The sequence below is a fragment of the Paenibacillus barengoltzii NBRC 101215 genome, assembly GCF_004000745.1.
Classification (GTDB): domain Bacteria; phylum Bacillota; class Bacilli; order Paenibacillales; family Paenibacillaceae; genus Fontibacillus; species Fontibacillus barengoltzii.
In genome coordinates, this window is record NZ_BILV01000049.1 from 1 (window position 1) to 50,591 (window position 50,591).

47 protein-coding genes, 1 pseudogene and 1 riboswitch are annotated in these 50,591 nt (G+C 53.1%); of the genes and pseudogenes, 16 read left to right on the forward strand and 32 right to left on the reverse strand.

Going from position 1 to position 50,591, the window contains the following annotated elements:
• Nucleotides 1–110: 110 nt before the first annotated feature.
• The gene (locus tag PBA01S_RS14210) at nucleotides 111–1,634 is read right to left on the reverse strand and encodes a beta-propeller fold lactonase family protein (protein WP_164744163.1); all 1,524 of its coding nucleotides are present in this window, start codon (nucleotides 1,632–1,634) and stop codon (nucleotides 111–113) included.
• 171 nt (nucleotides 1,635–1,805) lie between these two features.
• On the opposite strand from PBA01S_RS14210, the gene PBA01S_RS14215 reads away from it, so the two are divergent.
• The gene (locus PBA01S_RS14215) at nucleotides 1,806–2,297 is read left to right on the forward strand and encodes a CcdC family protein (protein WP_028539858.1); all 492 of its coding nucleotides are present in this window, start codon (nucleotides 1,806–1,808) and stop codon (nucleotides 2,295–2,297) included.
• A 12-nt stretch (nucleotides 2,298–2,309) separates the two neighbouring features.
• Here PBA01S_RS14215 and PBA01S_RS14220 read toward each other — a convergent pair whose 3' ends face one another.
• The 4 genes from PBA01S_RS14220 to PBA01S_RS14235 form a co-directional block, all read right to left on the reverse strand.
• Nucleotides 2,310–3,284 (reverse strand): GGDEF domain-containing protein, encoded by a 975-nt coding sequence (locus tag PBA01S_RS14220; RefSeq protein ID WP_503826049.1) that lies wholly within the window; start codon nucleotides 3,282–3,284, stop codon nucleotides 2,310–2,312.
• Nucleotides 3,223–3,753 carry an MASE4 domain-containing protein gene (locus PBA01S_RS23150; protein ID WP_127576225.1) on the reverse strand — a complete coding sequence of 177 codons (531 nt, stop codon included), beginning with the start codon at nucleotides 3,751–3,753 and terminating at the stop codon, nucleotides 3,223–3,225. The genes PBA01S_RS14220 and PBA01S_RS23150 overlap by 62 nt, the downstream gene beginning before the upstream one ends.
• A 180-nt stretch (nucleotides 3,754–3,933) precedes the next feature.
• Entirely contained in the window at nucleotides 3,934–4,155 is a 222-nt protein-coding gene (locus tag PBA01S_RS14230) for a cold-shock protein (protein WP_028539860.1), read from the reverse strand.
• 173 nt (nucleotides 4,156–4,328) lie between these two features.
• On the reverse strand, nucleotides 4,329–4,529 hold the full coding sequence (locus PBA01S_RS14235; RefSeq protein WP_009223993.1) for a cold-shock protein: 201 nt from the start codon (nucleotides 4,527–4,529) through the stop codon (nucleotides 4,329–4,331).
• A gap of 306 nt (nucleotides 4,530–4,835) precedes the next feature.
• Nucleotides 4,836–4,948: riboswitch (TPP riboswitch) on the forward strand.
• A gap of 155 nt (nucleotides 4,949–5,103) precedes the next feature.
• Between PBA01S_RS14235 and PBA01S_RS14240 the strand changes: the two genes are divergently transcribed.
• From PBA01S_RS14240 to PBA01S_RS14255, 4 genes are read left to right on the forward strand one after another with little or no spacing between them, the layout of a single operon-like run.
• Complete coding sequence (locus PBA01S_RS14240) at nucleotides 5,104–6,171, forward strand: ABC transporter substrate-binding protein (RefSeq protein ID WP_127576226.1); 1,068 nt, start codon at nucleotides 5,104–5,106, stop codon at nucleotides 6,169–6,171.
• Between the two features lie 56 nt (nucleotides 6,172–6,227).
• The gene (locus PBA01S_RS14245; RefSeq protein WP_009223991.1) at nucleotides 6,228–6,521 is read left to right on the forward strand and encodes an MTH1187 family thiamine-binding protein; all 294 of its coding nucleotides are present in this window, start codon (nucleotides 6,228–6,230) and stop codon (nucleotides 6,519–6,521) included.
• Nucleotides 6,518–7,288: an ABC transporter permease gene (locus PBA01S_RS14250; RefSeq protein WP_127576227.1), complete on the forward strand. Its 771-nt coding sequence runs from the start codon at nucleotides 6,518–6,520 to the stop codon at nucleotides 7,286–7,288. Before PBA01S_RS14245 ends, PBA01S_RS14250 begins: the two co-directional genes overlap by 4 nt.
• A 29-nt stretch (nucleotides 7,289–7,317) precedes the next feature.
• Nucleotides 7,318–8,133 (forward strand): ABC transporter ATP-binding protein, encoded by an 816-nt coding sequence (locus PBA01S_RS14255; protein ID WP_127576228.1) that lies wholly within the window; start codon nucleotides 7,318–7,320, stop codon nucleotides 8,131–8,133.
• Between the two features lie 19 nt (nucleotides 8,134–8,152).
• On the opposite strand, the gene PBA01S_RS14260 is transcribed toward PBA01S_RS14255, so the two are convergent.
• From PBA01S_RS14260 to PBA01S_RS14270, 3 genes are all read right to left on the reverse strand, one after another.
• Nucleotides 8,153–8,488 carry a hypothetical protein gene (locus tag PBA01S_RS14260; protein WP_127576229.1) on the reverse strand — a complete coding sequence of 112 codons (336 nt, stop codon included), beginning with the start codon at nucleotides 8,486–8,488 and terminating at the stop codon, nucleotides 8,153–8,155.
• A gap of 26 nt (nucleotides 8,489–8,514) precedes the next feature.
• Nucleotides 8,515–9,135 carry an HD-GYP domain-containing protein gene (locus PBA01S_RS14265; protein WP_016313691.1) on the reverse strand — a complete coding sequence of 207 codons (621 nt, stop codon included), beginning with the start codon at nucleotides 9,133–9,135 and terminating at the stop codon, nucleotides 8,515–8,517.
• Between the two features lie 339 nt (nucleotides 9,136–9,474).
• Nucleotides 9,475–10,440 (reverse strand): tyrosine-type recombinase/integrase, encoded by a 966-nt coding sequence (locus PBA01S_RS14270; protein ID WP_085170683.1) that lies wholly within the window; start codon nucleotides 10,438–10,440, stop codon nucleotides 9,475–9,477.
• A gap of 212 nt (nucleotides 10,441–10,652) precedes the next feature.
• Here PBA01S_RS14270 and PBA01S_RS14275 point away from each other — a divergent pair, with 212 nt between their 5' ends.
• A complete protein-coding gene (locus PBA01S_RS14275; RefSeq protein ID WP_127576230.1) occupies nucleotides 10,653–11,483 on the forward strand; it encodes a TatD family hydrolase in 831 nt (276 codons plus the stop codon).
• 58 nt (nucleotides 11,484–11,541) lie between these two features.
• Here the strand turns inward: PBA01S_RS14275 and nfsA are convergent, their stop codons facing one another.
• Both nfsA and PBA01S_RS14285 read right to left on the reverse strand, forming a co-directional pair.
• A complete protein-coding gene (gene nfsA, locus PBA01S_RS14280) occupies nucleotides 11,542–12,285 on the reverse strand; it encodes an oxygen-insensitive NADPH nitroreductase (protein ID WP_127576231.1) in 744 nt (247 codons plus the stop codon).
• A 92-nt stretch (nucleotides 12,286–12,377) separates the two neighbouring features.
• The gene (locus tag PBA01S_RS14285) at nucleotides 12,378–13,019 is read right to left on the reverse strand and encodes a LysE/ArgO family amino acid transporter (RefSeq protein WP_127576232.1); all 642 of its coding nucleotides are present in this window, start codon (nucleotides 13,017–13,019) and stop codon (nucleotides 12,378–12,380) included.
• A 174-nt stretch (nucleotides 13,020–13,193) separates the two neighbouring features.
• Between PBA01S_RS14285 and PBA01S_RS14290 the strand changes: the two genes are divergently transcribed.
• Nucleotides 13,194–14,642 carry an aminotransferase-like domain-containing protein gene (locus PBA01S_RS14290; protein ID WP_085279828.1) on the forward strand — a complete coding sequence of 483 codons (1,449 nt, stop codon included), beginning with the start codon at nucleotides 13,194–13,196 and terminating at the stop codon, nucleotides 14,640–14,642.
• A 546-nt stretch (nucleotides 14,643–15,188) separates the two neighbouring features.
• Here PBA01S_RS14290 and PBA01S_RS22805 read toward each other — a convergent pair.
• On the reverse strand, nucleotides 15,189–15,365 hold the full coding sequence (locus PBA01S_RS22805; protein ID WP_164744164.1) for a hypothetical protein: 177 nt from the start codon (nucleotides 15,363–15,365) through the stop codon (nucleotides 15,189–15,191).
• Between the two features lie 249 nt (nucleotides 15,366–15,614).
• On the opposite strand from PBA01S_RS22805, the pseudogene PBA01S_RS14295 reads away from it, so the two are divergent.
• The 3 genes and pseudogenes from PBA01S_RS14295 (at nucleotide 15,615) to PBA01S_RS14305 (ending at nucleotide 17,291) form a co-directional block, all read left to right on the forward strand.
• Nucleotides 15,615–16,473 (forward strand): annotated as a pseudogene (locus PBA01S_RS14295) (SPFH domain-containing protein).
• Between the two features lie 19 nt (nucleotides 16,474–16,492).
• Nucleotides 16,493–16,699 (forward strand): type II toxin-antitoxin system antitoxin, encoded by a 207-nt coding sequence (locus PBA01S_RS14300; protein ID WP_009223980.1) that lies wholly within the window; start codon nucleotides 16,493–16,495, stop codon nucleotides 16,697–16,699.
• Nucleotides 16,674–17,291 carry a hypothetical protein gene (locus PBA01S_RS14305; protein WP_085170878.1) on the forward strand — a complete coding sequence of 206 codons (618 nt, stop codon included), beginning with the start codon at nucleotides 16,674–16,676 and terminating at the stop codon, nucleotides 17,289–17,291. Before PBA01S_RS14300 ends, PBA01S_RS14305 begins: the two co-directional genes overlap by 26 nt.
• Before the next feature lie 96 nt (nucleotides 17,292–17,387).
• Here the strand turns inward: PBA01S_RS14305 and PBA01S_RS14310 are convergent, their stop codons facing one another.
• The 8 genes from PBA01S_RS14310 to PBA01S_RS14345 form a co-directional block, all read right to left on the reverse strand.
• Nucleotides 17,388–19,622, reverse strand: a complete 2,235-nt coding sequence (locus tag PBA01S_RS14310; RefSeq protein ID WP_127576233.1) for a heavy metal translocating P-type ATPase — start codon at nucleotides 19,620–19,622, stop codon at nucleotides 17,388–17,390.
• A gap of 140 nt (nucleotides 19,623–19,762) precedes the next feature.
• On the reverse strand, nucleotides 19,763–19,963 hold the full coding sequence (gene copZ / locus PBA01S_RS14315; RefSeq protein ID WP_028540131.1) for a copper chaperone CopZ: 201 nt from the start codon (nucleotides 19,961–19,963) through the stop codon (nucleotides 19,763–19,765).
• A 67-nt stretch (nucleotides 19,964–20,030) separates the two neighbouring features.
• Complete coding sequence (locus PBA01S_RS14320) at nucleotides 20,031–20,405, reverse strand: metal-sensitive transcriptional regulator (protein ID WP_016313703.1); 375 nt, start codon at nucleotides 20,403–20,405, stop codon at nucleotides 20,031–20,033.
• A 1,000-nt stretch (nucleotides 20,406–21,405) separates the two neighbouring features.
• Nucleotides 21,406–21,690 (reverse strand): cytochrome aa3 quinol oxidase subunit IV, encoded by a 285-nt coding sequence (gene qoxD / locus PBA01S_RS14325; protein ID WP_016313704.1) that lies wholly within the window; start codon nucleotides 21,688–21,690, stop codon nucleotides 21,406–21,408.
• Nucleotide 21,691: 1 nt separating this feature from the next.
• On the reverse strand, nucleotides 21,692–22,288 hold the full coding sequence (gene qoxC / locus PBA01S_RS14330) for a cytochrome aa3 quinol oxidase subunit III (protein WP_009223973.1): 597 nt from the start codon (nucleotides 22,286–22,288) through the stop codon (nucleotides 21,692–21,694).
• A complete protein-coding gene (qoxB, locus tag PBA01S_RS14335) occupies nucleotides 22,285–24,258 on the reverse strand; it encodes a cytochrome aa3 quinol oxidase subunit I (RefSeq protein WP_028540133.1) in 1,974 nt (657 codons plus the stop codon). The genes qoxC and qoxB overlap by 4 nt, the downstream gene beginning before the upstream one ends.
• Nucleotides 24,259–24,282: 24 nt before the next feature.
• Nucleotides 24,283–25,224 carry a cytochrome aa3 quinol oxidase subunit II gene (gene qoxA, locus PBA01S_RS14340; RefSeq protein WP_085279769.1) on the reverse strand — a complete coding sequence of 314 codons (942 nt, stop codon included), beginning with the start codon at nucleotides 25,222–25,224 and terminating at the stop codon, nucleotides 24,283–24,285.
• A 548-nt stretch (nucleotides 25,225–25,772) separates the two neighbouring features.
• Nucleotides 25,773–26,747: a diaminopimelate dehydrogenase gene (locus PBA01S_RS14345; RefSeq protein WP_028540135.1), complete on the reverse strand. Its 975-nt coding sequence runs from the start codon at nucleotides 26,745–26,747 to the stop codon at nucleotides 25,773–25,775.
• Between the two features lie 314 nt (nucleotides 26,748–27,061).
• Between PBA01S_RS14345 and PBA01S_RS14350 the strand changes: the two genes are divergently transcribed.
• Nucleotides 27,062–28,771: a copper resistance CopC/CopD family protein gene (locus tag PBA01S_RS14350; protein WP_127576234.1), complete on the forward strand. Its 1,710-nt coding sequence runs from the start codon at nucleotides 27,062–27,064 to the stop codon at nucleotides 28,769–28,771.
• Between the two features lie 38 nt (nucleotides 28,772–28,809).
• Complete coding sequence (locus PBA01S_RS14355) at nucleotides 28,810–29,586, forward strand: YcnI family copper-binding membrane protein (protein WP_127576235.1); 777 nt, start codon at nucleotides 28,810–28,812, stop codon at nucleotides 29,584–29,586.
• Nucleotides 29,587–29,670: 84 nt separating this feature from the next.
• Here the strand turns inward: PBA01S_RS14355 and PBA01S_RS14360 are convergent, their stop codons facing one another.
• Together PBA01S_RS14360 and PBA01S_RS14365 are read right to left on the reverse strand one after the other, a co-directional pair.
• Nucleotides 29,671–30,900 carry an SLC45 family MFS transporter gene (locus PBA01S_RS14360; RefSeq protein ID WP_127576236.1) on the reverse strand — a complete coding sequence of 410 codons (1,230 nt, stop codon included), beginning with the start codon at nucleotides 30,898–30,900 and terminating at the stop codon, nucleotides 29,671–29,673.
• A 13-nt stretch (nucleotides 30,901–30,913) separates the two neighbouring features.
• The gene (locus tag PBA01S_RS14365; RefSeq protein ID WP_127576237.1) at nucleotides 30,914–31,642 is read right to left on the reverse strand and encodes a glycerophosphodiester phosphodiesterase; all 729 of its coding nucleotides are present in this window, start codon (nucleotides 31,640–31,642) and stop codon (nucleotides 30,914–30,916) included.
• Nucleotides 31,643–32,169: 527 nt separating this feature from the next.
• On the opposite strand from PBA01S_RS14365, the gene PBA01S_RS14370 reads away from it, so the two are divergent.
• The gene (locus PBA01S_RS14370) at nucleotides 32,170–33,090 is read left to right on the forward strand and encodes a transposase (protein ID WP_009223965.1); all 921 of its coding nucleotides are present in this window, start codon (nucleotides 32,170–32,172) and stop codon (nucleotides 33,088–33,090) included.
• Nucleotides 33,091–33,531: 441 nt separating this feature from the next.
• Here PBA01S_RS14370 and PBA01S_RS14375 read toward each other — a convergent pair whose 3' ends face one another.
• From PBA01S_RS14375 to PBA01S_RS14410, 8 genes are all read right to left on the reverse strand, one after another.
• On the reverse strand, nucleotides 33,532–34,098 hold the full coding sequence (locus tag PBA01S_RS14375) for a flavodoxin family protein (RefSeq protein ID WP_009223964.1): 567 nt from the start codon (nucleotides 34,096–34,098) through the stop codon (nucleotides 33,532–33,534).
• A 147-nt stretch (nucleotides 34,099–34,245) separates the two neighbouring features.
• Nucleotides 34,246–35,961, reverse strand: coding sequence for an MGH1-like glycoside hydrolase domain-containing protein (locus PBA01S_RS14380; RefSeq protein WP_028539838.1), 1,716 nt, complete (start codon nucleotides 35,959–35,961; stop codon nucleotides 34,246–34,248).
• A gap of 14 nt (nucleotides 35,962–35,975) precedes the next feature.
• The gene (locus PBA01S_RS14385; RefSeq protein WP_028539837.1) at nucleotides 35,976–36,866 is read right to left on the reverse strand and encodes a glycoside hydrolase family 43 protein; all 891 of its coding nucleotides are present in this window, start codon (nucleotides 36,864–36,866) and stop codon (nucleotides 35,976–35,978) included.
• A 46-nt stretch (nucleotides 36,867–36,912) separates the two neighbouring features.
• Nucleotides 36,913–37,752 carry a carbohydrate ABC transporter permease gene (locus PBA01S_RS14390; RefSeq protein WP_028539836.1) on the reverse strand — a complete coding sequence of 280 codons (840 nt, stop codon included), beginning with the start codon at nucleotides 37,750–37,752 and terminating at the stop codon, nucleotides 36,913–36,915.
• Nucleotides 37,753–37,757: 5 nt separating this feature from the next.
• Nucleotides 37,758–38,708, reverse strand: a complete 951-nt coding sequence (locus PBA01S_RS14395) for a carbohydrate ABC transporter permease (protein ID WP_036700962.1) — start codon at nucleotides 38,706–38,708, stop codon at nucleotides 37,758–37,760.
• Between the two features lie 82 nt (nucleotides 38,709–38,790).
• Nucleotides 38,791–40,146: an ABC transporter substrate-binding protein gene (locus PBA01S_RS14400; RefSeq protein WP_127576238.1), complete on the reverse strand. Its 1,356-nt coding sequence runs from the start codon at nucleotides 40,144–40,146 to the stop codon at nucleotides 38,791–38,793.
• A gap of 103 nt (nucleotides 40,147–40,249) precedes the next feature.
• Complete coding sequence (locus tag PBA01S_RS14405; RefSeq protein ID WP_164744165.1) at nucleotides 40,250–41,836, reverse strand: response regulator transcription factor; 1,587 nt, start codon at nucleotides 41,834–41,836, stop codon at nucleotides 40,250–40,252.
• On the reverse strand, nucleotides 41,829–43,628 hold the full coding sequence (locus PBA01S_RS14410; protein ID WP_028539832.1) for a cache domain-containing sensor histidine kinase: 1,800 nt from the start codon (nucleotides 43,626–43,628) through the stop codon (nucleotides 41,829–41,831). The genes PBA01S_RS14405 and PBA01S_RS14410 overlap by 8 nt, the downstream gene beginning before the upstream one ends.
• Before the next feature lie 317 nt (nucleotides 43,629–43,945).
• On the opposite strand from PBA01S_RS14410, the gene PBA01S_RS14415 reads away from it, so the two are divergent.
• Nucleotides 43,946–44,170 carry a PspC domain-containing protein gene (locus tag PBA01S_RS14415; protein ID WP_016313714.1) on the forward strand — a complete coding sequence of 75 codons (225 nt, stop codon included), beginning with the start codon at nucleotides 43,946–43,948 and terminating at the stop codon, nucleotides 44,168–44,170.
• Between the two features lie 46 nt (nucleotides 44,171–44,216).
• Entirely contained in the window at nucleotides 44,217–44,891 is a 675-nt protein-coding gene (locus PBA01S_RS14420) for a PspA/IM30 family protein (RefSeq protein ID WP_028539831.1), read from the forward strand.
• A 143-nt stretch (nucleotides 44,892–45,034) separates the two neighbouring features.
• On the opposite strand, the gene PBA01S_RS14425 is transcribed toward PBA01S_RS14420, so the two are convergent.
• The 3 genes from PBA01S_RS14425 to PBA01S_RS14435 form a co-directional block, all read right to left on the reverse strand.
• Nucleotides 45,035–45,970 (reverse strand): SPFH domain-containing protein, encoded by a 936-nt coding sequence (locus tag PBA01S_RS14425; RefSeq protein ID WP_085170867.1) that lies wholly within the window; start codon nucleotides 45,968–45,970, stop codon nucleotides 45,035–45,037.
• Nucleotides 45,970–46,404, reverse strand: a complete 435-nt coding sequence (locus PBA01S_RS14430) for an NfeD family protein (RefSeq protein ID WP_085170866.1) — start codon at nucleotides 46,402–46,404, stop codon at nucleotides 45,970–45,972. Before PBA01S_RS14430 ends, PBA01S_RS14425 begins: the two co-directional genes overlap by 1 nt.
• Before the next feature lie 347 nt (nucleotides 46,405–46,751).
• Entirely contained in the window at nucleotides 46,752–48,143 is a 1,392-nt protein-coding gene (locus tag PBA01S_RS14435; RefSeq protein WP_085279763.1) for an L-cystine transporter, read from the reverse strand.
• Nucleotides 48,144–48,702: 559 nt separating this feature from the next.
• Here PBA01S_RS14435 and PBA01S_RS14440 point away from each other — a divergent pair.
• Nucleotides 48,703–50,382 (forward strand): alpha-amylase family glycosyl hydrolase, encoded by a 1,680-nt coding sequence (locus tag PBA01S_RS14440; protein WP_085170964.1) that lies wholly within the window; start codon nucleotides 48,703–48,705, stop codon nucleotides 50,380–50,382.
• Nucleotides 50,383–50,591 lie beyond the last annotated feature (209 nt).

The following is a 50,591-nucleotide window of genomic DNA, read 5'->3' on the forward strand; positions in this document are numbered from 1 at the left end:
GCTTAGCTGGGCACGCCGCACATGCAAAAACACCCGAAGACCGGCAAATGCTGGCCTTCGGGTGTCTGGGTCGGATCCTCGTCCGCTTAGATGTTCTTACTATCTAATTTCTAATTTGGCGTACCCGCCGCAAAGTTCACCGGCAGCGGTTCGATGCAGGAAGGTTTGCTGATCTTCAAGCTATGCTCCGCCGGTGTCAGACTGCCGCTGTTGGGATCTCGCCGCAGGGCGGCGATATTGCCGCTGTACTGATTGGCCACCAACACATAGTCCTCCAGGACGGCGAAGTTCCGCGGCCAACTGCCTCCCACACTCGTCCATTCCGGGTCTACGAGATGACCGGTGTGCTCATCGATACGGAAACGTACAATGCTGTCATGTCCGCGGTTCGATCCGTAGACGTAACGTCCATCCGGCGAGAAGTGGATATCAGCCGGGTAGTTCTCCCCTTGGAAATCATCCGGCAGCGAGCTGGCGTGCTGGATCGCTTCAAGCCGTCCCTCCACAGGATCGAACGTATACGCCGTCATCGTGTTGTTCAACTCGTTCATGCCGTACGCAAACTGTTCTGATGGATGGAGCACGAAATGCCGTGGACCTGCCCCGGGCGGCAAGTGGGTTACGCCATGCTTAAAGAGCCGCCCGCACTCCAACCGATAGATCACAATCTGGTCCGTCCCCAAGTCGGAGACAAAGGCGAACCGACCATCATGGCTAGGCACAATGCTGTGAGCATGAGCCGACTCCTGGCGCTCCTGGTTAACGCTGCTGCCTTCATGTTGGATCAGGGCAGTCATTTCCCCTAATGCCCCATCCGGTTCCAGTGTAAAGGCATTCACATGCCCGCTGGAATAGTTAGCGACCAGCAAAAATGTATCCCGCCCCCACTTCAAAGCCAGATGGCACGGGTCGGCCCCCAGCGTTGCCCGTTCGCTGTGCAGCATCGCCAGCTTCCCATCCTTCGGATCAACCGTAAATCCAGCGACCTGCCCTTCAGTCTGCTCACTTACCGCATACAATCGCATCCCCTGTGGATCGAAGATCACGAAGGAAGGGTTGGTAAGACCCGCAGTCTCGTGGATAACCCGCATTTCGCCGGTGTCCCTCTGCAGCTCACAGAGATAAATTCCCGGCTCCCCGCGATCGGCATAGGAACCTACAAAAAAGTACCAGTGCTGCCTCGCTTCCTTGCTCACCGATTTCTCTTCCCTTTCTTTCTCAAATTTATCCATCATCTGCTTCACTTCAGACAATGGAAGCCGATCAAAAAACATCTCCACCTGTTTCTCTGCCCCGCTGTAGATTTGGTTCATCACGGCAGGGATGTTCGAGGAAATATTACAGGAAGAGCATTCACTGCCGGAACACCAGTTGGGTTGCAGCGATCCTTGAGCGAAGATGCGATACAAGTCGCCGAGGGACACGTGCGAAAGCTCGCACTTTAGCATATACCCGCCGCGGGCCCCTTCCTTTGTCGTTACGAGGTCATGGCGGCGCAGCAGGCTGAGTACCTTACGTACGCGGGCTGGATGGGTCGCAACGCTGCTAGCGATCTGTTCGCTATTGGCCATGCGATCCTGCTTGGAATCTAAATACAACAAGCAATGAACGGCGACTGTTAATTCACTATTCATCTTCCTTCTTCCCCTTCCCATACCAAGTTTGAAACAAGTGCAGACGAGTATGTTATAATGTTCTCGCGAATCGCTGTTCGCTAGTCACGTTATATCATTATCGCTAATTACTCATTGCTAATAACTCAACACATACATACTATACACTACACTTATAGAAAGGGAACCTCTATGAACCTAATGAATCCCTCGTATATGCAAATCGCCTTTACTGTTGGTGCGATGGCCATGGCCGTCGCTGTTCTGTTTATCCGTCTGAAAGCCAGTCGTCGACCTGTCACGGTGAAGAAAATCATTATCCCGCCGCTCGGAATGACAACCGGTCTTTTCATGTTCGTTGTACCGGAGACGCATATTCCAATTCTGTGGGGCATAATTGCCTTTGCTTTCGGCTGGCTTCTTTTTTCTTATCCGTTGATTCGGACAACCAAGTTCGAGAACATCGGCGGCGAAATTTACGCGGAACGTTCCCGCAGCTTTATCTTCATTCTGATTGGTCTGCTAGTTGTCCGTCTCCTGCTGCATGAGGCTGTAGAACAATACGTCTCCGTCATGCAAACCGCAGCGCTGTTCTTCCTGCTCGCTTATGGCATGATCATTCGCTGGCGGCTGTTTATGCTCAAGCAGTACCGGGCAATGACCGAGAGCTCCACTGCCTCCTGAACCGTAAGTGGTTCAGGAGCATCCTCCCTTCACAATCGCTCGATTGCGCCCCGCTGCCTTCGCTTGATACAGACAATCGTCGGCATGGCGGATCAATTCCTCCGACGTCATCGGTTCGTGCGGGCACAAGGAGTAACCTCCCATACTGATCGTGACGCAGTTGTCCACTTTCGACCTGTGGTGTTCGATCGCCAAGGCAGCCACCTCTCCCCGCAGCCGTTCCGCCAACTCTAACGTTTGCTGCGCATGGTGACCGGCCAGGATCACGACGAACTCCTCACCGCCGTATCTGGCCGCAAACCCGCGTTCCCGCTTCGCCGCAGCATAGATCGTTTGTGCAACCTTTTTGAGAACCTGATCCCCAGCTTGATGTCCGTAATAATCATTATAGTCTTTAAAATAATCAATATCTATCATGAGCAGCGATAGCGCGTTGCTTCGTTCCTCGGGAGTTTGCAATTCCCTATCGAGGATCTCATCCAATCTCCGCCGGTTAGGGATTTCTGTCAACCCGTCCAGATTGGTTAACCGAAGCAGCTGTTCGTTAGCCACCTCAAGCTGGTCCTCCGATTCGATCAACTGCCGATGCTGCTCCGACAGTCGGATGAATAAACGATTCACCTCGTTAACAATCGCACAGAGCACAATGGTGGCCGAGATCAGGGAATTGATTTTAGCCACATACCATCCAAGCGTGAAGCGCATGCCGGCCCATAACTCCAGCGTAACCTCCATCAGCAAGGCTAACATTGCCACAGACAGCCACAAGTGCAGCACCGACTGCCTCTTTACTCTCACCCTTAACACTAACAATGCGTACATATTAAGAGCCCATAGGATCGGGCCAATCATTGAATTTTTGAGTTGCCATAAATCATTATTATAAAAAAGACCCGGCAGCCTCTGAACAGCAAGCATTGAAGCTTTATATGAAAAAAATACAAGGAACAAGGTAAGGACAATGCCCGCCGTGCCAGATCGAACGATCTGCTTCTTCGACTTTAAGGGAGCAGACCACTTTCGACCTGCAAAAGCATATCCCCAGATCCCCCAGGGTAATTCCCACATGCCACATCACCCACACCCATCCCGCCGTTTGCTCCTTAATCGCTTCAACATCCGCGATGTTGATGAAGAGACTCGGAAAGGTCAAGACGTACAAGAGTGACATGAAACAACCGAACAAATAAGTGCAGAAGATAACCAGCAAAGCCGGTAGACCGGAAGCTCGGTACTGACTATACATGGTAATGGCGGTTAACAAATTGCCAAAAATAATGCAGCCAACAATGGCCGATAAATATTGATCTTTATGTGGAAGTTCAATCATTCCAAACGGTAATGTAATCAACGACACGACGGTAATGAAAACTGAGAGGATAATCGCCCACTTTCGCTGCCTTGGGCTGTAGGGGATGTCAAAAACCTGGGGTGCCACTTTATACTTTACGCGCATCAACGCCCTCCTGCTTGTCGAAACATGTCATAATTAAACATATTCGATTTTAGATAGGGATGCAATCCTTTTCTTAGGTAGCTCCTCACTTTAGCAAAGGGCATAAAAAAGCCGCATTCGCGAAAGGCGAACACGGCTGCGTTCGCTTAGGTCACTGGTCCCATGAAAGGGTACAAGCGCCTAAGCCTTCTTGGCCGACGATCTTTGATCGGAGCTTGGATTGCTCAGTTGAGGGAGCATGCGCATCCCCATGACCATCTCGGACGAGCAGAGCGGACATACGGGGCTATAATCAAAGGTGAAATTGTCCCGCATCCACCCGTTGCAGTCATCGCTAGTGCAGGTCCATACCGGCGTATTTTCCTCAGGAATTTCTTCTAACGTCTTTTTACGGTAGTTCATAAAATTCCCCTCCTCTTCAAGGTGAACGTTCCAACCAGGTGCATTGATGATTTTGTTGTAGTGTTATATGTATCATCAGAAGCGGACTTCTGAAGAATTAACCTCATTAATGATCTTTGCGAAGAAAAACTGCCCTTAATGCGAGCACGCATTAAGAGCAGTTTCTAACTAGCTTACAGTTTTACAACGTTCTCGGCTTGAGGGCCGCGGTTGCCTTGAACCACGTTGAATTGTACGCGTTGGCCTTCGTCGAGGGTTTTGAAGCCTTCGCCAGTGATCGCGCTGAAATGAACGAATACGTCATTTCCGCCTTCCACTTCGATGAAGCCAAAACCTTTCTCAGCGTTAAACCATTTTACTGTTCCAGTTTCCATGGGAGAATACCTCCTGTTTAAGATTAACATGATTCATTTTTTTAACAGAAGTCGTTCAAATAAAGGCTGACCCTTATTGAACATGCACCACTTGTATAAAAAAAATTCACACATTGAAAAAAGTTCCAGTTTTAAAAAAGTGACACCCTTTTCAATGCGTGAATGATATCTTCTTTCAAAAACATGATTTGATCTCATTATAGCCTTTTGCCAGATAAAAAGCAAATCCCCTGTTTTTTCAAGCCTACCGGAAAGACTGGACAAATCTAACTACTGAAAACTATAATGACAGATGTAATCTGCAGTCATATTGTTCAGGGGTGCTGGAATTGGCCGGCTGAGAGTGTATCCCTCCAAGATACTGACCCTTCAACCTGATCTGGATAATGCCAGCGTAGGGAGCCATACCATGGTGATGAACTTATTTTACATGTCATTTCCATTGCCTATCGCGTCCCGGATCCGGGACGTTTTTTTGTATCCGGAAGTTGGAAGTTACGCTTAAGGACGCACATCCAGGGTTATACCAAGAACAAGCTGCGGAAATTTACACCAACGAAGGAGAGTCGGAGTCGTGAAAGTTCAAGTACGTACCGCACTGGCCATATTTCTTGGTTGCTTGCTGCTGGTATTGTCCGCCTGCGGCGGAGCGAATGGGAATCGTGCCGGGAAGGCAGAAGGCGGAAACCAGGGCGGACAAAATACCGAAGCCGCCGCACCCAATCAAGCCTCTAATGCAGAGCTGCAACATGTGAAAGTCGTGCTCGACTGGAGCCCTAACACGAACCATACCGGGCTTTACGTCGCCAAGGATCAAGGCTATTTCGCCGAGGAAGGACTGCATGTGGACATCCTCCTGCCTGGTTCCGGCGGCGCCGAAGCGATGGTGGCCTCAGGAGAGGTGCCGTTTGGCGTCAGCGTGCAAGAGAACGTGACGCAAAGCCGAATCCAAGGCGTCCCGCTCGTTTCGATTGCCGCGATCATTCAGCACAATACGTCCGGCTTCGCTGCCCCTGTCGAGAAGAACATCAAGTCGCCAAAGGACTTCGAGGGCAAAGCCTACGGCGGCTGGGGTTCACCGGTGGAACAAGCGGTGATCCAATCGATCATGGATCTGCAAGGCGCTGATGTCAACAAGGTGAAATTCGTTAACATCGGGGATGCTGATTATTTTACAGCGGTAAAACGGGACATTGATTTTGCCTGGATTTTCTACGCCTGGACGGGCGTTGAGGCCGAGCTGCGGGGCGAGCCGCTGGACATGTTGTATGTCAAAGATTTCTCCGAGAAGCTGGACTACTACACACCGGTACTCGTGACGAACGAGAAGACAATCCAGAATAACCCTGAGCTTGTAAAAGCTTTTATGCGGGCTGTGACGAAAGGTTATCAGTATGCGATCGACCATCCGGAAGAAGCGGCGCAGATCCTGCTGAAAGCTGTACCCGAGCTCGACAAAGACCTGGTGGTGGCCAGTCAAAAATGGCTCAGCCCGAAATACAAGGACGATGCTCCGCGCTGGGGCGAGCAAAAGAAAGAAGTGTGGCAAAACTACTCCGATTGGATGTTTGAACGCAAGCTCCTGGAGAAACCGCTTGATGTGGATGCCGCTTTTACCAACGAGTTTTTGCCAAGCGAATAACTACCTTTAATAATTCTTTAATGCCAAAACTCCTATTCGAAAGGATGAACTTACCCATGCCAAACGCGTTATTAAGCATTCAAATCATTCCGAAAACGCCTAACGGTGAAGACGTCATTCCCTATGTAGACCGAGCCATTGAAGTTATTCAAGCTTCCGGCGTCAAATATCAGGTGAATCCCCTGGAGACGACCATGGAGGGAGATCTCGACGAGCTGCTGGCCATCGTGAAGAAAATGAATGAAGCCGTCATTGAATTCGGCAGCACGGGCATCATTTCGCAAATTAAAATTTCCTACAATCCCAAAGGCGTCAGCATGGATAAGCTGATCGAAAAATATCGGCCATGAATCTCCGCAGCCTTTGGCACAGCATATGGCCGCCCCTCGTGGCGGTCATCTTGTTTTTACTGATCTGGCAAGGCGCGACCGCCTGGTTCCACATCGAGAAATGGATTCTCCCCAGCCCGGTGGATATCGGTCGTGAAGCAGCTGCCGGTGCGGCCAGCTTGGGGGAACATACTTTAGCAACGCTGCGGCTGATGCTGATCGGTTTTGCCATCGGGACGCTTGTCGGCCTGCTGACGGCGTTTGTTCTGCATTATGTCCCGTTTCTGAAGGCATCGCTGTATCCGCTCATCATCTTAAGTCAAAACGTGCCCACCATTGCGTTGGCGCCACTGCTGATGATCTGGTTCGGCTTTGGCATCCTGCCGAAGATTATCGTCATTACGCTCGTCTGCTTCTTCCCTGTCGCCGTGGCAGCCATGGACGGACTTAGCCGCACGGACCGGGCGATGCTTGATTATATGCGAATGATTGGTGCATCCAAGGCGGATATTTTCCGCAAGCTGGAGGTGCCCTATGCGATCCCCTCGATCATGTCCGGGGTGAAAATCGCCGCAACTTACAGCGTGATGGGGGCGGTCATTGCCGAATGGATTGGCGCAGACAAAGGCATTGGCTACTATATGATGCTGCAGAAGGCATCGTTCCGCACGGATAAGATCTTTGTCGCCATCGCCATCATCGTGGCCATCAGCCTGGCGATGTTCGCCTGTGTTGCATTGTTGGAAAAATGGCTTGTCCGCTATAAACCGGCGAACGACCGGAGATAGAGAAGCGAACGGAAAGGAAGGCTTGGTTTATGAGCGAAGCATCTACACCCAAAGATAACGCCACCCCCGCGTTGGAGGTTCGGCAGATTCATAAAACGTTCCGCGACCGGCGCCGGGAAGTACCAGTGCTGCAGGACATTTCACTGCGAGTGCCGGCTGGTGAATTCGTGTCGATCATCGGCCCCTCTGGCTGCGGCAAAAGCACGCTGTTCCACGTCATCGGCGGTCTGACCGCGCCGGATCATGGCGAGGTGCTCCTTCAGGGACGCCCGGTCACCGGACAGCGCGGACATATCAGTTACGTGCCGCAGCAGCCTGCGTTGTTCCCTTGGCGGACGATCGAGGATAACGTTGTGTTGGCGCAGGAAATCGCCGGAGCCGGAAAGCAGAGCTCCCGTGCGGAAATTCAGCATTGGCTCGAAAAAGCGGGGTTACGCGGATTTGAACGAGCTTATCCTCATATGTTGTCCGGCGGTATGCAGCAGCGGGCTTCGTTCCTTCGGGGACTGCTCGCCCCTCAGGAAGTCATGTGCCTGGACGAGCCGTTTAGTGCGCTCGACGCCCTGACACGCAGTGAAATGCAGCGCTGGCTGCTGGATATTTGGGAAGAGAACAAGCGCTCCGTCCTGATGATTACGCACAGCATCGAAGAGGCGCTCATGCTCTCGGACACGATCGTTTTGTTTACGAACCGGCCGGCCCATGTGCTGCACACCATCCAGGTGCCGTTTCCCCGGCCGCGGCGTGAGGAAATGCTGGAGGACCCCGATTTTATGCGATTAAAACGGGAGATTGCGGCGATGATGGCGGCGGAGCAGCGCAAAATAGCAGCAGGAGGAGTCTGAAATAGACTTCCCCCTGCTATCAACGTTCCATTGCCACCTCGGTAACCTCCACCTGATCCACATCCAGCATCAGTTCGACCCATCGCCGCAGGTGCTGGGCTTCCCCAGCGACGGCAATGAGCCAAGTCACCGATTCAATGGATTCTAAATGCCCTGCCGGATCTGAGAGATTCGGCATCCGGTCAAGCACCTGCTCATAGGCGTTTAACTTCATATCAATCAGCCGGAATCGCTCCAGCTTCTGGGTACATTCGGGAAGTAAGGTTACGCGCAGGTAGAGCAAAGTCCTTCCTGTCCGTTTCGCTGCCTCCAGTTCCTCCGGAGTAACCGAACGGCTCCAGGACTCTTTTTCCATGTCCATTCCTCCTGATCTTTCGCTGATCACATGATGGAGTAAATATTTAGCATATCATCGGAAAGCTCCATTAACGCATCCACCACTTCCGGATCAAACTGGGTCTCACGATGTTGGTGCAGTTCCAGCTTGGCTTCAGCCATAGTCAGCTTCCGTTCCCGATAGTGCCGATCCGATGTCATCGAATCGAAGGCGTCAACCACCGCGCAGATTCTCGCCTTATAGGGGATTTCCTTCCCCTTCAGCCCATCCGGATACCCGCGACCATCCCAACGCTCATGATGCCAGCGAACGATATCCGCAATGCCCGGCCCAAACGCAGGATCCACTTCTACCAGCTCTGCTCCGATAACCGGATGCAGCTTAATGATCCTCCACTGGGCTTCCGTCAGCGGCCCCCGTTGCTCAATGATGGCACGAGGGATCATCGTCTTGCCGATGTCATGCATAAAGCAACCGCGGACCAGCATATCCTTCTCGGCTCCGGTGATCTTCAGCGGCTCGGCGATCTTCTCCGCCAGCATAGCAACCCGTATGCTATGATGATAGGTTTCCGGATGCCTGCGCACAAGCAGGTTAAACCACTTCACAGCTTCCGGGCTATAGTCCATATACCAATCGTCGACGAACTCATTAAAAACAGTCAACCGTTCTGCCCCCTAAAAAAACCTGTGTCGTCTTTCGTCTCTCCCGTGTCGGAGTCGACGTTCCTTATTTCCCGAAGAAAAAAAAGTTCTTTTGACTCATATTTTTTTGCTAAAAACCAGTTAATTTTTAACGCTTTCTACCCGATGATGATTCAGAGCAAACGGATGAAAATCAGACCATGTCGTACAATAACAATTATGCGACAACCCTAGGTAAAAACTGGTCGAAATTTGGCAAGGTTTGTAATTAACCCTTGTTACATTATAGGACAAAAGAGCGATTTTTGCATTATTTTCGACACAAAAAAATAGATAAATAGCACTAAAAAAATAGAAAAATCACATAAATTCCATCAAACTGTCCTGCACGAAGTCGGGAGCCGCCTTCTTTATTTGCTCGACGGTGTGCAGATAGCGCTGAGTTGTGTTGATATGAGAGTGCCCCAAGCTTTCCTGAACCTGCTGCAGCGAGGCGCCCTGCAGTAATGCCAGCGTCGCGTTGGTATGTCTTAACCAGTGGGGGGTCGGCTGCTTCTGAATTCCGCTCGCAATCCCTGCTTGTTTAATGATTCGTTCGATTTGCCGCGGCGTAATCGCAAACAGCTTCAGCTCCGGATCCGGTTCCTGCCCATTTGCCAATCTGCGTGCATGCTCCTGGTACATGCTCCAGAGCTCGCGTGGAATTTTAACCTCGCGTGTTTTTCCCCGTTTTGCGTGGGATACAGTGAGCCAGATGGACGTCTCCAACATATCAGTATGAAAATCCTTCCACTTGATGCCGCATAGCTCCGACACGCGAAGGCCCAACAGCACCAGGGATAGGCCGATCAAGTAATTTCTCAGACTTTGGCGGCGCAGCGCTTCCAGCAGCTTGCCTACTTCGTTGCGAGTCAGATAATGTCTGCGGCTCGTTACGGCAATGGCCGGGATACGGACATTTTGCGCCGGATTATGATCGAAAAAGCCGATGCTGCTGTCGCTTCCCCATTTATAAAACGACTTCAGCGGTGCGATAAATGCAGCCACACTGGCTGGAGCAAGCGGTTTTTGGCCATCACGGTAGAAGCCCTTTGTGAGGTAGATTTTATAAGCTTCGATTTCCCTCCAAGTCACATCCCGAAAACGCATTCCCGAAAGGAATTGCCTGAATTGCTCTAGAGCCCTAAAATAGTTTCTACGGGTATTTGGCGCTTTGGCGCATGCCGTCAAGAACATTTGAATAATCTGTTCGTCCTGATAATCCTGTGTGACTGATAAATGGAACGGAAATTGTTGGGCTACAGCGGACAAATAATTAGTACCCATTTTATGTAACGGACCTCCTGTTGACTTTAATTTTTGTCGCATAATTGTTATTGTACGACATGGCTTTGTTCGCTGTAAGAATTAACCTTTTACAGGATGGACATTCTCTAGCAAAAAAACGAAGAAATCCCGTGGTAACCGCGGAATCCCACTTAGATAACAGGTATAATGAGTACAAGGGTTTAACCTGTTTTTGGAAAGGGGCTGGTGAGATGTCCAACATTCTTCTTCATGAATTACCGAAGGAAATCCAAATTCCGTTCATTGACGCCCATATTCATATAGACCTTTACGATGCAAATCTCCGCGACCGCCTGCTGCAAGAGCTGCCGGGCTGTGGAGTGGAGGCTGTGATTGCAGTTTCGATGCATTTAGATTCCTGCAAGTTGAACAACGCTTTGGCGGAGCGTTATCCGAACCTGGTACGCCCGGCATTCGGATTCCATCCCGAGCAGCCTATCCCGGAAGATCGGGAAATCGATTACCTGCTGAATTGGATCAAGCAGCATGCCGGGGATATGATTGCCGTCGGTGAAGTCGGACTTCCTTATTACACGCGGCAAGAAGCACTGCAGCAAGGAAAGCCCTTTGAGCTTGAACCCTATGTAGATCTGCTGGAAAAGTTTGTGATGCTTGCCAAAGCATTAGACAAACCGATTGTACTGCATGCGGTATACGAAGATGCCGATCTTGCTTGCGATCTGCTGGAACGGCACGATGTGACGAAGGCACATTTCCACTGGTTCAAGGGGGCCGAAGCCACTGTGCGTCGTATGGCGGATCGCGGTTATGTGATCTCTTTTACGCCGGATATCGTCTACGAACCGGAGATCCAAGACCTTGCCCGGCGCTATCCGCCTGAGCAGGTGATGGCCGAGACGGACGGGCCTTGGCCGTTTGAAGGACCGTTTACCGGTCAGATCACCCATCCGCGCATGACACGCCATGTCGCGATGGCCTGGGCGAATCTGCTGGGCATTCCTCCAGAAGAAGCCGCAGCGAGGTTATACGAGAACACGCGACGCTTTTACGTAATATCATAACGACGAAAAAAGCTGCCCCCGGTTGCAAACCGAATGGGACAGCTTTTTGCTGTTTGTATTATTTCAAGGTAAAGCCGCGCTTCTCTAAAAATTCACGCATATGCAGCCGCGCCGGCTGCGCCAGCTTCTCGGCCATCAGCTTGGACCAAGGGGTATTCTTTGCCCCGCTGGTCCGTTCACGCAGATAGTTGGACATGACCTCGTCGTAAGCTGCCACCTGTTCCTCTTGCCCGGCTGTATCATACTGGTTCCAGTGTAGAACTGCCGGCAGCGGAAGCCTTGGACGAAGCTCAGGGGTTTGATCCGGGTAACCAAGGCACATGCCAAATACGGGATACGACAAGTGCGGTAGGCCCAGAAGATCCGCCACATCCTCGCTATGGTTGCGGATACCGCCGATATATACGATGCCAAGGCCAAGCGATTCTGCGGCAATGGCGGTATTTTGAGCAGCCAGCGCCGTATCGACCGTCGCCACAATAAAGTTCTCTGTCGTACCTTCATACGTCGTTTCCGAAGGAATATGCCGCTCGGCGGCCCGCTTAAGTCTCGATAAATCTGCGCACCAGACCAGGAATACGGGACACTCCGCGACATAAGCCTGGTTGCCGCAAAGCTCGGCCAACTTCGTCTTCCGATCCGCATCCGTCACGGCAATCACGGTATAGGCTTGTACATTACTGGAACTGGAGGCCATTTGGCCTGCAGATACGATTTGCTCGACGACCTCCCGGGGCACCGGACGATCGCTGTATTTACGAATGGAACGATGCTCCAGCATCTTCGATATCGTCTCGTTCATCTCCTCACTCCTTTTCCTCGCTTGATGTCATTCCTAATTATGGAACTTCCACCAACGGGAAGCAAGCCCCCGAGTTCCATTCATACTGAGCTTCAAAGCGCCCCGCCGCCTGAATTCAACTGATCAGCGATCACGGAACCGATCATATATAGTGCCAGTCCCCAAACGATCAACGCAGATAATCGGTTGATTCCCCGAAGCAGTTGACCTCCACGGTCCAGGCTTCCAAGCATTTTGCCAGCCCATGCTAATCCAAAAAACCATACCCACGATACCAGAATCGTAGCCAGCGTAAACGCCCCTTTCGCCCAGCCGGTATAATCCAGAGAGCTTGTCCCGATCACGCCAACCGTATCCAAAATCGCATGTGGATTCAAAAACGTCACCGACAAGGCAAACACCGCCTGCTGTTTACCTGGCAGCCCAGATACCCCTGCGGAAGACGGCTTGGACACGTCCCGCCAGATCGTCCAACCAATATACAGCATAAAGACAGCGCCTGCAGCAAAGAGTACGGTTTTCAGCCAAGTCCATGACAAGACCAACACCGAGACTCCCAACACCGCCAGCAAAATCAATATTGTATCGCCCAAAGCAGCGGTCAGAACAGCCGGTAACGCCCGGCGCAGCTTTCGTCCGGCAGCCCCCTGGTTAAATACAAATACATTCTGCACACCTAATGGCAGAATAAGCCCAAACGCCAAAAAGAACCCATGAATCGCAGCACTAACCATCTCTCTCCCCCTCTAATCTCTGTCTCTCCTTGTCATGAACCTTATTGTACCTGCCCACTTCCAACTTGGCTCCATCCATTTGGATGGAACTGAAACCAACCAAACGATATAATGGGAAAATAACACCGCTCGAGCAAGAAATCGACCATTCTGCAAAAGAGGGAGGTCTTCCATATGAATCCTTCGACTTGGCGCCCCAGCCGAAATTCGCCGATTCCGCTCCATCGCCAAATCATGGAGCATCTTCGTGACCGGATCGCCAGCGGCGAATGGCCGGTGGGGACGCGCATCCCGTCCCAACGGGAGCTGGCTGCGCGGTTTGGGGTTAACCGCAGCACAGTCGTCGCCGCGCTGGATGAACTAATCGCAGCCGGGCTGCTTCAAGGTGACCGGGGCGGCGGCACCCGCGTCGTTAACCACACGTGGGGCGTGCTAACAGCCTCCCCGCCTCCCGATTGGAACGAGTACGTCAGCTCCGGCGTGCAATACCCTAATCTACCTGCTGTGCAGGAGATTAACCGGGCCGAGTTCCAGCCTGGCATTTTGCGGCTGGGCACCGGCGAGATGGGCCCCGACCTGCTGCCGCAGGATGAGATGGCCGAACTGCTGGGACGGATGGCCGCCAAGGTCCCGTACCTGGGCTATGGTGAACCTAACGGGGATCTGCGGCTCCGGGAGGTCATCGCTGCCCGGCTACGCCGTCAGGGCATCACCGTCTCGCCGGCCTCGCTGCTGATCGTCTCCGGCGCTTTGCAGGCGCTCCAGCTCATTTCCGTCGGCCTGCTCCCCCAGGGCTCAACGGTACTGACCGAACGACCGTCGTATCTGTATTCGGTGCCCGTGTTTCAGAGCGCCGGAATGAAGCTGCGCGGCGTGCCGATGGATGAACATGGCCTGCGCGCCGACCTCGTTTCCGTGTACGCTAAGCAGTATGCGGGCGCATTGCTTTACACCATTCCGACTTTCCATAATCCGAGCGGAACGGTGATGAGCGAGTCGCGGCGGCAGCTGCTGCTGGACGTCTGTGAGGCGGCCCGCTTGCCCCTCGTGGAAGACGATGTCTACCGCGAGTTATGGCTGGACGCCCCGCCGCCCCTGCCGCTAAAGGCGCATGACACCAGCGGCAGCGTGCTGTATCTCGGCAGCTTGTCCAAATCCCTCAGCCCGGGCCTGCGGATTGGCTGGATTGCCGGGCCGCAGCCCGTCATCGAGCGGCTCGCGGACATCAAGATGCAAAGCGATTACGGCTCCAGCGCCCTCTCGCAACAGATGGCAGCAGAGTGGCTCGGGAGCGGCAACTACGACCGCCACCTTGAACGGCTGCGGGCGGCACTCCACCTGCGGCGAGAAGCGGCGGTGGACGCGCTGGAGCGGCATTTCCGCGATATCGCGGACTGGAAGGTGCCGCAGGGAGGGTTTTACATCTGGCTGAACCTACACAACTCCCCCTCCCCGCGCAAAATATTTGACGCCGCCCTAAAAGCCGGCCTCCTGGTCAACCCCGGCCACCTCTACGACCGCGCCTCCGGCAGCCACCTGCGCCTCTCCTACGCCTACGCCACCGCCGAGGAACTGAATGAAGGCATTGCCCGTCTGAGCCAAATCGTCCGCTCCTTGGATTAAGCCCGCCCATGGATTATCGCACTACGACATGGGCCCCTCAGACGGGTCACTCGTCCACGCTTATCCCGTTCGGTCAATTGTGGTTCCACTTTCTTCACACATTATCCCATTTGGTCAGCGAACTTCCGCTTTCACACGCCCATCTTCTCAAATTTGCGGTTCCACTCCCTCAAACATGATCCCTTTTGATCAGTTGCGGTTCCTCGAGCCCACAAACTATCACGTTCAATTAGCTGTGCTCCAACTTCCTTTTTACACATTATCCCCTTTGATCAGTCACTTCCTCATTTTCACGTCTATTCCATTCAATTCGCCGCGGTACATCTTCCTCCACACATGATCCCGTTCGATCAGCGCCCCTCCTTCCCATGTCTATCCCATGCGATCAGTAACGGTTCCATATCCCCACCCTTCATCCCGTTTATTGAGTTGCGATTCAACTTCCTCCATACATGATCCCGTTCGATCAGCCGGCCCCACTTCATCCACGCACTATCCCATTCGGTCAGATACGGTTCCACTTCACCCACGCACTATCCCGTTCGGTCAGCTGAGAGGCCGCCTCGCTTTTAACCCCATTCCCCTCCTCCTTTCCTTCCTTAAAAACACCATCCCCATCCCTATCCTCCTCATCATCCTTCTCACCGTTATCTCCTGACCATCCTCATCCTCATTCTCATCCTCATTCTCATCCTCATTCTCACTTTCTTCCCCATCCTCCATTCCTAACGCGCGCTACTCCCAGCGCGCGTTTCTGGCAGCACGACGGGCGGTCAGGCCACATGCTCCACTCCCATCCAAGCAATAATCGATTCATACCGTGTTCCTCCATCGATTTCTCGCCTATCTGAGCGAAGGGGATAATCATGTAAAGGACCCCGGCAGAGAATATCACCACAGCCTATTTACATTATTTTGCAAAAGTGATATCATATAAATATCAATTTAATATGTGAAGGAGTGTCACTTCATATGAAAGAAAAAGAAATTTCATGCCTAAACGGTTTTGTTGCCCTGTTGTTTATGTTCGGATTTATTGCATTGGGGGGGATTCCTCGTCACGTTAAGCGATGTCGTTCCTGTGGTCGGCGGTGTGCTCTCCTTCGTCATCGCCTTCGTGCTGTTAACCGGGCTGACGATCGTACAACCGAACCAAGCAGCCGTTATCACCTTTTTCGGGCGCTACCTGGGTGTAATCCGCAAGAGCGGCTTCTATCTAGCCGTCCCGTTCTCAACTCGCAAAAAAGTTTCGTTGCGTGTTCGTAACTTCAACAGCGCTAAGCTGAAAGTTAACGATGTCAAAGGGAACCCGATCGAAATCGCCACTGTCGTGGTGTTTTCGGTAGTCGACTCCGCTAAAGCGCTGTTTGAAGTGGATGAATACGAAACCTTTGTAGAAATTCAGAGCGAAGCTGCACTGCGCCACGTCGCCAGCAAATATCCGTACGATCAACTGGACGACTCCGAAACTGGCTTCTCCCTGCGCGCCAATACGGAAGAGATTGCGCTGGAGCTCACCAGCGAATTGCAAAACCGTCTAGCCATCGCCGGGGTTAAAGTCATTGAGTCGCGCCTGACGCATCTGGCCTACTCGACCGAAATCGCAAGTGCGATGCTGCAACGTCAACAAGCCGAAGCGATCATCGCCGCCCGCGAGAAAATCGTTGACGGCGCCGTCACCATGGTTCAAATGGCAATTGAACGGCTGCAAGCCGGTCAAGTCGTCGAGCTGGATGACGAACGCAAAGCCGCTATGATTAACAACCTGCTTGTCGCTGTCGTCTCCGACCGTTCCGCCCAGCCGGTCATCAATACTAGCACGTTGTATTAATTAGGGGCATCCATTCACGATGGCCAGCAAAAAGAGCTTCCCACTTCGCCTTGACCCGACGCTATATCAGGCTTTGGAACGCTGGGCAGCGGACGAATTCCGAAGCGTGAATGGGCATATCGAATACCTGCTGCGAGAAGCATTGCGCCGCGAGGGAAGACTGCCTTCCACCCGGGCGCCGGGCAAGGAGGAAGAGAAGCATGACGCAGACGACAGTAAAAAGTAAGTCGTGGTGGGAACCGAAGTCGACGACCCTGCTAAAAGAGTACGCCAGAACCTCTGGAGGGACTTACGCTGCAGGAACTTTTAAGAACTGGAAGTATAAGGGACAGCGTGTCCATCTGCCGCTTTCCCCACACTTCGGTTCCTGTGAGGTGACGATCACTGACCCGAATAACGACAGCTCCGGTCATGAGTACGCGATCTCCGTGAAGTACAGCTACCGGCCGCGCCGAAAGCTGGAGTTCGTGTTATTTTCGGCCAACCGACATATCTTGGCTTGGTTTTCCAGGGGGCTCCGGGAAGCTTCCCTTCCCAACTCCGCGCTGAACAAAAAATATCGAGCCAAAGCTTCCCATCCCAGTCTCCTGCGATCGGCATTGAAATATGAAGGGATCGAAGAGTTGCTGAACCTTCATTCCAAGATCCATGTACGACTGCGGATTAAGAACGGACGTGCCACTTTGACCTGTACGGAGAAATTAAAGAAGCCCGACGTGACTGCTATCACAGCAACCGTTGAGCTCATGAAGAAGCTGCTTCTTGCCTTGGAGGATCAAGGCATTATTGGGGATCCCGTCATCCATCCAAAACAATAGCATTTCCATCAAAAAAACGAGCCTTCCCTCGTAAGACCGGAACAAACGTCCGGAACCTTACGAGTTGGGAGGCTCGTTTCACTTTACATCGTAAGATTATAGCTTCACTCGTTGCAAGCGCAGCGCGTTCAGCACCACGGAGACGGAGCTGAGCGCCATCGCTGCTCCGGCCAGCCACGGAGCGAGGAAGCCTGCAGCGGCGACCGGGATACCGATCGAATTGTAAGCAAGCGCCCAGAACAAGTTCTGCTTGATGTTACCCATTGTGCGCTTGCTCATGGCGATTGCATCCGGCACGCCTTCCAGGTCGCCGCGCATCAGCGTGACGTCAGCGGCCTCCATGGCCACGTCGGTGCCCGTGCCGATGGCGATGCCTACGTCGGCTACGGCCAGCGCGGGAGCGTCGTTGATCCCGTCGCCCACCATCGCCGTCTTCAGGCCGCGGGCCTGGAGTTTTTTCACCTCGGCGGCTTTGCCTTCCGGAAGCACCTCGGCCAGCACCTCGTCGATCCCGACCTCGGCGGCGATCGCCTGGGCGGTGCGCACGTTGTCGCCGGTGATCATCACCACGTGAAGGCCCATCTCCTTCAGCCGCGCCACCGCGGCCTTGGACGTCTCCTTCACGGTGTCGCTCACGGCGACCATGCCGGCGTAGACGCCGTCGACCGCCACGAGCAGCACGGTTTGGCCGGCCGCTTCCAGCGCGGCCATGCCGGCTTCCGCGGCGGCGACGTCGACGCCTTCACGCGCCATCAAGCGGCGCGTGCCGGCGAGCACCCGGCGGTCCTCGACGACCGCCGTGATGCCGTGCCCGGGCACCGCCTCAAAAGCGGTGGCCTCGGGCAGCTCCAGGGCGCGCGCCCGCGCCCCGGCCACCAGAGCATCCGCCAGCGGATGCTCTGACCCGCGCTCGGCGGCGCCGACGAGCCGGAGCAACGCAGCTTCGTCCCAGCCCTCGGCCGGGACGACTTCCCGCAGCTCCGGCTGCCCCCGCGTGATCGTGCCGGTCTTATCCAGCACGATCGCTTGCAGCCCTTGGGCGGCCTCGAGGTGCTCGCCGCCCTTAAACAGGATCCCGTACTCCGCAGCTCGTCCGGACCCGGCCATAATCGATGTTGGCGTCGCCAGCCCCAACGCGCAAGGGCACGCGATAACGAGCACGGCGATCGCCTTTTCTAGCGCCTCGGCGAAGCTGCCCGGCGCCACGAAGAAAAACCATACCAAGAACGTAACTACCGCAATCCCAACCACAATCGGGACAAAAATCCCGGAAATCACATCCGCTACCCGCTGAATCGGCGCCTTCGAGCCTTGCGCCTCCTCAACGACACGGATGATTTGCGCAAGCGCGGTTTCACTGCCTACCTTGGCCGCTTGTACACGCAGCACGCCATGTTTGTTGACGGTCGCACCGATGACCGTGTCGCCCTCCTTCTTCTCCACCGGGATGCTCTCCCCGGTCAGCATCGATTCATCTACGGACGAGACCCCGCCGATGACGACGCCATCAACCGGGATCTTCTCACCTGGCTTGACGATCAATACGTCCCCGGGTACAACCCCTTCGATCGATACCACCGTTTCGACACCGTCTTTGAGAACCAGCGCTGTTTTGGCCTGCAGCCCCATCAACGTTTTGATCGCTTGGGAGGAGCGGCCTTTGGCTAACGCCTCAAACCATTTACCGAGCAGGATTAATGTAATCAAGATCGAGCTGGTTTCATAATACAGCTGGGGGGTATGCCCATGAGGCATCGACAAAGAGTCCAAACTCAAATACAAACTATAAAAATACGCCGCCGACGTACCCAGCGCGACCAATACGTCCATGTTGGCGCTGCGGCTGCGCAGCGCTTTGAAGGCACCGACGTAAAAGCCCCAGCCGATGATAAATTGCACCGGCGTTGCCAGCGCGAGCTGGAACCACGGGTTCATAAACAGCTCCGGCGTCCAGATCCATGAGGTAAAGGAGAAATGCCCGGCCATCGCCCAGAGCAGCGGAAACGCAAGCACGGCCGACACGATCAGCTTATTTCGTTGTTTCCGGATTTCCCGTGCGCGAAGTTCCCCGGACTCCTTCTCGGACGGCTTCAATACCGCACCGTAGCCCAACTGGCTTACCTTATTGATGATCTGCTCGATCGAGACCGTCCCCGGCTCATACCGCACTTGCGCCGTTTCCAGCGCCAGATTGACGTTGGCTTGTTCCACGCCGGGCAGCCGGTTTAACCCCTTCTCGATCCGTGCCGCACAGGCCGCGCAGGTCATGCCGGTAATTTGCAATGTTGTCTGGTCGTGATTCGCACCGGCGGCTGGCCATGTTTTTTCCATGACAATTCCTCCATCTTAACCCCTGTAAGTTATACCCCATAGGGGTATGTAAAGGGCAAATAAAAACTCCAACTCCCGTTCCCTAAAGACGCACGGCGAATTTGCTCGTACGTCTCAGAGGTCCAGGAAAAGTCTTTCGATCAAACGACGTCGTAGCCTTGATCCTCGATCGCTTCTTTGATTTGATCAACCGTCACTTTCGTTTCGTCGAAAGTCACTTCCACTTTCTTCGCAGCCAGATCCACTTTCCCTGTAGCGCCAAGGCCGGCAACCGCTCCTTCTACCGATTTCACGCAATGATTGCAGGACATTCCTTCAACGGTTAACGTAATATTTTGCATGATTCGTTCCTCCCATGAGTTTTATAGATGCTTCCTCTGCAGCGTACCCCCCCGGGGGTTCCACTGTTTATTTCATCAGCTTATTGACCGTAACGAGCAGCTCGTCGAGCACTTCCGTCTCACCGGCTTGAATTCGCTCGATCACGCAGCTCTTCATGTGTCCCTCCAGCAGCAGCCGGCCCACGCTGTTCAGCGCAGATTGCACGGCGGCGATCTGGTTCAGCACATCGTCACAGTAAGTATCTCTCTCAATCAGCCCTTTGATACCGCGGATTTGCCCTTCAATCCGGTTCAATCGGCTGGTCAAGTTGCTCTTCATCGCTTCGGAATGATGACTGCGCCGTACCGGCTTACCATTCTCCGTTTCCGATACGTGTTGATGCCCGCCGTGCTCCTCGCAATGAGCGGACGCCACATGTTCCTGTCCCTCGACCTTCGCCATACATGACTCCTTTCCAAACCAACGTGGTTTGCTGTGGTACGCTCATTATAATATACCCCCATGGGGTATGTAAAGAGGGGGCAGCAAATCTTTTTCTCGACGCAAAACAGACCTCGCAATGGTTACTCGAATGGTTACCTCCTAATGTTTACCTCTGAACGCTAACCTCTTAAAGCCTTCCTTCTGACGATATCCTCCTATCGCTGCCCCGTAACGGACCTCAAAGTCCTTATTTGTCATTTCCCGGCTCATTTCCCGTGTTAACAGACCCCATTGATCTTATTCGCACCATAAAGATCCCAACCTGTGCAACATCCGCAAAATAACGGCCATGAAGTCCATTAGCCGCCAGCAAACGCCAATCAACCTCAAATAACGGCTCTACGGTCCGTTAAAATAACCGGTACAGTAGTATGACAATAGCGACTGCGGCTACAACAGCAACAATGAGCAGCAACAGCCGAGACACCTGCTGCATCAGCGTATCATCTGCACTCTAACGCTTACCAGGAACGCTATTGGGCCCAAAATGAGGGCGTTAAGAATCTAACGCTTATGAGAGAGCTTATTCGCCCGTTATGCCCTGGAAACGGAGCCGTTTGGTGCAAATAAGCTCGCTGACAAGCGTTAGAAATGAAACCCCCCGCTTTGGGCCCAAATAAGCACTGTGGCAAGCGTTAGCCGAAACGGCACACGTCGACCGGTCGGTTAGTAGTTAGAAGTAGTTAGGAGTATCATGAACAGTTAAAAGTAACTTGCGCGACGACAGTGTCAATAGTCGGTAATAGGGAATTCGCGTAAGCGTAATATGCGGTTGCTCGCGTACTAGCGTAGCCCGCGCGCTTGCCCCCACCCGCCGCATAATAGCGCCGCCCGTCTTAGCCCCCTGCGGCTCCATCGAAGGCAGCTCCTCTCTATCTAGCATCCCCCCGCCAACGCCAAAAAACCCGCTGCCACACTACGTGACAGCGGGTTTCTTTTCCGATATTTGACTGCCCTCTTATTGGTAACCCCAAATCATCGTCAGCAACGTACCAAAGACGGTCACCAGCCCGACGAACAGGGCGTATACGAGGTTGGCGTACAAGGCACCTTTGCTGCGGTTCTCGCCGATGTGCATGAACATGAACAGCTGCACCGACATCTGTACGGCCGCGCAGATGAGCAGGATCGTCATGCCCATGGCAAACGACATATCCCAGAACACCACCGACAGTGCTACGACAGAAAGGATCAGTGAGAACACATATCCCATGACGTGTTGAATCGGGAACAGTTTTTTCATGTCACATCAGTCCTTTCAAGTATACAAAGCTGAAGATGAAGATCCAGACCACGTCCAGGAAGTGCCAGTACAGCGAGAAAATAAACGATTTATTCGCCGTATCATGAGTAAATCCTTCGCGTTTCACCTGAATCATCAACCCGCTGCCCCACAGAAGACCCAGCGTCACGTGGGCGCCGTGCGTCCCCAGCAAGACGAATAAGCTCGACAGGAACGCGCTCGTTTGCATCGTCGCGCCTTCATGCACATAAGTCACGAACTCGGTAATCTCGATGCCCAGGAACCCGAGGCCCAACAGCAGCGTGATGGCGAAGAACGCCATAAACGGTTTTCTCAGCCCCAGACGCATGCTGTGTACCGCCAAACCGCAGGTAAAGCTGCTGGTCAACAGCAAGAACGTTTCGCCCAACACCGGTCCGATTTCGAAGATTTCTGCTCCGTTCGGGCCGCTGCCAGTCCGGTTCCACAGCGTCAGATACACCGAGAACAGCGTGGCGAAGAGCACGATTTCCGCGCCCAGGAACAGCCAGAACCCAAGTACCCGGTTACTGTTCTCTTCCGTTTGATATTCGAGCGGTAAAGTATGATCTACCTTCATGCGTGTTCACCCCGCAATCCTGCATCCGAGTCCAACCGACTGGCCAAAGCCTTCTCGGTTTTGATAATTTCGCTGACCGGAATATGTCGACCGTGGTCGCGTTCGAAAGAACGTACCGCCAGCATGACGAGAATTCCCAGGCCGGCGATGATCGCCGGTACCCACCAGCTAAAGACCATAAAGAATCCGAAGAAGAAGAAAATCACACCCAGGATAAACGGTTGGCCGCTGTTGTTCGGCATATGAATCTCTTCGTATTTGTCCGAGTACAACGGTTTGCCGGTTTTCTTAGATACCCAGAACGGATCCAGTGAATCGACCTTAGGTACAACGGCAAAGTTGTATTCTGGAACCGGAGAATGCGTGCTCCATTCCAGCGTACGAGCGTTCCAAGGATCGCCCGTTTTGTCCCGTTCCGCGTAGCGGAAGCTCCAGTAAATGTTGTACACCAGCACGATAAACCCGATGGCGAGTCCCACCGCACCGATCGAAGCGATCAAGTTCAGCGGACCAAAGCCGGTGCTTTCCGAATAGGTGTACATCCGCCGGGTCATTCCTTTCAGACCAAGGAAGAACAGCGGCATAAAGGTTACATTAAAGCTAATGGCAATAATCCAGAAAGCCAGTTTGCCTTGACGATCGTTGAGCCGGAACCCAAACAATTTCGGGAACCAGTAATAGAACCCTGCAATCACCGCAAATACGGTACCTGGAATCAGCACGTAGTGGAAATGCGCCACCAAGAACATCGTGTTGTGGTATTGATAGTCGGCGCTCGCCATCGCCAGCATGACCCCGGTTACCCCACCGATCGTAAAGATCGGGATAAAAGCGAGGGAATACAGCATCGGCGTTGTAAATTCGATGCGCCCTTTTTGCAGCGTAAACAGCCAGTTGAAAATTTTAACCCCAGTTGGAACTGCAATCGCCATTGTTGTAATCGAGAAGATCCCGTTAACCATGACGCCGTGACCCATCGTATAGAAGTGGTGCGCCCATACGATAAACGACAGCAGCGAAATGACGATCATACTCCACACCATGGACTTATAGCCGTACAAGTTTTTACGTGAGAACGTCGAAATAACTTCACTGTAAATCCCGAAGGCCGGCAAAATCACGATATAAACCTCCGGATGGCCCCATACCCAGAACAGGTTGGCCCAGAGCATATCCATCCCGCCGTTGGCCATTGTAAAGAACTGCGTACCAAACAGGCGATCGAACATCATCAGTGCCAGCGCTACGGTTAATACCGGGAACGCAAACAAGATGATGATATTGGTGATCAGTACCGACCAGGTAAACATCGGCATTTTCATCAGCGTCATGCCTGGTGCACGCATTTTCAGAATCGTCACCAGGAAGTTGACGGCAGTCATCAGCGTACCGATCCCCGCGATTTGGATCGCGATCGAGTAGTAGTTATTACCTACCGTTGGGCTGAACTCAACGCTCGCCAGCGGGAAGTAAGCGGTCCATCCGGCATCCGGGGAGCCCCCGATGACGAAGGAGATGTTAAACAGCATCGCTCCGGCGAAGAACAGCCAGAAGCTGACGGCATTCAGCCGTGGGAACGCGACGTCGCGCGCGCCAATTTGCAGCGGAATAACCACGTTCATCAAACCAACGATAAACGGCATCGCCATAAACAGGATCATAATGACCCCGTGTGTTGTAAAAATTTCGTTATAGTGCTGCGCATCCAGCAGCCCGTTCTCCGGCATCGCCAGCTGCGCCCGCATGAGCAGCGCATCCACGCCGCCGCGGAAGAGCATCAGCAAAGCGGAGATGATATACATGATGCCGATCCGCTTGTGGTCGACGGTCGTTAACCATTCGCGCCACAGCCAGCCCCATTTTTTAAAATAGGTTAATCCGATGACGATCGCCAGCGATACAACCACAATGCTGACCATCGCACCATAAATCATCGGCTCACCCGTGACGAAAAATTCGTCCCATTTCATGTTCAGGTACTCCCTTCCCGTTGATTAGTTATGAGCTTCGTGTTCGCTAGATTCTTCCGTCATGTCCATGTCGGAGTGGTCCATTGTCGAATGGTCCATCTCCTCGGTTCCGTTCTCGCCGCCATGATGATGACCGGCGTTCTCGCCTTCCGGCGCAGGACGGAAGTCCAGATGAGTCGAGCTGTACGTTTGACGACCGACATGTGCGGTTTCCAGCAATTTATTGAACTCCGACTCGGTCAGCTCAGGAGCGGTGTCCTTCACTTCTTTGACCCATTTGTCATATTCCGACGGCGCCATAGCCAGCGCTTCAAATTCCATGTGTGCGAAGCCCTCACCGGAGAAGTTCGAGTTCTTACCCATGTAGGAGCCCTCATGTTCAGCAACGATGTTCAGCGTATTGACCATGTCGCTCATCGCGTATTTCTGTCCCGCCAATTGCGGAATCCAGAAGCTCGTAATTGGACCGTACGAATACAGCCGGAACTCTACTGGACGGTTCGTTGGAATGTTCACATAGTTAACCGTCTCGATTCCTTCCTCCGGATAGCTAAAATGCCATTTCCAGTTGGAGGAGGCGGCGTAAATCACGAGCGGCTTTTGATCCTCGTAGCCTTCCGGCACTTTTTCGACCGCTGACGTACTGCGCACGGTCACAACCGACAGCACCGCGACGATAATGATTGGAATCGTAATCCAAGTGATTTCCAGCCATTTGCTGCCTTCCACATGCGGCGGTTCGTAGTCCGGCGCTGCTTTGGAAGCCCGATATTTCGTTAACATATAGATGTACAGCGTGTAAACGACCAGCAAAATAAAGGCCATCGTTAAAATCGAAAAAATGATGACTTGCGATTGGGTCTTGGCCACCGGACCTTTCGGGTCTAACACCGTCAACTGATTACACCCGGTCAGGAGGACAAGGAGGGCTGAAAATAAAGCTAAAAGCAACCCTTTCCTTTTCATAGGATACCGATACCCCTTTCTTCATTGTGAACACCATCCCCAAAAGCTATGGGCATGGCTTCGTTCGATCAGCTACTTTTATGTTAGGAAAGGGGGGATTGAATAACAATTCATATAGAATGTTATTTCTGTAAATTTATTACATTCAATAGTGTGACTTTTATCCTTTACATCACATGAAAAGTTGATTTAAGCCGATTTTCGGCCGTTTTCCGGCAAAATTGGCGATTTTGATAATTGTTCACAATGCGGCTGTAGCCTATCAGAGTTCGCAGAATTGTCATAGAAAATCTCCATTTTGTGATTTTGTTCACAATATTTCGTATTCCAATCAATCTCGCACCCTCGCCTCTCTCCTGGATACGAGAAGAATGTGCGACATTTTCGTGACATTTTGATTGAACATAAACAAAAGAGGCTGCCCCAAAGCAAAACTTCCCTTGTCTTCAGGACAACCTCTTACCTCATGTTTATGCTATTTTTCGTACAGATAGACGAATCAAATGAAGCATGTCCGCTGTAAGTTAATTCTGAACAGAATCTTCGGCCTACAACAACTCTTTACGCAGTTGCTCCGGCGATTTCGGCGACAACAGGCCGAACGGAATATCAAAGACCGTTTTCGCCCCGGACTCACCAGCTTGCGACAGCTTGTACGCTGCGCGAGCGTAAGCGACCAGCACGCTAGCCGTAAATTCCGGATTGCTGTCCAGCTTCAGGCTGAACTCGATCAGCTGCGTGCTGTTTGCACCGGTCCGGCCGCTGCGCAAGACCATACCGCCGTGCGGCATCGCGGAGTGGTTCGTTTTCAATTCTTCCTCACTAATGAAGTGAACAATCGTGTCGTAGTCCGCGAAGTAGTTTGGCATCGACTTGATCTCTTGCTCGATCTTCGCCAGATCCGCCCCTTCCTCCGCAACGACGAAGCATTCCCGCAGGTGTTTTTCACGAGTGGACAGCTCTGGGTTTTCTCCGTTGCGTACGCGTTCTACGGCTGCCTCTACCGGAATGGTGTACTGTTTGCCGTCCTTCACGCCAGGCACGCGGCGAATTGCATCGGAATGACCTTGGCTGACCCCTTTGCCCCAGAACGTATAGTCCTTCCCTTCCGGGAGTACAGCTTCCGCCAGCAAACGGTTCAACGAAAACAAACCTGGATCCCAGCCCGTCGAAATCACGCTGACCGTTCCTGCTTTCTGCGCTACTTCGTTCACTTTTGCAAAGTATTCCGGAATTCTCGCATGCGTATCAAAGCTATCGACCGTATTAAACATCGACGCCAATTGCGGCCCTTGCTCCGGCAGATCTGTAGCCGACCCGCCGCACAGAATCATTACGTCGATTTCACCTTTATATTTTTCAATTTCGGAGATATGAACCACACCGCTGGCGGCAGCCACCTCGTCTGGTTGTCTGCGCGAAAAAATCGCTTTCAATTCAAAGTCAGGATTCTGCTTCAGCGCCATTTCCACGCCCCGTCCCAAATTTCCGTAACCTACGATACCGACATTAATTGTTGCCACTGAATATCCCCCTTCATGATGGTTAAACTCGTCATAACCCATAGACTAACCCCCATTGTAATGGACGCTCCTCATTTTTTGAATAGTTTACATGCAAGGTTAGCGTTTTTGTTTAAACATTCTGCATATTTGTGCAAATTATTTGACGTTTGATGCAAACCCTGGATTGCCAGGCTTCACAGATTAGACACAATTAGATAGAAATTGAGGCACGATATAGCCCATTCTAGTCATACTCAGGCGGAATTAATCCATGTAAAATGGTAATCATTGTGAGGAAGCTCATAGACTATCTGAATTGAGGATGAATTCGATTGAACAGGTTTCTTCGTAAATGGACAGGTTTCGCGGTTATCGCATGTATTATCGTTCTTGTTCTAACACCAGCTTCTGTTTTTGCCCACGCATATGTGGTTTCTTCCAATCCAGCAGCAAACGAGACATTAGACACGTCCCCAGAGATGATCGTCATCGATTTTAATGAACCGATTGAGGCAGGCTTCCATAAACTCGAAGTCATTGGCCCCAATGGAGACGACGTAACCGATGGCGAAGCGGCAATCGATCCCCAGAAGCCTTCTCGGCTGACCGTCTCCCTGCAGTCGGATTTGCCGGAGGGGCTGTATACGGCAAAGTGGAATGTGGTTTCCGGCGACGGTCATGCCATCTCGGGCACAATTCCGTTTCAGATCGGTCATGGTGATCCAGGCGGTGAGAGCGGGCTCCCGATCCATTCAACGACGGATGGCGGCAGCTCGTTTCCAGGATGGAGTCTGCTATTAGTCCGCTGGCTATTTTATGGCGGAATGACAGCCTATCTTGGGGCTGTTGTCTTTCATGCTTGGCTTCTCCCCCGCATGGACAACGCCTGGGGGTCCGAACGGTTGAAGCGGCGCAGCCGTGTCCTATGGCTAAGCGGACTGATCGCCTCCTCCGCCGGCATTCTGCTTAGTTTGCCGCAGCAAACCGCTGACGATGCAGGCGGGGGATGGAAGGAAGCGTTGGATCCGGCACTTTGGCGGCAAACGCTCGTGTATACCACCTTCGGGGAGATTTGGAAGGTTCAGCTCCTATTGCTGGGAGGTTTGCTCTTATGGACGCTGTACCTGCTGCGCGCCAGCAGAAGCAACCGACCATCTCAGCTTCCTTTGCTTGGGGCTATGCTGCTTGGCTTAGGGCTGCTGCTCTCCAAGGCATTTATTGGACATGCCGCCACGGCAGACCTGCGAGGACCAGCCATAGCGGCAGACTTCCTGCATTTGGCCGCATCCTTGATCTGGCTGGGCGGTGTTGGTGCGATAGCGTTTTTGCTTCCGGCAGCAGCCAAGACTGTCGCTGGAGAAGAGGCCCTGAAATCTGCACCGTCACACCTCCCTCTCTCTTGGCAGACGGTCCGGCGTTTTTCCATACTCGCCTTCATTATGGTAGCTATCCTGGTACTCTCTGGCGTGTATGGGAGTTTGTTGCACGTACCAACGCTTTACTCGCTAACGCATACGACATATGGTCTTGTACTGTTGGCCAAAATTGCCCTGACCCTGATCTGCCTGCTGCTTGGAGGTTGGTCCTTCCTGCGTGGAAGACAGGCAAGGAAGCCGCTGAACGCCGCCGGCATATGGACGGAATTGGGAGCAGGACTAGCTGTGCTTCTATTGGCTGGTGTCCTGGCGAACTTGCCCACAGCCGCTGCGTCCCCCGGCCCCGCTGCTCTGATCCATCAGTTGGATGATGGAACGAAGGTCACGATCCGCATAAGTCCAAACGTTGCTGGCACCAACACCTTTCAGGTGAATGTGCTCGGTCCGGATGGTCAGCCCCGCAGCGATGTGGACCAAGTGACGCTGGAGCTAGCGTCAAAGGAAATGGACATGGGCACGATCGAAATCCTCTTCCCCGGCGGCTCCCCTCCCGAGGCGAGCGAATTGATTACAATGGGCGGCCGCTGGAACATTCACGTCCATATTCTGACAAGTTCACTCGACAGTTACGATTACGATACAGAGCTGACAGTAGGGAATCCGTAGAGGAATAATCTTAACGATGATCAAAGGAGTTTTTAGTTATGTTCAATCCAATACGTAATTTTAAAAAGCCGTTTTGGCATTACGCAGCAATCGCTTCTGCTATTGCATGGATCTTGATTCTTGTCTTGTTCACCAGCACGGCCAGTGCACATGTAACGGTTAAGCCCAGCCAATCCCCAACGGGAGCCTGGGAAACCTATACCATCAAAGTACCTGTGGAGAAAGACATTAATACGGTGAAAATCGCCCTCAAGATCCCGGAAGGAGTCGCCTTCAAACAGTACCGCCCCGTACCGGATTGGAACGTAGAGCTGACAACCGCGGAAGATGGAACCGTCACGGCGGTCACCTGGACGACTGAAGGCGCTGGCATCGGCCCCGGCGAGTTCCAGCAATTTGAATTCGTCGCGCAAAATCCTGGCAAGCCCGCGGAACTGGCCTGGGACGCCTTCCAATATTACAGCGACGGCAGCGTTGTAGAATGGACCGGCGCGGAAGATTCCGATCGCCCCCATTCATTAACGGTGGTGAGCGCCGCGGAAGGCGCTGCGGATCATACCGGTTCACACGGTGGAACGGATGCCGCGTCAGGCACCACGGAGGACGCCGGACATGATCACAGCAGCACCAATGAAAGTGCGACAGCCGACAATACGGAGACGAGCGGTTCAGACAGCGAATTCTCATCCTCATCCCCGTCCAATGAGAGTGACAGTGGTTCCCCAACTGGCACGACGGCTCTTGTACTTTCGGCCTGCGCGCTGCTCGTATCGTTGGTTGCTTTAGGGCTGACGTTACGCTCCAGACGCAAGTAAGCTGATCGCATAAAAAACAGCGAGTCTCCCCCACGCTTCATCGCGCTGGAAGACCCGCTGTTTTTTCATAACGGATATATCCATTTATTTCATGCCGATGGGTGCCTGATCGAATGGCTCCTTCCCGGAGCGCTGTTGTTCCCGGGGGATGCCGAACAGGCAGCATAACGCCAGCAACATCCCAACGGACGCGCTGATGAACAGCGCCGGATAACCAAACGCATCGATCACCCAGCCAAGAAGCGGAGGCGATGTAATTGCGGCCAGGGAAGATACAAAGTAATAAATCCCTGTACGCGTCCCGATGCTCTCCTCCCGCCCGGTGGCAACAATCCATGGGTAAGAGTTGATGTTAATACACGCCCAGAAGATCCCCCCGACAATAAGCAGCAGGCGCAGCCACAGAACAGAGTCAACGAACACCATCACACCAAACACAACAAACAATCCGGCGACACCGATGGAAATGATCGCTTTTTTCCCATAACGGGCTCCCAGCCAGCCGCTTGGCAACGCAAATAGCAGAAACGCAAGCGAGAAGAACGTCAACGAAAAAGAAGCTTCCGCATCGTTCATCCCAATCTGCTTGGTGCCGTACAACGTGAACAATGCCTCAACGCCTTGATAAGCCACGAACCAGAAGAAAATGGCCCCTAAAATCAATACTGTCGTCTTGTCCAGCTGGTCCTTGATGCGAATCTGCGGTTTTGGCTTCCTGCCGGCTTCATCATCCTCGGCGAACCCCGCCACAAGCGCTGCGGCAGGTTCACGGATCACCGTCTTCAGAACCAACAAACAAATGAGCATCACAACTCCGGCAAAAAGAAACGGCATATACGAGCCGATCCCATAAAGCTGAGAGCCGATGCCAAAAGCCAGCACCGAGCCAATGCCGCCCATGAAGTTGATAATACCGTTTGCTTTGGTCCGCTGCGGCTCTGGCGTAATGTCAGGCATAAGTGCCACCGTCGGTGCGCGGAATAAGCTCATCGATAAATTCATTAACACCATAAACAATACCAGTGTGACGAACCCGGTATGCCAAGGGATCAAAGCCGCAAACACAGCCCCTAACGGCATGCCAATCAGCAGATAAGGCATCCGCCGTCCGTATCGGGTATTCGTCTTATCACTGCGGTGTCCAATCCATGGCTGCAATACAATGGCGAAATAATTATCGATCGTCATCATAAACCCGATCATCGCGGCGCTCTTCAAATAGTCGTCCAAAAACAGCGGAACAAACGCATTGTACAACGCCCAGGTCAAGCTAATGCTAAAAAACCCGAGACCCAGCAGCCATGTTTTTCTCATCCGTACACGCTCCTTATTTGACCAGCAGTTCAGCCAAGCGATCCGGGTAATCGGTAATGATACCGGCCACACCCGCTGCGATCAGCGCCTGCATCAGCTTTGTATCGTTTACCGTAAACGGATGATAAACGACTCCGTTCGCCTTGGCCTCCGCCACCAGCTCTGGCGTCAGCGCGTATTGATAAGCGTGGAGCGCGTCCGCGCCCACCCGCTTCGCATAATCCCACGGTTCATACAGGCCTTCCATGTACAAAATTCCGGTACGGATGTCCGGAGCCAGCCTTTTGCATTCAACGAGAGAATAGTGATTAAAGCTGGAAATGATGATCCGTTCGCTTAAGCCAAAGCGGCGCACCGTATCCAGTACCTTTTGCTCGATGCCCGGGTATAATACGACGCCAGTTTTCAGTTCGAGGTTGACGATGGTATCCGTGTTCCGAACGAGGTCCAGCAACTCCTCCAGCGTTGGAATGCGCTCACCCGCAAACTCCTCGCGGAACCAGGATCCCGCCTCCCGTTGCTTAATTTCGGTCAAAGTCAAATCCTTGACCCACTCCGGCGTTCCCGCCGTCCGTTGCAGCGTCTCGTCATGGATGAGAACCAGTTCTCCGTCGCGCGTCATCTGCACGTCCGTTTCAATACCGGTCGCCCCAAGCTCCAGAGCTTTGGCAAAAGCCAGCATCGTGTTCTCCGGGTAATACCCCGCAGCCCCGCGATGCGCAAAATTAATAATATCGCTCAAAAGGATCATCCTCCCAGGCATTTATTTAAAATTAATATTAAACATTCCCCTACTATAATCCTGCATTGTTAGGCCTGTATAAAAAAGCACCCCATAGCGAGATCGATAAAGGGATCCTCTCGCTGCGCCTCTTTGCACGATTATCCCCTTTGCTCAGAATTGGGGGATCTAGGAAGAGAGTCTTCTAGCTACCTCTTTGCACCATTATCCCTTTTAATCAGAATGGGGATCGAGAAAAGGGATCCTCTTACTGCACCTCATTGCACGAATATCCCTTTTGTTTCAGAATGCGGGATCTCTTCTAGTCTCTTTGCACGATTATCCCCTTTGCTCAGAATTGGGAAATCCATGAACGGGATTGAAATGAGGTGGCCCGTGGAGCTGATCATTCCGATTTTTACGAAGATAAGATGGTTATCTGGGATTTTTTTCTTGATTAACGAACATATGTTTGATATAATGACAAAAAAAGAGAACGTACGTGCGTATTTAGTGAACTAGAGGAATTTGAATTGGAGGGATCGGACTTGGAATTAGGTATGAATCCGGAGCTTCAATCTATCAGCAGCCGTTTTCAAAGTGAGGCCGACTGCATCGAGGCGATCATCGCTATGAAGTGGCCAAACGGCTTCGTCTGCCCGCGCTGCGCTTTTACCGAATGTACCCGCGTGTCCTCCCGTCGCCTTCCTTTGTTTGAATGTGGAAGATGCAGCTATCAAGCCTCGCCTTTGGTTGGCACCATATTTGAAAGAACTCATCTGCCCCTGGTGAAGTGGTTTCAAGCCTTGGAGCTGTTCCTGCTTCCCGACGGCATCTCGGCGCTCCGTTTGAGTCAGGTAATCCAAGTTACCTACAAGACCGCTTGGCTCATGCTGCACAAAATCCGCCATAGCCTCAGCGAATGTGATGCCCGAAATCTGCTTTCTGGAGAGGTAAAGGTGAACCGCGATCAGTATGGAACGGATCCCAACCGTTTTCATCCAGTTTCTCAACCTTATGCCACCGCAGTCGTCGCCGGTTGCACGGTAACTGAGTCTGGTGAACCCGGGCGAGTGAAGATCCAACTGGTATCACATAAAAGAGGAAGCGAGCAATGGGCTACCCGGTGCGATCTCGTCGCGTTCATCAACAAACATGTAGACGTCCATACCTCAACCAAGCGGTGGTTCCCTTTCGTTTATCGGATGTATCTGCCCTTACGGAGAGTCGTGAGACAAGCAAGGGACTCGATCAGACGCACGTATGTCGCCTTGGGGTTAACACATTTGCAGGCGTATTTGAATGAGTACACCGTCCGCCGTCACCTGCGCATGTCCTGTTCCGAGGAAGAGATGCGCCAGAACCTGCTACAGATGTGCTTGTCCATTCCTGCGATCCCTTACCGACAGTTAATCGCACGCCACCAGAACGCACGCCATCGGAAGCCGTTCCTTGCAACAGCGGCGTAAATTGAAACGCTCGGGGCATTAAACTTGTCTTTATAATCTGGATCTGGACTTGAACTTCTTGTCCTCTTCAATCTGAATTTCACTTTCAATTCTGGACGATCTATTACTTCCTTTAACTTTTGTAACTTGCCTTCTTGCCTCAGCTTCAATCTGCCATATTGGTCATACTCCTAGGTCGTATTCCTAGGGCTATCTTAGGTTTTTTACGATTAAGTAAGGACTTAGCTCTCGACTGCTTCAAAGCAGGCTATTCTCCTCAGACAAAGCGCTTTTTCGTAACAACGATTTCTCTTTCTCTACTGCCTGATTCAACGGGATAATCATGAAAAAGAGGGCGGCTGCATAGGTTCCTACCTATCTTCGACAAAGGGAGCATAAGAAAAACGTGCCGCTGCAAATGCAACCGCACGTCGGTCTTCCATCTGTCTATGAAAGTAAAGATTAGGAACGATTCACCGCCAACGGCTCGGCTTTTCGCAGCTCGGCGTTTAGCGCCGCAGCCTCGCGGATCGCCCGGGCGTCCTTGAAGATCTCGCCCGGTCTGCTGGCTTTGCCGATCACATAACCGGCAAACGGTAACCCCACGAAATCAAACGTGTACTGCAGCTGTTGAATGAGCGGCAGCGCTTTGATCCGCGGATTATCGCCGCCGACCACGACGGCATAGGCTGTTTTGGCCGCCATCCGCTCTTTAAAGTTGAAACGGACATCGCGCAAGCTTTGCGACCAGCGATCGATGAAGTTCTTCATCAAGCCGGATGGCCCGTACCAATATACCGGCGTGGCGAAGATCAAAATATCATGCTCCAGCACCTGCAGGATCAGCTCGTCGTAATCATCGTCCACGGGATCGAAGCCGCCTTCGTCGTGCCGTTGATCGTGGATCGGTTTGATTTCTTTCTCCCGCAGGATGATATTCGTATAGGGTAACCCCTCTAAAACCAGCCGCGTCAGTTCCTCCGTGTTTCCTCCATTCCTTGCACTTCCCTGAATGACAGCAATGCGCATTCCCTGCACTCCCCTCCGAATTCTCAAGCGAAACTTCCCGAAGTTGCGCCTGCTTTACGCCTATTTATTGTTATGCGACAGGCATCTGAAATATATGCAATCTTCATAAGTTTATGGCGTTTTTTCGGGAAACGTGCAGGGGGTTGTCTAATGATACGTAGGTAGAACGACACCGGGACCTGCCAAAGCTTCAGCAGAAGCTGACTTTGGCCCTGATCCGGGACTAGAAACCGCGCTATTCCGATTCAATCGCCAAACCTCGTTCCCGCCGAGGTTTACCGGATAAGCTCGGCCCCCAAATTCCAGCAGACCCTCCACCGTCCGAACGCTCATCCCGATGAGCGCTTTAGGCTCACCGCGTCGATCGGTGACGAGACGGGTCCCGTAGGGAAACCGGCAGTACGGCTCCCCGTCCCGGTATACGGTGCTGCCTTCACGCGTATTGACTAGCTCGAATACCGTGCCGTCCACTTTCCGGGCATACGCGGTTTCCTCGGCCGGTACTTCCCCGTGATCCATCGGATAAGGCAGCAGCCCGGTGAACCACAGCTCTTCCTCCGGCGTCGGCAGGATGCCGCACAACCGCTCCACATAGTCGAGCAGACACAAAATCGCAGGGGAGTAGGTCTCGGTGAAGCCTTCCTCTCCCGTCCAAGGGCTGAGGCACTGTGCGAAACGCTCCATGCGGGCCATCGCCGACAGAATCGGCTGCAGTACCCAGGTTAGCTCCACATGCCGCCCGTGGTACTCAAACGCATGCGGAGCACGGATTAAGCTAAGGAAGTTTGTCGTCCCCGCCCAGGTGTTGTAGGCCGACGACGGATCAAACCGCGGGTCGTCCATGGCAATCGAAGTGAAGGGATACTTGGCAAAAAACTTCCGCGTATTCAGCAAATATCGTCGCAGCGACGAAGCGAAAAATTCCCCGTCCCCCACCTCGCAAGCCAATACGCGCAGCAGCACGTCAGACTGGATGCGGACGAACTGTCCGCTCGCGTCCACGTCGTAGAAGAACCCGTCTTCCGCATCATAGCAATGATTCATCAGGCTGGACAGGCTCGCCTCCGCTTTAGCTGCCCACTCCGGTCCTGCTGCCGCCCCCAGCTCCGCGGCGATGTCCGCCAAATAACGCCGCTGACAGTAGACGTTAGCCGTCAGATCCGGCGCCAAAAACGGCAGCACCGGCGAGTCCGGATCGTACCGGCGCGGGTCGCCCAGATGCGACGTATCCGGCACATGCCAGAAGCGCGGAGATAGATCATGCCCCGTATCGAACGTGCAAAACGCCTCCACGCAGCCCGTCCCCCGCGTATCACGGAACGCGGCCAGCCAGGCGTCGTGCCGCTCCATGGCGCGGTACATCTTGTCCAGGAACTCCCGGTCCGCCCGGCCGTTCAGGCGGTAGTGGTTCCATACCGAGCGGGCCAGCGGCGTGACCATCTGGATTTGCCGGTATGCCGGTCCCGTGCCGGTCACCTTGTAGGGCATGAGGCCATCGGAGCGTTGGTAATCGGCAAACAAGGTGAAGGTCGCCTGCGCCACCGACGGCACAAAGCGGCTGAGCAGCTCGGTATTGATCGTGCCGGTGCTCTCCAGCCAAGTGCCGAGGTACACGCCGCCTTCATGCAGCACCGGCACGCCGCTCACCGACGGCACGATGCAATCGAGCAGCTTGCGCACGCCGGCGTAATAGACCCGCTCCAGCGGGCTCCCTTCGTTCGCCGCGAATTTGACGCCCGAAGCGGCAAACTCCTCCAGCACGGCTTGATCCGTGCTCTTACGCAAACCTTCTCCGCCTACAGCTGACACAACCTCCATCTTGCGCAACCGCTCCAACACGCCCATCTCTCCCATTTCCCCCATCTGTCCAACCTCACCTATCTCTGCACTTCTTTCGGATGCGCGTATAATCGCCCGTCCTGCTCCGTCACCGGGATGAAGATCGGACGTTCATTGGGGCTGTCGTTTGGCGTATGAATCGCCAGTCGCAGCTCGCCCGCGAACGTGCGGAACACCATCCCGTGGCCGCCGTCCCGTTTATACAACGGCTCTGCGTCCTGCACCCACGGGCCGGTAATGTCTCCACCAGCTTGGCGAGCGCAGCCGATCGTGTAGCCGCCGTCGCTAAAACTGGACCAGAGCAGCAGCAGCTCGCCGTTATCAGCGCGGTACAGGAAGGGGCCGTCCGTGACGTAATTGGCCCCGCCGCGAATCCCTTCGGCCCATGGTGCCTCCGAAGCCCGGAACAATAGCACAGGCTCAGACACCGCCCGGTCCAGCTCGCGGCTTAGACGCACCGCGCAAATCTTCCCGTCCTGCACCTGCACCCATTCATGGCAGAATACCATCCAGGGCTCGCCCTGCGGGTCGACGTAAAACGTCCCGTCCAAGCACTCCCAATCGCGCGGCGTCAACGGCCCGTCCCCAAGCGGCTGGAACGGGCCCAGCGGGCTGTCCGCCACCAGCGTTTGCGTGCCCCGGCATCGGCCGTCTGCCTTGAAGGTGGCGAACATGTAGTAGCGCCCCTGCCACTCATGCACCTCCGGCGCCCAGTAGTTGAAGTCCGACCAGAAATCCGGCTCCGGGCGGAACGCCGGGTAAGGACCTTCCCATGCCGCCAAATCCGTGCTCACGTAAACGTCAAACCCGCGCGGTTTGCCCTTCCAGCACGTCTCTCCGATCGTGCCGTACATATAATATTTGCCTTCCGCCGGCATCGGCAGGAGGAACGGATCCCGAATATGGATGTCCGATAACGCCAAGGTCATAACCAATCCCTCCTAGAAGTCGTGTACAGTTCACCGTCCTGTCAGCTTACTTCAGCCCCGTCGTCGAAATCCCCTCGACGATATAACGCTGGAAGATCAGGAAGATCACAATGACTGGGGCAACCGCCACCGTTGACATTGCCATCAGCGAGCCCCAGTTCGACGTGCTGGTGGAGTCGATTAAGGAGCGCAAGCCAATCATGACCGTAAACAGCTTCGGACTGTTCAGGTAGATCATTTGCCCAAAGAAGTCATCCCACGTCCAGTAGAACGTAAAGATCGATGTTGTTATCACCGCCGGTACGCACAGCGGCATAATGATCCGCGAATAGATTTGCCAAGATCCACAGCCGTCGATCCGGGCGCTTTCGTCCAATTCCATCGGCAGCCCGCGGATAAACTGCACCATCAGCAGTACGAAGAACGCATCCAACGCAAAAAACTTCGGTACCACGAGCGGCAGAAACGTATTCACCCATCCGAACGTGTGGAACAGAATATATTGCGGAATGAGCGTCACTTGAAACGGCAGCATCAGCGTCATCAGCATCATGCTGAACCAAAATTTCTGCCCCGTAAAATTTAAACGCGCAAAGGCAAAGGCGGCCAGCGAGCAGGAGATCACGTTACCGATCACCGCCAGCGCCGCAATAATAAAGGAGTTGATCAGGAAATGCCCAAACGAGTACCCTTGAATCCCCCGCCAGCCGTTGACGTAATTGGAGAGAGTGAAGGAGTCCGGCCACAATCCCATGTCCGAGAAGATTTCCGCATTGGGCTTGAATGAACTGCTGATCATCCACAACACCGGATAAATCATGATCGTCCCGATCACAATCACCACCACGTGTCTCCACAGTTTGCTTAAGTTTAGCCGCAACACCATCTATCTCAGCTCCTTTCGTCCTTGCCGTCGCCGTAATAAACCCAATACTTTGAGGAAGCGAATACGATCGCTGTAAATATCCCAATGATCACCAACATCACCCAAGCCATAGCCGAAGCGTAACCCATATTAAAGTAAGAGAAGCCCTTCAAATACAGGTACAGCGAGTAAAACATCGTCGAATCGATCGGCCCGCCATGGCCGTCCCCGATAATGTACCCGGAGGTAAATACCTGGAACGAGCTGATCATGTTCATCACCAGGTTAAACAGGATCACCGGCGACAACAGCGGCAGTGTGATCCGCAGAAACTGACGTGTCCGGCTGACACCGTCCACCGCCGCAGCTTCGTAAATTTCCCCCGGGATCTGCTTCAGTCCCGCCAGGAATATCACCATCGACGAGCCAAATTGCCAAACCGACAGCGCAACGATGGAATAAATAATGTAGCTCGGATTCGCCACCCAATCGGGTGCATTAATATGAAAAATTTCGAGAAACCGGTTAAACAATCCGTCGCCGGAGAAGATTTTTTTCCAAACTACCGCAATCGCCACGCTCCCCCCTAACAACGAAGGGATGTAATAGACGGTCCGATACAAACCAAGCAGCTTTAACCCTTTATTCAAAATAATCGCCACCGCCAGGGCGAACACCAACCGCAGAGGAACAGAGAGGAACACGTACTGAAACGTCAGCTTCAATGAATGAGTAAACGTGGCATCCCCCGTAAACATCTCCGTAAAATTCTGCATCCCAATCCAAGCCGGCGCCTTCAACATGTTATAGTTCGTAAAGGACAAATACAGCGAAGCCAAAATTGGCCCAATCGCCATGCAAAAAAATCCAATCAACCAGGGCAACAAGAACAAATAACCCGTTAAGTTCCGTTTCAAGGCTCGACGTCGCTTGGGCTTTACGATCGTTTGGGTTGCCACACCTGTCACCGAATCCATAAGTCAACACCTCCGTAACCATCATTCCTGGGTTCAGAAAAAGGGGAGCCCAGCGGTTCCCCTCTTCCTTGTGACAGGCTGGTTAATTTGTCGTAGCGCTCAAGTTCGCCTGTAAGATTTTTTGTCCCTGTGCATAAAAATCATCTGCCGCCTTCGCGATGTCCATCCGTCCGAACGCCACGTTCTGGCTGGCTTTCAGCAGCTCTTGCTTAAACTCGTTGGAGCCCGGAACGTTGTAAAGCAGGTCAACATCATCCACCGCCACGATATCCAGGTAATCGTAGACCACTTTATCCGTTTCGGAGGCTTCCGCCTTTAGAACGGCCCGCATCTCCGAGGAGACCGGCACACCGCGGTTGTTGCCGAGGATCTTCGCCGCATCGGGATCGTTCACCCAGAAGTCCATGAGCATCGCGACTTCCTTCGGATGCTTGGTATTGGCATAGCCCACGATGTTTTGACTCGATTGAACAGAGATCATGCTGCCGTTGGGTCCCATCGGAACTGGAATCAGCGTCAGCTTATCTTGGGACATTTTTTGGAAATCAGCAAATTGGTTTGTCGGAATAAACTGCATCGCCACTTGGCCTTTTGCCACCAGAGACATGCTGGTGTCGTCCGGATCAGCGGAGATTTGCAGCTCCGGCGTTACGATGCTGCCTGCTTTCCGCATGCCTTCCCAGAGCGTAAACCACTCGGCGACATCCGCCGCCTCGAAGCCCAGCTTCTTCTCCGGCTCATTGTAAATCATCTTGTCGCGCTGAGTCAGATATACCCCAAACTGGTCCATCTCGCCGGAATAATCGTACGAGCCGTAAATGCCTTCGCCCGTCGCCGCAATCTGTTCATTGATTTTGACAAAATCGTCCCATGTCCATTCCTTCGTTGGCAGCGAAAGACCGGCCTTCTCAAACAGCGCCGTGTTCGCGAGAATCGCCGTCGAGTTCGCCCCAATCGAGATCCCCCGAAGCTTACCTTCAAACGTGTTCACGTTAATGAGCTGCGGCGAAATTTTGCTGGTATCGACTTCATTGCCGACGTACGGAGTGATATCCAGCAGTACATCCCGGGTGGCATATTCCAAGATATTGCTCCCTAACGTAAACAGGTCCGGGGCCGTCCCCGATGCCAGCTGCGTATTCAGCTTATCGAAATAACCATCAAAAGGAGAGAACTCGGGAATCACCTTGATGTTCGGGTGTTTTTCCTCGAACTTCTTCAGCATGGCTGTCGTAATATCCGCCCGGGTTTGGTCCCCCCACCACATGACGCGAAGCTCAACCTGCTCCTCGCTGGCAGCACCTCCCGCCTCTGACGGCTGGTTCGTATTCCCGGTCGTTGCGCTCCCAGCATTGCTGTTCCCGGAGCCGCACGCCGAAGCCAAGATGGCTGTCACCAGCAACAAACTGGCCAACAATATCGCCTTTGTCTTCTTCATCTCTTCCTTCCCCCTTTATGAGAATGGTCTTGCTGATTAAATGGTAGCGCATACAAAAAAGGAGAAGAATCCAATTTCTTTGGGCATTGGACTTTTACTTTTTTTAGATGTTCTTATCTTTCTGCCGGTATTCGGATGGACTGACCCCAAACACCTTCTTGAATTTGGTGCTGAAATAGCTGGCATTGGAGAAGCCCGTCAGCTCCGCAATATCGCTTAAGGACAACGGGGTTTCATCAAGCAGCTGCACCGCTTTGTTCATGCGCACATCGGTCAAGTATTGGAGAAAGGATTTGCCGGTTTTGGTTTTGAACAGATCGGACAAATAGGACAGGTTGTAGTGGAACTGATCGGCGATTTGCGATAGGTTCAGATCGTTCATGTAATTCAGTTCGATCATGTCCTTCATCGCTTCAACGATGGAGGGCTCCTCTCTTGTACTGTCCCCCTTCTTCAGCGAAAACAGCGGCTCCGCCAGCCCATACAGGAACCCGCAGGCTTTGGATACGGTGCCGAGCCCCCATACTCGCTCCGGATCCAACCAGATCTCGTCCTTCTCCCGCAGCGCAAGCCCCATGGCATCCGCTGCCGCTTCGATGGCCAAGCAGCATTGGAAAATCAGCTTGATAAACTGCGGGTGCGAGAAAGCCAGCGCGGCGGCGAGCTCCTCCTCCACCAGCTTCTCAAACGCTGCCTTGCGGCCGTCGGCCAAATGCCGCTGCAGCAGCTTCAGCTTGTCCTGGGCCGCCAGCTGTGCCGGATCCGCCAGGCCCCGCGTAGGCTCCGCTCCGGCTTGCTGCGTGTGCCGGCTCATATACCAGGCCAGCACGGAGGAAAGGTACCCCTCCCGCCATGCCTCCAGACCTTGCACGGGTTCGCCGGCCATCACCAGCGCCTTCTGTTTCAAATAGCTGCGGACAATATCAGCCACTTGGCTGGAGAAGCTTTGCACAGCGGCTGGATCGCCCGGCACGATGGCAAACAGCAAGTCGGGATGCTTCGCTTCCCGAAAGACCGGGATACCGGGAGCAGAACCGGTTGTACCCGCCAGCTCGCGGCAAAGCAGCTCAAACGGCAGACGCAGGCCGGATTCCTCCGGCGCTTCTTCCGGTGCCGGCGGTAACCCGATCGCCACAAAACGCACCGGTTGCTCCGCCAGTTCATTTAAGCCAAACAACCGAACCCGTTCCGGCCACAGGTGGCTGCTGCCTGGATAAGCTCGGATCACGCTCTGAATAAATTGCTCCTTCATTTCCTCCAGGTAGCGGGACAGCTTCCATTCCGCCAGCTTCCGCTCCGCCTGCGCCGAGCGCTCCCGGTCCAGCTCAGAAGCGACCCTGCCCAAGGCTCCGGCCAGTTCGCTCCGCGTCACCGGCTTGAGCAGCAGGTCGCTGGCGCGATTTTTGATCGCCGCATGGGCGTACTGAAAATCGTCATATCCCGTCAGCACGATCAGACGAATATCCGGATATTGCCGGGAACAGCTTTCGAGCAGCTCCACCCCGTCCATGATCGGCATGCGCATATCGGTAATGATAATGTCGCAGTCCCCGGTCTGAAGCCACTCCAGCGCCTCCTGACCATTCCCCGCTTCCCCGGCGATCTGGAGGCCCAGCTGCTGCCAATCGATTTTTAGCCTTAGTCCTTGACGAATCTCCCGTTCATCATCAACCAGCAGCACGTTATACATCCGCATTTCCCTCCCCTATCGGCAAACTCAGTGTGATCGTCGTCCCTTCCCCGGGCGCCGATTGAATCGAAAACGCAAAGCCAGCTCCATAATAAAGCGCACACCGGGCCAAAATATTCCGCAAGCCGATCTGTCTCCCGCCGGTGCTTAATACCTGCTCCAGTTGGGAATGCTGGTACTCCTCGTTCAGCTGCCGCACCAAGTCCGGCTCCATGCCAACTCCGTTGTCGGCCACCTGCAAGAGCAGCCGTTGATCCTCCTCCCAAATCCGGATGCGCACAACGGCAACGTCGTTTTTGACCTGACTGTATTTCACGGCATTTTCCACAAGCGGCTGCAAAATAAACTTCACGATATACACCGGACGGTCCGGCACCGCGTTCTCCAGCGTCAAAACCAGCTGTTCCGCAAACCGATGGTGCAGAATCGCAGCGAAAGATTCGGTATACGTCACTTCGTCACGCAACGGGATCAGATCGCTTTTGGCATTCAGCGAGAAGCGCAGCATTTTGCCTAGCGATTCGATAACGTCAACTGCATCATCCGTTCGCCTCTGGATCACCAGACTGCTGAGTAACTCCAACGTGTTAAACAAAAAATGCGGATTAATCTGCATCAGCAGCGCCCGATATTCCGCCTGTTGCCGGCGCAGCTTCAATTCAAACTCGCTTTTCAAATGGGCGCGCAGCCGTACAATCATGTTACGGAACGTGGCCGTCACGAACCCGACCTCATGGTTCACCTGCTGCCGCTCAGGAATACGCTGCTCCGCCTGGGCGAACTCCCCGCGCTGGACAAGCCGCATCGCTGCCACCAAGCCGCCCAGCGGTTTGGTAATGCTGTAGGAAATCCAGACGGCCGCAAGGACAGCGAACACCAACAGTGTCCCGGTCGCCACCAAAATCCCTGATTTCAGATTGATCAGGTTGGCCAGCAGTTCATTTTCCGAGACCGCCCCAACGAGCATCCAATCGTTAAATTGCAGTTTTTTATAGACGTAGATCATGTCCTCGCCCTGAGGTTTGGCATAAAATACGCCTTCCCGCGGCCCCCGCTCCCGGATCTCCCCCAGCTTGTTCAGGACCGGTTCGCTGAAATCTGATAACGGCTGGCCTAACAGCGGTTCACCTTCGCCGCTAAGCAAAAAAATCGTACCATGGGTTCCGAGATGCACCTGGCTGAGCGGGTCCTTGAAGTATTCAGCGCGAACGTTCACCTTCATGATGGCGGTAGCTTGGGAAACGCTGAACGTCCCGATCGGGATCAGGAAGCTGATGACCTCATGCTCCTTCAAACGCACCGGTTCAAACGGATCCACCGCCGCCGGGGCCCAATGCTGCTCAGACTCGTAAAAATTTCGATACCAGTCCGTCTCCAAAAACGACGGGTCCTGCAAGATCCGGTTGTCCAGACCGACATACAGCCCGTCTTTGCGATAGATCGAGGCGGTGGCGATGATGGAATAGTTGTTCACCGTCCGGGTCAGAAACTTGCTGAGCTGGATATTTTTCAGCATCTTCTGCCCTTCGGACTGCGTGGGATCGGAGACAAATTCACTCCACTCATTCGTGATGTCACTGTTATAGATGACTGAGGAGAAATCGTAGATTTGGCCAATCGTGGAGTTGATGAGTGCGGTGTAGGCCGTCATTTTTTCCAATGCCGCCGTTTCGCTGTCAGAGCGCAGGATCGCGCTGGATTTGTTATAGCTGATCAGGAACATGACACAGAAGGAAATGACCAATAAGACGACAAATACGGCAATCAGCCGATTGCGCAAAGAAAAAAACATCGGGCGCCCCCCCTTATGCACAACACTATAACGAAAACGCCCAATTCCCGCAATAAGCGCTTACATAGGCGTGGCGTCAAGCTATTTTTCATTTCATCAGCCAGAATCCCTCCCGCATCCAAGCCTCTGCCCCGACTTCCAGACGAGGGAGCGACCCGACCAAGGTCCAGTTCACAAACCGTCCCCAGCCCGTTATGCGCTGCCGCTATTCCCGGTAGAATGAAGACATGAACAACGGATAACCCAATCGATGCATTAGGAACTTAGACTCAATAATCCTGATTGACTTAAAAATAAATGAAAGCGAGTGGTTGACCATGAGAAAACTGTATCGTTCGGCAACGGATAAGCAATTGACCGGCCTGTGCGGCGGGATCGCCCAATGGTTTGGGATGGACTCCACAGTTGTGCGGCTGATCGCCATCGTGGCGCTATTCTGCAGCTTTGGCACCATCGTTGCCCTGTACTTAATTGCGAGCTTGATCGTTCCGAAGGAACCGATCGGCAACTACAGCTACGATGACCCGTTTGCTCCGTTTTGATCGGTGAAGGTTCCCAAACTTAATTAACTCTAAAGGAGAGATTTCAATGAGCAGCGTATTTGATCGTATCGCCAATCTGGCTAAAGCATCCATTCATGAAGTGTTAAACAAACTGGAAGATCCGGTCCTGATGACCGGCCAATACTTACGCAACCTGGAGGACGACATCGCCGCCGCGGAGAAATTGTTGAAGGAGCAGCAAATGACTGCGACCGTTCAGGAGCGAAAAAGCGCAGATATCGCCCATCTGGCCAAGCAAAGTGAAATTCGGGCTTTGACCGCCCTGGAGCAAGGGGATGAAGTGACGGCGCGCCATGCCGCTGCGGAGAAAATCCGCTACGAGGAGCAAGCACAGCTGTACGCGAAGGAGGCGCAGGAAGCCCGCGACCGCGTCGCCGAGCTGGAAATTCGCATTGCAGAAGGGAAAGCGGAGTTCGCCCGCTTGAAGGAGAAACGGAATGAGCTGGCAGCCCGTGCCCGCAAAGTCCAAATCAAAGCCGAGACCGAACGACCGAACTTCAGCCGTGGAATCGAAAGCGGCGCAGCCGCGCGGGGCTTCGAGCGCATGGAAGAGAAAATTCTGAGCTGGGAGGCTCAGCAAGAAGTCTCCTCCAGCTACGGGAGAACGGCCGGCGTCGCGGATGCAGGGATTACCCAGTCCGCCGCCGTCAACGAAGAGCTGGAACGCCTGAAGGAGCAATTGTCGAACCGGCATTCCTGAGCCGTTCATATATAGAGGAACCGCCCGAACAGATCGGGCGGTTCTTTTCATTTAGGCCGGCATCGAGCCGGGATCGGCGGCAAGGTAGCATATCTGCGGATGAACCGTCTTCACCCCGGGACAATACCGAGCGAGAGAGCTTCTTATTTGCCATCCTTGCCTGTTTTGAACACTTCGCCAATCGCGCCGAGACTTCCCAGCGTCTCGATCGCATTCGACGGGAGAAACACCTTGTTGGCTGGTCCCTTGGCCACTTCCTTCAACGCATCAAAGGATTGGTACGCCAAGACAGCTTCGGTTAAGGCGGCGTCGCGCAGCATTTCGATCCGCGCTTTTTCGGCAGCGGCAATCGACTCGATGGCTTTTGCTTGACCCAGCGCCTCCAGCTCCTGGGCTTGACGGAAGCCTTCGGCTTCGCGAATCCGAGCTTCCTTGTCACCCTCCGCCTTCAGGATCTTACTTTGCTTGTCACCTTCCGCACGCAAGATCATATCCTGCTTGGCAGCTTCGGCCTCAAGCACGATCGCCCGTTTGTTCCGTTCGGCCTTCATTTGCTTATCCATCGCTTCTTGGATATCCACCGGCGGCCGGATGTCCAGCACTTCAACCCGTTCGATCCGCACGCCCCATTTCTCGGTCGCTTCATCGAGCGCCGTCCGGATATCGGTCGAAATCTTCTCCCGACCGGATAACGTTTCGTCCAGCTCCATTTTACCGATGATTTGACGCAGCGTAGCTGTTGTAATGTTCCGTACCCCGTACACAAAATCGGAGATGCCGTACGTTGCTTGTTCCGGACTGACCACCTGATAGAAAATAATCGTATCGATCTGCACCTGTACGTTATCCTTGGTGATTACGGTTTGCGGCGGTACATTCGTCTGTTGAATCCGCAAATCATGATACGTCCGAACCTGGTCGATGATCGGGATCAGGACGTTCAACCCCGGTGTCAGCAAGCGGTTAAATTTACCGAGTCGTTCGACGACACCTACCCGTTGTTGCGGTACAATTTTGACTGTCAGCGAGATAAATACAACAGCAACAACTACAATTACCGCAATAATTGCCCATTCCATTAAGTCAATTCCTCCCATCTTTCTACTTCGATAATTGTACTGCTTCGCGCCAGCACCCGAACCTTCTCATCCCTACCGATCGGGACGGAGGCTTTCGCGCTCCACGAATCTCCCCCAACTTTCACGATGCCGTATTGACCGGGTTCAATCGGTTCCACAACGACGCCTTGCTTCCCTACCAGTTCGGTACCGATGTCCTTAAACCCTTTTGCCTTGCGAAATTTTCTGGAAAGCGGCTTCGTAAACACCGTCAAGACGACAGCGACCAGACAGCCCAAAGCGACCTGCCAGAAGTAAGCTTCGGGGGCCACCCAAGCTACGACTACCGCAACCAGCGCGCCGATGCAGAGCCATAGCAGGTAAAAAGTCATCGTCATCATCTCAAGTACCAATAAGATTCCGGCGACGATGAGCCAAATCGCCCACATTTCCATCCCCCTGTTGCACCACCTTTCAGCATTATAGTTATTTATACGGGAAACATACCAAAAAGTATCAAGGAATATTTTGTTTTCTTATCTTTTCGGGACTTTCCTCCTGTTCTGATGCCCTTTTGCAGGATTATCCCTTTCGTTCAGAAATGGGGCATCATCGAAAACGGAGGATTAGAGGATCACCTGAACATCTGAACATCTGGACAGGAAATCGCCCCCTGATGCAACGGGATAATCACGAGAAGCGGGCGGCTGACATAAGCATTTCCTCGCAAAAAAATAACCGCCGGGCATACGCCCAGCGGTTTTCGTTTGCATGTATCCGTGCCATACGGCATTAACGGAGATTAAGCAGTTACAGCATCCAAATCTACGTCGCGTTTGAACGTCTCGGTGTCGTTCTCGCCCATGATCTTACCAGTGATCACGCCAGCAGTGATCGAGTCATTGACGTTCAGCGCCGTCCGGCCCATATCGATCAACGGCTCAACGGAAATCAAGAGGCCTGCCAAAGCAACCGGCAGGTTCATCGTCGACAGGACGATCAGCGAAGCGAACGTAGCCCCGCCGCCAACGCCGGCAACCCCAAACGAACTGATCGTTACAACCAGGATCAGCGTCAGAATGAAGTCCCAGCTCATCGGGTTAATCCCAACGGTTGGAGCAATCATCACCGCCAGCATTGCTGGATAAATCCCGGCGCAGCCATTTTGCCCGATCGTTGCACCAAACGAAGCCGACAGATTAGCGATTCCTTCCGGAACGCCCAGACGTTTCGTTTGCGTCTCCACGTTGAGCGGAATCGTCGCCGCACTGGAACGCGAGGTGAATGCAAATACCAGCGTCGGGAACACTTTACGTACATACTGAATCGGATTGTAGCCAAATGCGGCCAACAGAATCAAGTGAATGATAAACATCACGATCAGCGCCACATACGAAGCTCCAACGAACTTAATCAGCTTCAAGATTTCTTCCGCATTAGTCGTAGCAGCAACGTTCGTGATCAACGCCAGAATCCCGTAAGGCGTCAATCGTAGAACCAACGTCACGATCCGCATCACTACAGCGTATACCGCTTCGACCATTTTGCGGAATGTATCTGCTTGTTCGGGCTTTTTCTTATCGAGTCCAAGTACTGCTACCCCGATAAATGCTGAGAAAATAACGACTGCCAAAGTCGAGGTGCTCCGAGCACCGGTCATATCTGCAAACGGATTAGTAGGAATGAAGTCGAGCACTTGTTGCGGAATCGTCTTGCCTTCCACTGTGCCCAGGCGATCCTCAAGGGCCGCTCCGCGCGCCTGCTCTCGATCCCCCGCCTCGATTTCAATCGCCTTCAGATCGAAGCTCAAGCTGGTCACGATGCTGACGCTCGCCGCGATCGCTGTAGTAATCAGCAATACCGCGATGATCAAGGCGCTCATTTTTCCTAAGTTTTGCTTACCTTTCAAATTCATGATGGCCGAAATAATCGAAACCATGATCAGCGGAATAACAACCATCTGCAGCAGCCCGACGTAACCACGCCCCGCCAAGTTAAACCAGTCGGTTGATTTCGCGATAACCTCAGAGCCGGCGCCGTAGGATGCCTGCAGGATTACCCCAAATACAAGCCCGAGCCCCAGTCCGGTAAACACCCGTTTGGTAAAGGATATGTGCTTCTTCTGCATCCAAATCAGAATGCCGATCAGCACAAGCATAACGGCTACATTAATAATGATACGCAAGGTATCCATAACCAGATCTCCCCCTGAATATAGTCCATAAATTCGTGTTCGCATCCTGATAGGTAAACGCCCAGATGCGATTTACAAATCGTATGATATCACATATGCAAGTATTTTGATAGGATTAATTTTCACACAACTTGTCGCTAAATGAAAAAAGCTTATCCCGCCTAATCCGGTAAGTCTTTGATACAACTTCATGCATTTATAATCCTAACGATTGCACACTGATATCTTTCATAAATGGGATGAATTGGATCGTTTTTTCGTTAATTTTTGGCTCGATCTTCTGGACAATTCATTTTAAGTTAAATAAATCATCAAATAATCAATTATTCAGGAGATAATGATTGATTTATTCCATAAAACAAAATAATTTGCTTGGATATTCTGTATTTTCTCGTTTTTTCCTTTGTGCAAACGTTTTATTTTCTTTGTTACTCCGGTATGATGGTGAAATAAAGGTACTTTTGCGAAAGGAAGATGATCGATGCTCATCCCAAGTCTTCTTCGGCGATTTCAGCTGCGGCAAAATGGAAGCGCTGTCCCAACGCTTCAGCCGCACCCAATGCGATTCCTGATCGTGCTCATGGTGCTGCTGCCAATGCTGCTTGCCGGCTGTACGAGTACATCGGACAGTAACGGCTCCGCCACGGAACCAACAGGGAATACCAACGACACTGCGACTATTCCAAGCCCAAACGCCCCTGAAGGCGGGAAAGCCGCTGCCCCAGATGCGGTGGATTCCCAACCCTCTACGGTTTTTTATGAAATATTTGTTCGTTCCTTTGCTGATTCGAACGGTGACGGCATTGGGGATTTCAAGGGGTTAATCAGTAAGCTTGACTACTTAAACGATGGAAACCCGGAGACGGATTCCGATCTGGGGATTGGCGGTATCTGGCTGATGCCGATTAATCCTTCGCCAAGCTACCACGGTTATGACGTCACCAACTACAGGGACATTCATCCAGATTACGGGACGATGGACGACTTCCGCACGTTTTTGAATGAGGCCCATAAGCGCGGGATCAAGGTCATTATGGATTTGGTGGTCAACCATACTAGCAAAGAGCATCCATGGTTCACCGAAGCGGCTGCGGATCCAAACAGCCCGTATCGGGATTGGTACGTTTGGGCCGAGGAACAAGGCCGGAAGGTGTCCGGCACCAGTGCCGCCGGAAGCGGCAACCCCTGGCATAACCTGAACGGCAGCCATTACCTTGGCATCTTCTGGGAAGGGATGCCGGATCTCAACCTCGATAATCCGGAAGTGCGGAACGAAATGATCAAGACCGGCCAATTCTGGCTAGAGCAAGGCGTAGATGGGTTTCGCCTGGACGCAGCGAAGCATATCTACGAGGATTTGCTGACCGACAAGAGCCAAGAAACCACGAACAAAAACGTGGCTTGGTGGCAGGAATTCCGCAGCGGGCTCAATGAAGTCAAGCCGGACGCCTACCTCGTTGGCGAGATCTGGGACCCTTCCGCAGCGCTGATCTCCTCCTATTTGGACAGAGCGTTGGATTCCGGGTTTAATTTCAGCCTGGCCGAAACGATCCTCAGCAGCGTCAAGAATGAAAAGGACGCCAATATCCCTTATACGCTGGAGCGAACGCATAAGCTGTACAGCGAAAAATCCGGCGGCAGCTTCGTTGACGCGACGTTCTTGACCAACCATGACCAGAACCGGGTTATGACCCAACTGGAGGGAGATGTGCCGCATGCGAAGATGGCTGCGAGCCTGCTGCTCACGCTTCCCGGCAATCCGTTTATCTATTACGGCGAGGAAATCGGCATGTTTGGGGCGAAGCCCGATGAGCTGATACGTGAGCCTATGCGCTGGACACCGGACGACAGTGAAGGCCAAACGACCTGGGAGCCTGCCGTGAACAATGCCGGCATCCAAGGCCTCAGCGTAAGCGAGCAAACCGGCGATCCCACCTCCCTGCTGTCGCATTATCGCCAGTTAATTCGGATGCGCAACGAAATTCCGGCATTAAAGGACGGCGCGATTCAGGAATATGCAACGGATCAGCCGGGCATTACAGCCTTTGTTCGTTTGACGGAAGAGCAGGCGGTGCTCGTCGCTCACAACTTGACGGGGCATGAACTCACCGTCTCCTTGGATCCGAACCAAGCCGACGGCAAGAGCTTCACCAAGCTGCTTGCGCAAACGAGTGAAGGCGCAATTCTCAGCAGAAACACGTTGACGCTACCCGCTTATTCAACAGCGATACTAGAGTAGATAAAAGCCCTGCAGCTAAGCCAAAGCTGCAGGGCTTTCTAATGTAACGGACCATATGGACGTTATTTGCACACTTTGCGTCTATTTTAAAATCTAACGGACTCCAATGACGTTATTCGGGCTAAAACTAGCATGTGAGGCACTAGCCTTGCACCAAACCTGACATGAGAAATTACAGAAAAATTGTTTGTAAAATATCCTAAATATGG

Excerpts from the sequence above, each read along its gene's own strand:
- PBA01S_RS14210 (WP_164744163.1), bottom strand. The coding sequence starts at position 1,634 with ATGAATAGTGAATTAACAGTCGCCGTTCATTGCTTGTTGTATTTAGAT.
- PBA01S_RS14215 (WP_028539858.1), top strand. The coding sequence starts at position 1,806 with ATGAACCTAATGAATCCCTCGTATATGCAAATCGCCTTTACTGTTGGT.
- PBA01S_RS23150 (WP_127576225.1), bottom strand. The coding sequence starts at position 3,753 with ATGCGCGTAAAGTATAAAGTGGCACCCCAGGTTTTTGACATCCCCTAC.
- PBA01S_RS14230 (WP_028539860.1), bottom strand. The coding sequence starts at position 4,155 with ATGAACTACCGTAAAAAGACGTTAGAAGAAATTCCTGAGGAAAATACG.
- PBA01S_RS14235 (WP_009223993.1), bottom strand. The coding sequence starts at position 4,529 with ATGGAAACTGGAACAGTAAAATGGTTTAACGCTGAGAAAGGTTTTGGC.
- PBA01S_RS14245 (WP_009223991.1), top strand. The coding sequence starts at position 6,228 with ATGCCAAACGCGTTATTAAGCATTCAAATCATTCCGAAAACGCCTAAC.
- PBA01S_RS14250 (WP_127576227.1), top strand. The coding sequence starts at position 6,518 with ATGAATCTCCGCAGCCTTTGGCACAGCATATGGCCGCCCCTCGTGGCG.
- PBA01S_RS14255 (WP_127576228.1), top strand. The coding sequence starts at position 7,318 with ATGAGCGAAGCATCTACACCCAAAGATAACGCCACCCCCGCGTTGGAG.
- PBA01S_RS14260 (WP_127576229.1), bottom strand. The coding sequence starts at position 8,488 with ATGGAAAAAGAGTCCTGGAGCCGTTCGGTTACTCCGGAGGAACTGGAG.
- PBA01S_RS14270 (WP_085170683.1), bottom strand. The coding sequence starts at position 10,440 with ATGGGTACTAATTATTTGTCCGCTGTAGCCCAACAATTTCCGTTCCAT.
- PBA01S_RS14275 (WP_127576230.1), top strand. The coding sequence starts at position 10,653 with ATGTCCAACATTCTTCTTCATGAATTACCGAAGGAAATCCAAATTCCG.
- nfsA (WP_127576231.1), bottom strand. The coding sequence starts at position 12,285 with ATGAACGAGACGATATCGAAGATGCTGGAGCATCGTTCCATTCGTAAA.
- PBA01S_RS14285 (WP_127576232.1), bottom strand. The coding sequence starts at position 13,019 with ATGGTTAGTGCTGCGATTCATGGGTTCTTTTTGGCGTTTGGGCTTATT.
- PBA01S_RS14290 (WP_085279828.1), top strand. The coding sequence starts at position 13,194 with ATGAATCCTTCGACTTGGCGCCCCAGCCGAAATTCGCCGATTCCGCTC.
- PBA01S_RS22805 (WP_164744164.1), bottom strand. The coding sequence starts at position 15,365 with ATGGAGGATGGGGAAGAAAGTGAGAATGAGGATGAGAATGAGGATGAG.
- PBA01S_RS14300 (WP_009223980.1), top strand. The coding sequence starts at position 16,493 with ATGGCCAGCAAAAAGAGCTTCCCACTTCGCCTTGACCCGACGCTATAT.
- PBA01S_RS14305 (WP_085170878.1), top strand. The coding sequence starts at position 16,674 with ATGACGCAGACGACAGTAAAAAGTAAGTCGTGGTGGGAACCGAAGTCG.
- PBA01S_RS14310 (WP_127576233.1), bottom strand. The coding sequence starts at position 19,622 with ATGGAAAAAACATGGCCAGCCGCCGGTGCGAATCACGACCAGACAACA.
- copZ (WP_028540131.1), bottom strand. The coding sequence starts at position 19,963 with ATGCAAAATATTACGTTAACCGTTGAAGGAATGTCCTGCAATCATTGC.
- PBA01S_RS14320 (WP_016313703.1), bottom strand. The coding sequence starts at position 20,405 with ATGGCGAAGGTCGAGGGACAGGAACATGTGGCGTCCGCTCATTGCGAG.
- qoxD (WP_016313704.1), bottom strand. The coding sequence starts at position 21,690 with ATGAAAAAACTGTTCCCGATTCAACACGTCATGGGATATGTGTTCTCA.
- qoxC (WP_009223973.1), bottom strand. The coding sequence starts at position 22,288 with ATGAAGGTAGATCATACTTTACCGCTCGAATATCAAACGGAAGAGAAC.
- qoxB (WP_028540133.1), bottom strand. The coding sequence starts at position 24,258 with ATGAAATGGGACGAATTTTTCGTCACGGGTGAGCCGATGATTTATGGT.
- qoxA (WP_085279769.1), bottom strand. The coding sequence starts at position 25,224 with ATGAAAAGGAAAGGGTTGCTTTTAGCTTTATTTTCAGCCCTCCTTGTC.
- PBA01S_RS14355 (WP_127576235.1), top strand. The coding sequence starts at position 28,810 with ATGTTCAATCCAATACGTAATTTTAAAAAGCCGTTTTGGCATTACGCA.
- PBA01S_RS14360 (WP_127576236.1), bottom strand. The coding sequence starts at position 30,900 with ATGAGAAAAACATGGCTGCTGGGTCTCGGGTTTTTTAGCATTAGCTTG.
- PBA01S_RS14375 (WP_009223964.1), bottom strand. The coding sequence starts at position 34,098 with ATGCGCATTGCTGTCATTCAGGGAAGTGCAAGGAATGGAGGAAACACG.
- PBA01S_RS14380 (WP_028539838.1), bottom strand. The coding sequence starts at position 35,961 with ATGGGGGAAATGGGAGAGATGGGCGTGTTGGAGCGGTTGCGCAAGATG.
- PBA01S_RS14385 (WP_028539837.1), bottom strand. The coding sequence starts at position 36,866 with ATGACCTTGGCGTTATCGGACATCCATATTCGGGATCCGTTCCTCCTG.
- PBA01S_RS14390 (WP_028539836.1), bottom strand. The coding sequence starts at position 37,752 with ATGGTGTTGCGGCTAAACTTAAGCAAACTGTGGAGACACGTGGTGGTG.
- PBA01S_RS14395 (WP_036700962.1), bottom strand. The coding sequence starts at position 38,708 with ATGGATTCGGTGACAGGTGTGGCAACCCAAACGATCGTAAAGCCCAAG.
- PBA01S_RS14400 (WP_127576238.1), bottom strand. The coding sequence starts at position 40,146 with ATGAAGAAGACAAAGGCGATATTGTTGGCCAGTTTGTTGCTGGTGACA.
- PBA01S_RS14405 (WP_164744165.1), bottom strand. The coding sequence starts at position 41,836 with ATGTATAACGTGCTGCTGGTTGATGATGAACGGGAGATTCGTCAAGGA.
- PBA01S_RS14410 (WP_028539832.1), bottom strand. The coding sequence starts at position 43,628 with ATGTTTTTTTCTTTGCGCAATCGGCTGATTGCCGTATTTGTCGTCTTA.
- PBA01S_RS14415 (WP_016313714.1), top strand. The coding sequence starts at position 43,946 with ATGAGAAAACTGTATCGTTCGGCAACGGATAAGCAATTGACCGGCCTG.
- PBA01S_RS14420 (WP_028539831.1), top strand. The coding sequence starts at position 44,217 with ATGAGCAGCGTATTTGATCGTATCGCCAATCTGGCTAAAGCATCCATT.
- PBA01S_RS14425 (WP_085170867.1), bottom strand. The coding sequence starts at position 45,970 with ATGGAATGGGCAATTATTGCGGTAATTGTAGTTGTTGCTGTTGTATTT.
- PBA01S_RS14430 (WP_085170866.1), bottom strand. The coding sequence starts at position 46,404 with ATGGAAATGTGGGCGATTTGGCTCATCGTCGCCGGAATCTTATTGGTA.
- PBA01S_RS14435 (WP_085279763.1), bottom strand. The coding sequence starts at position 48,143 with ATGGATACCTTGCGTATCATTATTAATGTAGCCGTTATGCTTGTGCTG.
- PBA01S_RS14440 (WP_085170964.1), top strand. The coding sequence starts at position 48,703 with ATGCGATTCCTGATCGTGCTCATGGTGCTGCTGCCAATGCTGCTTGCC.